Source organism: Streptomyces sp. NPDC058257, assembly GCF_042881845.1.
Classification (GTDB): Bacteria; Actinomycetota; Actinomycetes; order Streptomycetales; family Streptomycetaceae; genus Streptomyces.
The window spans coordinates 1-56812 of record NZ_JBHVXJ010000001.1 but is presented as its reverse complement, the minus strand read 5'-3'; the positions used below and the strand labels follow the sequence as shown (position 1 = coordinate 56812).

Below are 56812 nucleotides of genomic sequence, written 5' to 3'. Positions count from 1 at the left end.
CGGTGGCGCTCCGCGTGAAGCTCTCGTACTCCTCGATCAGATTCTTGTGGATGCCGAAGACGTCCATGGTCTCCGGCAGGCGGGGTGAACGGCACGGCACCGGGGCCGGCTTCACGGCGGCGGGCTGCGGCAGCCCGGCGCGGAGCCGGGCCACCGGGTCCATCGCCGTCCACTCCGGGGCGAGCAGGTCGACCGTCGCGTCGGGGGCGAGCGCGTGCGGGAGCAGGGCCTCGCGGACCAGGGTGGCGTTCTCCGGCCGGTTCTCCGGTTCCTTCTCCAGGAGCCGGGAGACCAGGCGCACCAGGGCCTGCGGCAGATCGGGCCGGACGATGGTCAGCCGCGGCGGCGGGTCGTACTGGTGCTGCACGGACAGCTCGTAGGCGGTCCGCGCGGAGAACGGGGGGCGGCCGATCAGCATCTCGTAGAGGACGCAGCCGAGCGCATACAGATCGGCCGCGGCGGAGACCGGCTCAGCGCGAAACTGCTCGGGCGCCATGTACCGGGCCGTGCCGACGCTCACTCCGGTGCTGGTCAGCCGTGTCTGGTCGGGGTCGTCGACGATCGAGCCCATGCCGAAGTCGAGGATCTTCACGGTGCCTTCGCGCAGCAGCATCGCGTTGGCCGGCTTCAGGTCGCGGTGGACGACGCCCGCCGTGTGCGCGGCGGCCAGACCGGCCGCGATCTGCGCGCCGATCGCCGCGACCCAGGAGACCGGGAGCTGCGGTTCGTCGTCCATCAGCAGACCCAGGGTATGGCCGTCGAGCAACTCCATCGCCAGATAGGGAAGGCCGCTGCCGTCCGGTCCGTTGTCGACGCCACCGGCGATCAGGTGAGTGAGGTTGGGGTGGCCCTGGGAGAGCATGCGCATGATCTTCACCTCGCGGTGGAAGCGCTGTGTCTCCTTGTTGCCCTCCGCCGTGTCGACCAGCAGGCCGGTGCGGTTGCGCAGCACCGTTTTCACCGCCACCTCATGGTGCGCCGAACCGGGTTTGGCCTGTTCGTCCACGGCCCGGTGCACCTCGCCCATGTTGCCTCGGCCGAGGTCTCCGGTGATCCGGAATCGTCCACCGACCTGCTCAAGGCTCACTGCTGCTCCCCGTCTCGCGTGCGTTGTGGTCGAAGGTGAGTATCCCGTAGGGAGTGTACACCAGGCCGATCCCAGTTCGTACGTGAAGTGCCGTTGACGATGTCAACGCAAGCCTCGTGCGTCGATGGCGGTACTGCAGAAGAGGGGGAGGTTGTGGCGCGTGGACCAATGCGAGGGCAGGGGTGGTCGCACGGTGCGCCGGGGGGTGTGGGTGCCGATTATCCGTCCGGCCAGGTCAGCGGCCTGATGTCCTGTCGAGTCTGTGCGCCGGAATGGCTCGGTTCGGAACCGGTCCGATCGCCGGGTCGTGGCCCGTGGGCGGCATGATTGTCCTGAGCTGCGACTGGCTTACCTTGCGATGACGAACGCCTTCGCCCTCATACGCCTGCTGTCGATGAGCGACCGCGACAAGGACGTGGAAATCCTGGCACTGCGGCACCAGCTCACTGTCCTGAACCGTCAGGTAAGCAAGCCGGTGTTCACTTTGGGCGACCGCACGCTGCTGACTGCGCTCCTGCACCATCTGCCGATGGCGAAGCTGCGTCAACTCCAGTTGTTGGTGCGCCCGTACACGGTTCTGCGCAGGCACCGTGGTCTGCTCAACTGTCGGCATGCCGTGACGTGTGTACCCAAGCGCCCTGGTCGGCTGCGGACCCTGCGCTCGATCCAGGTCCTGGTGTTGCGGTTGGCCCGGGTGAACAGCACGTGGGGCTACCGCAGAATTCACGGGGGACTCGCAGCCCTGGGCATCAGAACCGCCGCTTCCACGGTGTGGGAGATCTTGAGGGCGCACGGCATCGACCCCGCACCGCAGCGGGACCGCACCACCTGGGCCGGTTTCCTGCGTTCCCAGGCCGATGCCCTGCTGGCCTGCGACTTCCTGGAGTCCCGCACCCTGGCTGGCACACGGCTGTACGTCTTCGCCGTGATCGAGCACGCCAACCGGCGTATCCGGATCCTCGGCGCCACCACTGGGCCCACGGCTGACTGGACCACCCAGCTCGCCCGCAACCTCGTCATGGATCTACAGGACGCCGGCAGCAGAGCCACGTTCATGATCCGGGACCGGGACTCGAAGTTCACCGCCGCGTTCGACGCTGTCCTGGCCGACGCCGGGCTTCGGATCGTCCTCAGCGGCATCAAGACACCGCGGATGAACGCGATCATGGAGCGCTGGGTGGGTACCTGCAAGCGTGAAGTCCTGGGCCGGACCCTGATCTGGAACCAGGCCCACCTCCTGCACACACTCCGCGAGTTCGAGCATTTCTACAACGAGCACCGCCCCCACCGCACGCTCCGCAGCGCTGCCCCGCTGTGACTGCTGCCCGATCCAATCGTCGAACGAGCCCGATTGGATCACCTGGGCATCCGTCGGAAGGACCGGCTCGGGGGGAGCGCTCCACGAGTACCAACACGCTGTCTGACCAGGCCGGATGAGAAATCGGCACCCACAGAGCTGGTGCAACACCTCGGGGTGGCTGCGCGGCGCTGGTGGTGCTGTTGCCGACGATCGGGGGCACCATCGCTCTGTTGATCATGGCCGTCCTGTAACGCGCCGATGATCCGAGTCCTGATCGCCGACAACGAGGCGTTGATGCGCACCGGCGTCCGGCTGGTCCTGGAAGACTACGACGAAATCCGTGTTGTGGCCGAGGCGCAGGACACCTGTGAGGCCGTCGACGCCTGCCGGGGCCACACCGTCGACGTGGCCCTCCTCGACATCCGTATGCCCGGGGACGGCATCACCGCCGTCGCCGAGCTCGCCTGCCTGTCGCCCCGCACCCGCGCGGTGATGCTCGCGGCCTTCGGTGAGGAGTCGACCGTCACCAGTGCCTTGCGCGCCGGGGCCCACGGCTACCTCCTCAAGGACACCGGCCCGCACGCGTTCATCGACGCAGTACGCCGCGCCGCCGCCGGGGACCCCGTCCTCGCGTCGCAGGTCACCCGCCAACTCGTCGAGGGGCCCGCATGGGTTACGGCAGCGACGCGGCTGCGGGCCGGATCGCAGCCCTGACACCCGCCGAACGGGACATCCTGCGGCTGCTGGGCACCGGCCTCTCCATCGCCGAGATCGCCGCTCGACTGCAGCTGAGCTCCGGCACGGTCAAGGCCCACATCAGCAGCATCCTCACCCGTACCGACTGCACGAACCGGGTCCAGGCCGCGGTGCTCGCGCAGGACTGCGGTGGGGTGTGCAATGGACTCGCTCCGGAAGACCGGGTGTTTCTAGCCGCTCTGCTGGTGCCATTGCCCCGCAAGGTCCTGCGTCGTTGCGCTTACTGATCCGGCCTGACACTGTGCTGCGCTGGCGCCGCAACTTGAGAAGAACCAGCGCGGCAGTGGGCGCCCCGCGCGAAGCGGGACGCCCACCTCTCAGTGGCTCAGGCCCTCAGGCACGTGCGGGCTCCCCGACGAAATACAGGTAGCCGGCGGAGGCGATCGCGAACTCGGCCGCCGCGATGAGCTTGCGCACCGTGCTGTTCTTCTCCTGCTCCGGGAGGGCATTCAACTCTGCAATGAACCGCCTGAGTTGAAGCTCGTTGAACATGGTGTCGCCGTGGCGGTTCACAGCGCGCAGGATGCTGTCCTGCGGCGCCGACTCGCACAAGGCCAGGAATGTCTCCTTGTGGTCCTCGTAGGTCTTGGCCATGCGGCCGTGTACTTGGTCTTCCACGTAGATGACGAGGGGCATGCGGTACGTCTTCCTCCAGAGTGTCGTTCGGGGTCGGTCCGGTCAGTCCCCGGAGATGAACAAGTAGCCGCGTAGGGCTGCCGCCCGCCGCGCCATGTCGGCCACCTGTCGGGTCGTATCCGTCTTCCGCTCCTCAGGGAGCTGGTCCAGCTCCCGGGCGAGCTGCTCCAGTTGCCGTTCGTTGAACATGGTGTCGCCGACGGAGAAGACGCCGCGCATGACGCTCCCGTCCGCAGAGGCCTGGCACGCCGACAGGAAACTCTCGTTCAGATCGTCGCCGACGTGCTCCACTCGCTCGTGCGCCCCGTTCTCCAGGTAGATGCTGACTGCCACAGGCTTTCCCCTACTCGACGGGTTTCGTGATCGGATACATGCTGCGTACGCTGCCGTACTTGTCCTGTACGACCTTGAACCACGAGGTGGGCTGGCTGCCGGTCACCTGGGAGGTGACTCCGACCAGCGCGCCCGCATTGACGTTGCGTTCATAGAACCCCGCGCCGTTCGGACCAACGGCCTTGGACCGGTAGGACTTCTCGACCAGATCGTCGAGGTCGATGTCGGCGTCGAAGACGCCCTTCTTGGGCTCGATGTGCGCGCCTCCCTCGACATGCTTGCCCCGTACGTAGTCCTCCCCGACGCCGTCCAGCATGGGGGGTACCAGGCACTCGTCGGCCGCGCTCCGCAGCACGGCCGCGCCGCGGACACGACAGGCCTTCAGGGCCTCCTTCGCCCGCTTCCCGATGCCGGAGATCACGTCGGACGAGAGACCGGACGCCTTGACCGCCTTCCAGGCGCCGGACGTCTTGCTCCCCGCCCTGAGTGCCGTGTCGAGGGAGCGGATGGCCTGGACGGCGTCTTCGATCTTCTTGCCGGGGATGAAGTTGGCGGCTGCCCAACCGCATCCGCTGACACTGCCGTGGTAGCAGTCGACGAAGTCCTGGACGAGGATGTCCCAGGCGAGCCTGGCGATCACCTTGACGATGTCCTGGGCGATCTCCAGCTTGGTGAAGTAGCGGGTGACGTCCTTCTTCAGGCCCTTGAAGGTCTGCGAGGCGAGATACACCGTGTCGCGCTTCGGGCAGCTGGACTCGGTCGCGGCGACATCGGGATTGGCGCACAGGTAGAAATCGACGTCGGCGTCGAAGGTGAGGGTGAAGGTCACCGTGCAGCCGGAGAGGCCGATGTCGATGACACAGTCGTTCTTCGCCTTCGGGTCGCCGGTGAGCCTGATGCCGTCGACGACGTAGAAAGTGCCGCCGATTCCCGTGCCCGCTCCGACCGATACCTGCTTGTTGGCCTCCGCCCGCTCGGCCCGGTCCGCGGCGTCCTGCGCGTCGTCGGCGTACTTCTTCGCGTCCTTGGCGTACTGCTCGGCCTCGGTCGCGGCCTCGTCGGCACGGTCGGCCGCGGCGCGCGCGTCCTTGGCGTCCTGTTCGGCCGCGTCCGCCGCGTCCCGGGCCGCCTGCGCGTCGAGGGCGGCCTCGTCGGCGGAGTCGCGGGCGTCCTTGGCATACCCTTCGGCCCGGCCCGCCGCCTTGTCGGCCGCTTCGGCGTCCTCGGTGGCCTGCCTGCCGTACTCGATCGTTCGGGCCAGGGACTGCGCGGCCTTCGTGGCGGCCTTGGAGGCGTCGGCCGAGTAGCCGAGTGCTTCCTTGGCGTAGCCGCGCGCGGTGGCCGCGTATCCGGCGGCGTTGGCGGCGTGCTGGTAGGCCGCCTTCGTGTCGTCCTGTGCCTTGTCGGCGATGGCCTTGGCGGCCTGGGCTTCCTCATCGGCGTTCTTGGCGTGGGCGTCGGCGACGGCCTGTTGCTGCTCGGCGATCGTCTTCGAGCCCTGCCCCGTCAGTACCACCAAGGAAGCGGCGCTGTCGGTGTCGATGTAGGGCGAGCCGATTTGGATCGCGTCGTTGGCCGGTCGGGCCACCTGCAGGGCGGCGTTTCCGGCATCGATGGCGGCCCCGGCGGTGACGTGCGCGTACCCGGCGGCCTTCACCGATGCGGCGAGGGCCTTGGCGGTCTGCTTTTTCGCCTCGTCCGCGTGGGATTTGGCGGTCTTGGCGAGCTCTTCGGCCTTGTCGGCCTCCTTCACGGCCTGGTCGGCCTCGTAGGCGGCGTCCTTGGACGCCTGGATGGCATCGGCGGCGGAGCTGGTGGCTTTCCTGACGGCGGCGTCGGCCTTGAGCTTCGCTGCTTCCGCGTCGTTCGCGTGCGCGCGGGCCCGCTTGGCCGCGGCCTCGGAGCGGGTGGCCGCGGCGTCCGCGTCGGCCGCCGCACGGGTGGCGGCATCGGCCTCGGAGCGCGCGTTCTTCGCCGCGGTCTCCGCCTTGGTGGCGTGCTTGTCCGCCTTGTCGGCCGCCGCGCGGGCGTCGTCGGCCGCGTCTCCCGCGTCCAGGGACTCGGCGTGGGCCTGTTTGGCGTCCGCCTTGGCGCGGGCGCTGTCGGCCTTCTGCTCGGCGTCCCACGCGTCATCGCGCAGGTCGCGCGCCTTGTCGCTGGACTTCTTGGCGTCGTTCCTCTTCGACTCGGCGGTGCCCTCGGCGCTTTCGGCGTCTTCCTTGGCCTTCTTCGCGGTGGCCGCGTGGCCCTGCGCCTTGGTCTTGTGTTCCTTGGCTTCGGCCTGTTTGGCGGCGGCGGTTTCCTTCTCCGCCTTGGCCGTCTTCTCCTCGGCCTCGGCGGCGAGCCGCTTGGCGTGCGCGTCCGCCGCGGCGCTCTTAGCGTCTGCTTCGGCCTTCTCGGTCTCGGCGAGCTTGGCCTCGGCGGTCTCCTTGTCCTCCTTGGCGTTGTCCCGGTGGACCTTCGCCGCGTCCCGGGCGGCCTTGGCCTGCACCTCCGCGGTATGCGCGGCCTCCTTGCGGAACTCCGCCTTGGTCTGCGCCGTCTGGGCCACCGCGCGCTGGGCGATGGTCTGGCTGTCGCCGCCCGAGGCACGGGTGGCGGCCTCGGCGGTGTCGCCGGCCTTGACCATGGCCTCGAGCGCTGCGACCGCTCCGTGTGTGACCTGGGCCTTCTGCTGCCCGACCAGCAATCCACGGCCACGCGGAGCACCACTGCCGTCCGCGACCTGGTAGGCGGCCTGTTCGGCGGTGTCGGAACTGGTGGCTGCCTTCTTCGCCTTGGCGGCCTGCGCCTTGAGGACCTCGAGTTGCTGCTTGGCCTGGATACGCGCCTTCGCCACGCTCGCGGCGGCCTGGGTGAACTGCGCCTTCGGCGGCACGGTCCCGGTGTGGCCGGAGGGCTTGATGTCGAACTGCTGCGGTCCTGAGCCATTGCACGCGTACAGCTGCGAGTTGTAGCCGTTGTCGTACTTGTGCAGGTCCAGGCACTTACCCGTACCGACGTTCTTCAGCGCCGTGGTGGCGCTCAGGTTGTACTCCCACGTCTGCGCCGGACTGCTGTTGCACGTCCAGATCTGGATGCTCGTGCCGTTGGCCGGGTTGTTGTTCTCGACATCGAGGCACTTGCTGGAGTTGGCGTTCTGCAGGTGCAGCCCGGCATCGTCGCCGTAGACCAGCCACTTCTGCGCCGCACTGCCGTTGCAGGTGTAGATCTGCACCGGGGTGCCGTCGGTCTTCCCGGAACTCTGCACGTCAAGGCACTTGCCGCGCGCGGCGTGCACCTCGATGACCGCCGGCTTGTCTCCTATCGTCCCCGCGCCGCCCGGCGACCAGTAGTCCTGCCAGCGGGCCAGGCGATCAGCCGTCCACGAATAGCCGAGCAGCTTGCTGAGCGTCTTGGAACCGTCGGTCAGCGCGGTCGTGGCGTCCTTGTTCGCGTTCAGGATCTGGTTGCGCTGGACCGCCTGGGAGGAAATCTCCTGCTGCCACTCCTTCGCCGCCGTGTCCGAGACCTCGCCAAGGACCTGGTTCGGGTCGACCGCGTCGCGCCACGCGCACGCGGCGAACCGGGTCTTCATGTCCTCGACCGCGATGCGGAATTCCGCCGTGTCCGGCTGCGGCGCCAGCCGGGGAAAGCCCCCGGAGGCAAGGAAGAGGCGGGCGTTGTCCGCGCCCATCGGCTCCAGTGCCTCGTCGGTCAGGTGCTTGAACGCCGCCTGTTCGGCGAGGGCACGCGCACGCTCGTTGGGCGGCAGGCCGGGGTCGGGATCCTGCTGGTAGAGCGGGGTGCCGAGATCCTTGACCGCCTTGGCGGTCTTCTTGTCGGCCGAGGGGGTGCCGTCCTCGTAGAAGTCGGCGTCCTCCTTCCAGAACCGGTCACTGATCCATTTCGTCAGACCGGTCTGGGAGTCGAAGGACTCTCCGTCGTTCCCGGAGGTTCCCGGCGGCCAGTGGAAGCCGGTTTCGGTGAACCCCGCCGGTGTGGTGAGGCCGTCCAGGGGTGTTTTCCACGTCCCGCGGGCGGCGTCGAGGGTATCGCCCTCCTTGCCGTAGGCCTTCCGGTCCGATGTGTACGCCGTCGAGAGCGGAGTGTCCTTCCAGTGTTCCCGGTCGGCTATAGCGTGCAGCCGGTCCGGATCCTGGTTGAGGCCGTCCTGAGCGACGCCCGTCATGGAGGGGCCGCCGAGCCGCAGCACATCCGACATCAGACACTCGTCCTGCCGCAGTTGCTCGGCGGCGGTGCGCTGGGTCCAGTCGTACGCGCTGTCGTCGGCGGCAGCCGCACGTGCTCCGGCGAGCCGGTTCAGCAGATCCGGGTGGACGGCGAGCGTGAGCAGCACCGCCACCGTGGTGAGGAGCAGGACCGTCCGGGCGAGGAGCCCGGACTTGCCCGGTCTTAAGAGCAGGAAACCTGGTGATCTGGAACGCAAGACTGCGTCCCCCTGTCATGAGGAACGCGGCAGGGAGCCACCCGTGAGGTGATCCCGGCATCGGTGGCCGCCGGTTTCCTCCCGCAGCAGCCCTGGCCCCCGGCCGCTGAGCGAATTAGTGAAGGAATAGTGAAGGTCCGTCAGTACGGCGATCACCGTAGGGGTGAGCAATGAGGGGATCAAGGGGGTCGGTTCCCTGCGGCTCGAAAGCGCCTTATGGGGGTTGTGTGCTCAGAGGTGCGCAACTCGCCTGTGGCGAAAGAGAGTTACTTGTGTACTTCCTGTGTGGGCGCGGAGTGGCCTCTGATGCAGAACGACTGAAAGTCGAGATCGCATCCGGACGGGGGCAGTCCGTTGCGTTCGCCTAGATGGTTGAGCTGCTTTGCGGGTTGTCCAGAAAGGTAAAGAGTGTCCAGAATCGGTGGCGTTGAACACCGGCTCGACCCGAAGGGCGTGCCGCGAACGCCGATCTGGACACTCTCCTGATTGCACTGTGTGCCGAGCTGGACGACGGCATCGTCCCTTCGCGCAGGCCGCGTTCGGGGCTCGGTCATCCGATGGCGGTGACCGAAACGGAGCTGGTGTGCCTGGCGGTGGCCCAGGTGCCGCTGCGGTTCAAAGACGAGCGGCGCTCGCTGCGCGCGGTCCCGGCCCAGGTCGGGCATCCCTTCCCGCGGCTGCTGCCGCAAAGCGCGTACAAACCAGTGGCTGCGGGAGGAGGCGGGCGATCTGATGGAGGTGGCCCTGCGCTGGCTGGCGGCGTGGGCCCCCTCCAGCGCGGATGTCGTGCGAATCCGGGATGGCACTCCGGTGCGCTGCGCGGCCTCGCGGGAGACTGCGACAGGTTGATATGCCCGCTTCGTCAAGAAAACCACAGGTGATACTCGCTACCCGGATAGGTTCGAGTCCCAACCGCTCCACTCCATGAAGCCTCTGAGCTGCCACGCAGTTGGTAGGTAGGGGATTGGCCGGTAAAGGGTTCAGCGGCGCTGTACTTCCGCGTACGGCGTCGTACGGGCGCCAATGGGCCTTCAGAACTCCGAACCAGAAGAGCGCACTTGACTGGGGGTCAAGGGGTCGCAGGTTCAAATCCTGTCGTCCCGACGGAAACGTCGCAGGTAGGGGCCATCTTCGGATGGCCCCTACTTCGTGTTTGGGAGCAATTCTGGGAGCGGGGAGCCTGTGGGTGCCCGTAACTCGGCCGCCCTATGCGACCTGGTTGTATTCGTGGATCACGCCGCCGAGTAGATCTCGACGGATGAGCTTGCCGTCTGGGTCGACCGGGTTGGGGAGTGGTCGCAGGGGTGCTGCTTGGTGGAGGGCGCGGTGTGGGCGGTGGGTGTTGAAGTGCGTCTCGTATGCGGCCAGTACGGTGCGCAGGTGTCGTTCGTTGACGATCAGTGTGCGGTCGAGGAGTTCGCGGCGGCATCCGCCGATCCAGCGTTCGATGTACGCGTTGGCTCGCGGGGCCCGGACAGGAGCGAGTAGTACCTGGATGGCGTGGGATGCGAAGACGGCGTCGAAGGAGTCGGTGAACTTCGCATCTCGGTCCCGGATCAGGAATCTGAATCGGTCAGCGCGCTCGTCCATTGCCATGAGGAGGTCACGCGCCTGCTGGACTGCCCAGTTGCCGGTCGGGTGGGCGGTGACGCCCGTCAGGTGCACCCGACGGGTGGAGATCTCCATAACCACCATGCAGTACAGGCGCCGCAGTAACACAGTGTCGCCGTGGAAGAAGTCCATGGCGAGAATCCCGGAGGCCTGGCTGCGCAGGAACTGTGCCCAGGTCAGGCCCGAGCGTTGTGGGGCCGGATCGATCCCGGCCCTCTTCAGGATTGCCCATACTGTCGAAGCGCCGACTGGTCGGCCCAGGCCGGTCAGCTCGCCCGTGATTCTGCGGTATCCCCAGTGCGGGTTCTCCGTGGCCATCCTCAGCACCAGCTCCCGTACGGTGGGCGGGTTCGGTGGGCGGGGTCGGTGGTCGGCCGGGACGTCGGCGTTTGCAGGTCCAGCGGCGCCTGACCAGGTCGGCGTGCCAGCGCAGCAGCGTGCCCGGAGTGATGAACAGGTGCTCTCGCAAGTTCTTGGGCACCAGCCGGACCAGCGCCGCCATCACTGCCCGGTCTGCCCATGAGAGTTGTGGCCGGCCAACCTGACGGCGGAGCACGGTGAGCTGGTGCCGGAGTATGAGTATCTCTGTGTTTTTGGAAGTCTCTGATTGCGCAAGCAACGCAAGCCAGCCCAAGATCTTGAGGAAGGCCAGGTACAGCAGTCGCAAAGCCATGCCCCAGGATGTCGTCATGCTCGGCCTCGACCGCAAGACCCAGGGCAGCAGGGGTAGCCGAGTTTCGGGCACCCACAGGGTTCGCCCCGGGTGTCTCCGGCGGGCCGTTCCTCCGCAACTTCGACGGCAAGCGCGGAGATGTCATCGGCGTCATCGGCGGCTACAAGACCGGCGGCAAGTTCGACAACGTCTCTTACTCCTCACAGTTCGACGCCGACGTCGTACGCCTCTACAACCAGGCCGTGAACGACTACACGCCGGACAAGCCCTCCCAGATCCGGGGTATGGGCGACGCGGGACTCTGGCGCCACGCCACGGCCGCGGCCACCGGCCAGTTCCACACCTCCTCGCAGAAGACGCAGGACGGCGGCCTGGTCGTGAAATGGTCCGACGGGGAAATGACGCTCTACCCCGGCGACCAGTCGCAGGGTTTCTACACCGGCTGCGCCCAGGGCCAGCCATGTGAGACGCGCCTCGCCAAGCCGAACAAGATGTGGGCCGACTACGCCGAGGTGATCACAGCCGGCGACTACACCGGCTCCAACGCGTACGACCTGATGGTCAAGTGGATCGACGGCGAGGTCACGATCTACAAGGACATCGACGAGCACACTCAGCTGCCCACCTCCACCTCCGAACACCCGGCAAACGAGATCACTGTCGTCAAGGCCGGCTCGACGTGGAAGTACGCGAAGGGCATCGCGACAGGCAAGTACGGCGGCAACAAGTGGGCCGACGACCTGGTCGTCCGCTGGGTCGGCGGGGAAGTCACCAAACACACCAACGTCGACGGTGGCGGCTTCCACGCCGAGCGGCAGCTCCTGGCCCCCAACGCCCTGTGGAAACAGCATGCCTCGGTCATCGCTGGCGGAGACTTCGACGGGTCCACCAACTCCGACTTCGACCTCTTCGTGCGCTGGTCGGACGGTGAACTCACCATCTACGAAGACGTCGGCGCGCACGGCCTCGGCAAGGAGAACCAACTGAAGGGCCCGAACGGCACGTGGAAGCACGCCCGGGTGATCGCTCCGGGCGAGTTCGGCGGCAACCTCTGGGAGGACGACGTCTTCGTGCGCTGGTCCGACGGCGAGGTGTCCGTGTACGGCAACACCCAGGCTGACGCGCTGGGCCGCGAGTACCAGCTTGTTCCTCCTGGATAGCGTGATTTCATGCGCATACGTCACACCCTCCCTCTGTCCGCCGCGGTCCTGGCCGTTCTGATGTCCGGCTGCGCGGACGAGCAGGGAGGGAGCGGCTCCAAGGAGGGTGCCGCCGCCTCGACGCAGCCGTCGGTGTCTTCCGGAGGCGCTGGGAGGCCATGGGAGCCGGACGACGCGTTGCGGCGTGCCGAGCAGGCACTCAAGGCCGCCGCTGACGACGGTCGGGAAGCGGAACTCGTCGATTCCGGCACCGCCTACCTGGGGTCGGGCCTGAAGAAGTCCTTCCGCGCGAGCGACGACAAACCGTACCGATTCGAGATCACCTGTGACACGGACGGGGCGGAGGAGCTCGCTCTGACCTTGGCCCGAGGTTCGGACGAGCAGGCCTACGGGGTGGGATGCGGTGACCGCGAGGCGGACCACTTCAACCTCCCGGCGGGCAAGCCGTTCACGGCGCACGTCAAAGCCGAGCGGGCCGGAATGGGACTCATCGCATGGCGCCTGACCACGGTCGCCCCCGGCGATGTGAACGGATGCGACGACGATGTCGACGGGTGCGAGGACTGACCCCCTTTTCGCACCGTCTCCCGTGAGCGGGCCGGCCGCGGGGCCCACGGGCTCACGCGGTCGCCCCGCACACGAGAGACCATCACCATCGAGTTCGACCGATCGGAGGCGCACTGTCGACACGGCAGGCCCGCCTTCGGGAGCGCCGACCTCTGTGTCTGGTGCGGCGGTGCTTCAACAGGTCGCGGTGCCGGCGCAGGGGCGCGGAGTGAGCAGCGTCTTCCCCTGGGTGGCGGAATGCCTCTCCTGCCCAGATGTGTTGGCCGTTCTCCCTGTGGGGTTCCAAAACCGGTGCGTGGGGTTTGGCCTGGTCTTTTCCCGTCTGGTGCCGGCAGCGGGTCACGCTGCTGATTGGTATTCGTTGAGGAGTCCGCCGAGGATTTTGCGGCGGTGGACGTGGCGTGCGGGGAAGGGGAGGGCGTTCGGGTCGTCCGCTGGGGCACGCAGGTTGAGGGCCCGGTGGGCTCGACCAGTGTTGTAGTGCTCGGCGTAGCGGTCGAGGACGCGGCGAAGGTGTTGTTCGTTGTAGACGAGGATGCGGTCGGTGCACTCCGTGCGGACGGTGCGCACGAACCTTTCCGCATACGTGTTCATCCGCGGGGCCTGGGGCGCGGTCTTCACGATCTGGGTGTCGTTCGCGCTGAACGGCGTCGAAGGCGGCGGTGGACTTCGCATCACGATCACGGATGAGGTGTCTGAACCGGCCGGCGTCCTCGCCGAGGATCAGCAGGGGGTTCTTTGCCTGCTGGGTGACCCAGGCACCGGTGGGGTTCGCGGTGACGCCGAGTACATGCACGGTGCGGGTGTGGTCCTCCATGACGAAGAAGACATAGACACGTCGGAGGGTGACGGTGTCGACGTGGAAGAAGTCACAGGCCAGCAGCCCTTCGGCCTGGTTGTGCAGGAACTGGCGCCACGTCTGCTCATCGGCACGCCGGGGCGCGGGCGGGAGTCCGGCGGCACGCAGCGGCCGGTGGATCGTGGAGGCACCGACGCGATGACCGAGACGGTGTAGCTCGCCCTGCATTCTGGTGTAACCCCAGGAGGGACTGTCCCTGGCCAGGCGCAGGATCAGCGCCCGAGCAGGACCAGCCCGTCGAGCAGCCGGACGAGGATCAGGTAGACCAGCCGCAATGCCATGAAACGTGCTCTTGCCGGATGGCTCCGTCGGTCGGAAGGTGCAGGTCATCGGATGTTCCGAGTATGGGAACCCCACAGGATGGCCGCGGGAGAACTTGAGAGCCGGGCCGCGGCCCCGATCCGGCTACGGCTCCGCGACGTACCGTCCGCGGAACTGAGTCATCCCCCCCGATTCCCCCGCCCCGGCCCGCACCGCGCCCTCCCGCAGCTTGATCCACACGGCGAGGACCACGCACGCGGCCAGACAGCCCGCTGCGGTGATCAGCAGTGCCGTGTCGGCGGCCGCTTCCGAGCCCACGCCGCGGTCTTGGTCGGTGACGGCCCCGGCCAGTCCGATGCCGAGGCCGGCGGCCACGGTGATGACCGTCTTGGTGACTCCCGACGCCTCCCCGGCCCGCTCCGGCCGGATCACCGCCTGGGTGGCGATGAGCGTCAGTGAGTTGGCCACTCCGAGGACCGCGCCGCCCACGGTGGCGACGGCTACGTACAAGGTGAGGGAGGAGGTCCGGGCGAGGCACGCCAGGACCAGCGCTCCCCCGCACAGGCAGCCCGCCATCAGCCGTACCGCGGCCCGTGGCGGTACTCGCCCGGCGAGCGGCCCGGCGAGCGCCATGGCCAGCGCGGGGGCGAGGAACGCGGTGCCCGCGAGGACGACCGAGAGGTCCCACTGGCCCTGGAGCGTCAGCGGTACGACGAACAAGAACATCACGGTGGTGGTGTTGGCCGCGGCACCGGCCAGGGTGAGCGCCATGTACGGCCCGTTGCGGAACAGGCTGAGCTCCACCAGCGGATGAGCCGCGGACCGCTCGCGCCGTACGAACAGGATGAGCAGGGCTGCCGCGACGGCCACGCCCGCCGAAGCGGCGGGCCACGGCCAGTGCGGTCCGCGGTCGATGACGACGCAGAGCGCGGCAAGCGCGGCCGTGGCACCGGCCAGGCCACTCCAGTCGACGTTGCGGGGCGTACTGGTGTCGTAGCTCTCGGCGGTACGCGAGGCACAGACCGCGCCGAGTACGGCGAGCGGCACGTTGAGCCAGAACACGGCACGCCAGGACACCGACTCGGTCAGGGCACCGCCGATGAACGGGCCGCAAGCGGTGGCGATCCCGCCGATGCCGAGGGCCCAGCCGGTGGCACGGCCGCGTAGTCCGGCCGGGTAGACGTTGGTCAGCAGTGACAGCCCCACCGGCATGATCATCGCGGCCCCGGCGCCCTGGGCCACCCGGGCACCCACCAGGACGGGCAGGGTCGGGGCGAGCGCACAGACCAGCGAGGACGCGCCGAACACGGCTAGCCCCGCGACCAGGAGCCGCCGTCGGCCGAACAGGTCGCCGAGCCGTCCCGCCCCCAGCATCAGCGTGCCGGTGGACAGCAGGTACGCGCTGATCACCCACTGGAGGCCGGCTCCGCCCGCGTGCAGGTCGCGGCCGATCTGCGGCAGGGCGAGGTTCAGGCCGAACGAGTCGAGCTGGATGCAGAACACACCCACGGACATGGCGAGGAGTGCCCATCGCCGGGTGGCGAAGGGCGGCGCCGTCGCGCCGCCGACACCGTCCCTCAAAGTCGCGCCCTTGCTCATGATTGCCCACTTCTCCTCACGGTCGGCCCCTTCGGGGGCGGTCCTTGCTGCCGCCGCACGGCAGTGCGGCGGCACGAGACGCTGGTGGTGAGGGGGAGGTTGCAGCCGAAGAGCGCTCCTGGACACGGAGCGCCGCTGCGGGAGAGGAGGGGATGAAGAAGTGGGGGCCGGGATGGTAGGGCTGCCCACGGGAAGTCCCATGTGCCACGTCGGTGGGACCTGGATGACGCATACAGGTCCGTGCCTCGACGGGCGGTCGGCACGAGATCACCGTAACCGGCCCCCGGGCAGTTGCCAACCCGTCCCTGTGCGGACCCATCGGGCGAAATAAGTCGGTGGAAATACGGAATCCACTCTGAACTGCTCATATATAGCGGTCTATCAGGTGTGAGGAAAGGATTGAGCCATCACGGGCAACGCTGCGGGCTGTGCCTCTCCGGCCGATGGGGGCGCTCCCCGACCTCGACGGCACAGAGTCGCGCTCCGGACCTCCGTGCTGCGAAATCCCAGTTCAGCGGGGCACGTTGGCCATCCTGCGGATTGAGAGGTCTCGCGTCACGACCACGCCGACCGCACATGGCGCGACCGCACGGTCACCATCCGCAGTGCCCGGCCGGATAAGTGCCGCCTGCACCGACTGGGCGCCTGGTCAGCCGTCGTGAAAGGCCCGAGAAACGCCGTCGCTCGGCGGGGGTCTTGTACGTGCCGACAATTACGTCCATGCAGGTCAGGAAGCATGTTGGTACTCGTGGAGTACGCCGCCGAGGCGATCGTGTCGGCGAACGCGAAGATGCTCGATCTGTGGTGGGTTGAGCGGTTCCGGCACAACTCGGAGAGGGGCGGCGGCCTGAAGTGTGCGGTGGGTGCGGTGATGGTTGTAGTGCTGTTCGTACTCGCGGAGCGCTCGCCGCAGGTGGGATTCGTTCCAGAGCAGGGCGCGGTCGAGGAGTTCACGTCGCAGGCTGCGAACCCAGCGTTCCATGATTGAGTTCATGCGTGGCGTGCGGACGGCGGTGAGCACGGTACGGATCCCGGCCTGAGAGAGGATCTCGCCGATGGCGGCGGGGTATTTCGCGTCGCGGTCGCGGATCATGAACTTGATGGTGCTGAGTTTCCCGGCATCTTCGAGATCCATCACGAGGTTCTTGATTGCCTGGGCGACCCAGGCGTGGGTGGGGCGCGCGGTGGTGCCGAGCACACGGGCGCCTCGGTGGGCGTGGTGAATGGCAGTGAGGATGTACTGACGCTGCCCGGTGAGGGTGACGGTCTCGATGAAGTCCATGGCGAGGATCGCCTCGGCCTGGGAGCGCAGGAAAGTGGCCCAGGTGACGTTCGAGCGTTGGGTTGCAGGATCGATGCCTTCGGCCTTGAGGATTTCCCAGACGGTGGAGGGTGCCAGTTTGATGCCGAGGAGCGTGAGTTCGCCGTGGATACGCCGGTATCCCCAGGCGGGGTTTTCCGCGGCGAGGCGGAGTGTGAGGCGGCGGACGGAGGTGATTGTGCGAGGGCGACCGGGACGCGGGTTGCGGCTGAGACGGGTGTGCCGGTTATTCATGAAGTCGCGCTGCCATCGCAGGACAGTGTCTGGGGAGGCGATGAGCCGTAGCTGGCGCAGGGCAGTTCGTGGCAGCGGGGCGAGGAGAGCGGCCAGGAACGCGCGGTCGGCCTCCTGGAATCCGGGGCGTTGGTTGCCGAGTCGGCGTTGCAGGACGGCGAGTTGGTGACGCAGCGCGAGGATCTCGACGTCCTTGTCGTGGTCGCTCATCGGGATCAGCCGCAGGGCGGTGAAGGTGTGGGAGACGGCGATGCAGGCCAGGCGTACGAGCATGGGCATCGATCATTGCCGACCGCTGTCGTCGGCGCGATAGCGGTGCTGAACTGCACCGACGTAATATTCGGCACCCACAGGCCCGGTCGGGCGCGGGGTCGATGCCTTCGGAGGTGAGGATCTCCCAGATGGTGGAGGCCGCGACTTTGATGCCGAGGGTGGCGAGTTCGCCGTGCACCCTGCGGTAACCCCACGCCGGGTTCTCCCGCACCAGGCGCAGGACCAGTCTGCGGATCGAGTGCACCGTGGGCGGTCGGCCCGGCTTCTTCGGCCGACAGGTGCGGGCGTGGCGCCGTTTCATCAAGTCGCGATGCCGGCGCAGCACGGTGCCGGGCCGGATCAGTAGGCGCAGTCGGTGCAGGACCTTGCGGGGTAATGGAACCAGCAGAGCGGCAAGGAACGCCCGGTCTTGTGGAGCGAGCTTCATCCTGTCCGTGCCGAGTTGTCGCTTAAGAACGGTGAGCTTGTGGCGCAGGGTGAGGATCTCCGCGTCCTTGTCGCAGTCGCTCATCGGTAGCAATCGCAGCGCGGCGAACAGGTTGGTGACGGTCAGGTAGGCGAGGCGAAGCAACACGAAATCATCCTGCCGCACCGTCGCAGACGCTCCTGGTCTGCATGGATGACATTCTCGGCAGGCGCAGACTCCGAACTTGTTCTGAAACCATGAGTTAAGGCGCTGATGGAAGTTGCAGGCCGGTGCAGTCGCGCCGCTCGGCTGCCCGCTTGGCGAATGCGGCCAATGCGGCGCGCGCGAAGGATGGATTGTCGGACGTTGCGCTCTGCGGGGTGATCTGGAACAGGGCGCGGGGCCCGTCTCCCGGACAATCGGCGCTCGCCCAGAAGAACTCTTTGACTTCCGCACCGCCGCCGGCCGGCTTCGCGGTCAGTTCGGTGTGCAGGCTCTCACCGCGCTCGCGCAGGGCATATGGGCCGAACGACGCTTCCAGGCGATAGCCGTCATCAGTGTCCTCGCCGTCCAACGAGCACATCGCGTATGGAGCGAGCCGGTCTGCGGGGGTCTCCGTGATCGTGTCAATCCGCTTGTTGCGCGACCAGGGCAACCCGGCGCAGGTGCCGTTGGCTTGCTGGGGAGTTGTGGAGTCTGACGCCGGGTCGACGACCCTTGCCCGTGTGCCTGGCCTGTTCTTGCAGCCCCAGTGGTCCGCGGCGTTGGCGGCGGTCGCGGTGGTCAGCTCGGCCACCTTGCGGCTCACGCTCTTGTTGGGCTCCTCTGAGGTGAGCTGCGCGGTGACAGCGACTGTGTGGTCGCGGTTGGTGCACGGAAGAACGACGCTGGTGTTCACGCCGTCGGTGAAGCCTCGCCAGCCCCCGCCCATAAGTGTGGGAAGCGCGTCTGCGCGCAGCCGCGGGAGGTAGAACTTCAGGTCGATGGCTGAGGTGTCCGGGATGCGTGCGGTGGTGACGACGACGTCCAGGCTTTTGATCCAGCAGAACTCGTAACCCTGCGTAGGTGAGCCCTGTTCAAAGTCGTGGGGCAGTCCCGTGTCTGGGTCGGACGGGAGGCCCGTGAAGGCCACAGTTTCCTCGTACGGCAGTACACCGCCGCAGTACGACTCGAGCTTGTCTTCGTAACGCCAGCGCTTTCCGGTGTCGCTCAGGCGATACCAGCCGTAGCCCCCGAGCAGCGCCAACACCACTGCCAGCACGGCAACCCATGCCCAGCGACGTACTCCCAGCATCCTCCACCCCCGTGGTCGATCAGTCGCTGCACCCTACCTACTCCGCGTCTTGCACGCTCTGCGCCCCCGCTGGTCTCACCTGCTCAGCTGAGGCGTCTCTAGATCCGATGCGCCCTGAGATCGGATTCTCCCGGGGCCGGGCGTAGGACGAGCGTTGTGTCGCTAGTCGGGTGGGAGGTCGTCCGGTGCGTCGGCGTGATCCCACCAGGCGGCGATGAACATGCGGTGCCAAGCGAGCAGGGTTGCGGGGTCAATCGGGAAGACCTGCGGAGGCCTTACTCGTTTCGGGCCTTGGGAACTGGCTGTGGTCCTATGTTCCGAGCAAGCGCTTCTTCTGTTGGTCGAACTCGTCCTGTGTGAGGACTCCTTGCTCGACAAGCGCCTTGAGTTTGCCGAGTTCGTCGGCCACTGACTGCGGTTGTGGTTGAACCGTCCCGGGCGCCGGGACAGAGCCTTCCTCGTTGGCCAACTGCGTAGCGAGCATGTTGAACGCATTCACGTACTGATTGGCCGCTCGCAGGTTCGTGGAGTCCGGTGTCACGCTGTATAACAGGCGGTGCCGCAGCTTCTCCACGGGCAGGTGGTGGAGAAGGCCGGCGAGGATGGTGCGGTCGATTTCGGTGAATGTGGGCTTGCCGACCTGGCGTTGCAGGACCAGTAGCTGGTGCCGCAGCGTCAGTATCTCCACGTCCTTCACTCGGTCGCTCATCGGCAACAGGCGTAGCAGGGCGAGGGCGTTGGACATGGCGAGGTAAGACAGGCGCAGCAGCACGACAGGTCATGATGCCGTTACCGGGCAAGGTGAAGGGACAGCGGGGGAGCGACGGGCATGGCCGACATCAGTGATGAGGTCGTGACCTGGTCGGACGAATTATCGGCACCTGCAATGCCCCGTAGGAAACCCCTCGATCAGCGGCACCATCCGCGCCTCCTACCGGAACCGCCACAGTAGAGGGACACCTATCCCACCCACCCCCCCAATCAGCGTTCTCCCAGCTCAACGCTTCCCTGAGAAGCCGTTGTCTTTGCGGTCGTGATCGCCGAGTTTCCGCTGATCAGGAATGGTTTTGGTGTCGCCGAGGGAGGGTTCGGACGTTCAGTTCGTTCTCGGCGATAGGGAGGTGGCCGCTGGTGACGGCGCGGCAGATCCGCCCCGCTTGGCCGCACCACCGACCAGGCTCCTGGGCTGCATGGATGACATTTTCGACAGGCACACTACGCAGGAACTTGGCCCAGGAAGGACCCGAGCGTCGCGGTGCCGGGGCGACCCCGGCCCGCTTCAGAATCGCCCATACCGTCGAAGCGCCAACTGGGTGGCTCGGGCCGACGAGTTCACCGGCGATCCTGCGGTATCCCCAGTGCGGTATCCCCAGTGCGGGTTCTCCCTAGCCATTTGCAGCACCAGTTCTCGTACAGCGGGCCGGGTAAGCGGGCGGCCGGGACGACGTCGTTTGTAGGTCCAGCGGCGTTTGACCAGGTCGGAGTGCCGGCGCAGCAGTGTGCCCGGAGTGACGAACATGTGCCCTCGCAGGTTCTTGGGCAGCAGCCGGGCCAGTGCCGCGATCACTGCCCGGTCCGCCCATGAGGGTTGTGGCAGGGCGACTTGAAGCCGGAGGACGGCGAGTTGGTGTCGGAGTACGAGTATCTCCGCGTTCATGGAAGCTTCCGATCGTGCCAGCAGCGCAATCCATCCCAGGACTTTCAAGAAGGTCAGGTACAGCAGTCGCGGAGCCATGTCTCAGGATCGCGCCCTGCCTGGCCTTGACCGCAAGGCCAGGCAGGCAGGGGTAGCCAAGTTTTGGGCACTCACAGGTCAGGTAGACAAGACGCAGCAGCACGAGTACTCATCCCGCCGCACCCTCGAAGACGCTTCCGAGCTGTCTGGATGACATTTCCAGCAGGCGCGATGCCGTAGAAGGGAAGTGGCTCACCGCGAGGGGCGGTGCTCGTTGGGATGTACCGGCGGTTGAAACAGGTATGGGTCGATCTTCAGGGCGACAAGACCGCCCTCCAGACCGACACAGACGATGAGGTCGTGTGAGGCCACAGCCAGGGAAGTCGCCGGACGCTGTACGGGGATGACGGCCAGGCAGGTGTGGTCTTCGGGATCCCATACGCGGACTGTCCGGTCGCCGCCAGCACTGATCAGGAGGGTCCGCCCGGTTAGGGAGAGCGGTGCCAGGGCCCTGACCCAGCCGGTGTGGCCTTCGAAGACGTGGACCAGGGCGTCGTCCTCAGTTTCTGGATCCCACAGGCGGATCGTGCCGTCGGTTCCGCCGGTGGCGATTAGGTCAGTGGGGCCGCTCGGAACAGGGCAGACGGCTCGGACAGTACGCGTGTGGCCTTTGAGGCTACGTTGCAGCCGTCCGGAGTTAGGATCCCGGAGTTGGAGGATGGCGTCGTCTCCCACGCTGGCGAGCAGCGGGCCGTGCCAAGCCGTGAGGACGGTGCACAGGGCACGAACCGATCCAGTGTGCGCTGCGATGCGGCTGGTCACACGCCGGGCGATGGTGTCGTACCGCCAGATCTCGCCGTCCGCAGTGCCGATGGCGATGAGGGGTGACCCGGTCCCCCCAATGTCGCATGCGCTACTGAACGGCGTTTCGTGGGTAAGACCGGGAAAATCGTGTGTCGCCAAGTCGATGAATCGTAGTTCGCCCTTGCGCCACGTCCCGCCGACATGGACGAGTCTCTCGATGCCGCCCGCCGCCCGGTAGCGATGCACCGTGCCCGACATCCCGGACGCGTTGGACGGAATGCTTCTTACGGATGCGCCGGTGAGCGGATCCAATAGAGTGATGGCGCTGCCGTTGGTGACGGCGAAGAGCTCTCTATCCGGAACGTGGACAGCGCACACGGACATGGGAGCGGGGGATGGCGACTGCGCCCTGGCCTCTCGTGCTGTCGGCCCGGCGGGATTCCACAGCCGGATGGAGCCGTCCTCGCTGGCGGTGGCCAAGACGTCCTGGTCACCGACCCGGACAGTGCACATGGCTTCGATCCAGTCGCTGTGGCCGTTCAGCTCGCGTAGCGTTTCCCCCGACCTAGGGTCGATGACTCGCACGGCATTCTCGGTGCCTGCGACGGCTACGAGGGTCCGTCCGCCAACGTCGATCGTGCACATCGCGTGAATGTGGACTCCCCGTACTGGCCAGCCTGTTGCCGGCCCTTCCGGGGCAGAACCGAGAGTCCAAAGGATGCCGCTCTCGCCGCCGATGACCAGAAGGAGCCGCCCGTCCACGTCTACGGTGCAGACGCTGGACAGCGCGCCGTACGTGTGGCGGGAGACATGCGGTAGACCATCGGCAGCTGGGTCCCACAGGCGTGCCAGCCCGTCGTAGCCCACTCCGAACACCAGATCGTGATCGGCATCGCCTGGAACCGAGCACAGGGCGTTGGTCTTCCCGGCGCCGGACCAGCAACGGAGGTGGGTGCCGCTGGCTGGATCCCACACCCGCACCGTGCCGTCCGAGCCAGCGCTGACCAATACATCCCCGTCTCTTGTCCGCACTTGGCTCAGTGTCTGTATCCAACTGTTGTGTCCGGTGAGGCTGTGCAGGATCTCTCGGGTGGCTGGGTTCCACACCCGAATAATCCCGTCGCTGCCTGCGCTGGCGAGCAGATCGCGGCCGTCCGAACGGACGGTACACAGGGCCTGTACCCACCCGTCGTGGCCCCGCAGGATGTGGATGGCCTGTCCCGTCTCGGGGTTCCACAGTCGCACGGTGCCATCGGCTCCGCCGCTGGCAAGGAGCTCTTGGCCTTCGACCCGCACGGAACATACGGCGTTGACACTGCCTATGTGGCCGTCGAGGGTGACCTCGTCCTCGCTGGGCGGGCACACGGACCATGTGGCCCGGTACGGCGCAGAATGCCTGAGGGGCGAATAGGTGGGGTGGAGCCGTTCCACGGCCTCGGTGACGCTGAAGAGTGCCACTCTGCTGTCCGGGCTGGCGTCGATAGCTGAAGGCGTCTTGCGCAGGAGGCGGACCCGTGGGCGCGTGGCGGCTGAAGCGTACCGGTCGGCCAGGGGGGTCAGCCGGCCGAGGTCGGCGTATAGCAGATACAGCTTGTCCTCGAGGAGATCATCGAGGACGCCTCCGCGGGCTGCATGTACGGGGAGGGAACGCAGCAGGTACGGATCGGCGCCGTCCCATCCTATGGCCCGTCCAGCTGCTGTCATGGCCAGGGCCAGCGCCCGCTCGTCTGACGGTAGCTGCCCTTCCTCCGTCCGCGTCCGGATTAGTGCGTCGTTGAGAGCCTGGTGGAATAGCCGATATGCGCTGGTGTCCTCGTTCCGGCTGCTCTCGATGAGGAAATTGGCGGCGGACGACTGCGCGAACGCCCGCAGATCCTCCCCTGACACCGTGACACCACTGAGTGCCGCGACGGCGTCCCGCCACAGGCTCAGGCTGAAGCCGGGGGCCTCTGCGTAGGCAAGGGCGGTGAAAGCCGGACCCGCCTTCACCGAGCCTTGGGTCGGCAGCCGTTGGAGGTATTCGCGCAGCGCCGCGTCCACGGTGGGAGTGAAGGCGACATCCTGCGGGGGAATGGCCCGCTCGTCGTAGAGGCCGTGCGTGCGGGCCACCAGGCCAGCCACGAGGAAGTTGCGGTCGGCGAGGGCAGCGATGCGTCGGGCCACCGGCAGCGCGACGGCCTGGTCCGCGTAGGGGTTGTCGGGGCGTTCGTCGCCCAGTAGTTGCAAGGTGGCGAGGGCGTACGACTCAAGGTCGGCCTGGGAGAAGTAGTGTGGCGCGTCCAGGTCCAGCACGCGTGCTGCCGGCCCGAAAACCGTCAGTAGATCGCCGGAGTCGTCGACCCGGCGGCTGCCCAGCAGAATCCGCACGCCGACATCCCCGCAGGTCTCCATCAGCGGAAGCACGATCCTGGTGACGACGATGCGGGATTCCTCGGGTGTGGCGGCTTCGTCGAGGGCGTCGACGACGACCGTGAAGGAGTCGATGGCCCGTTCCGTCAGCGCGAGCCGCAGGGCAGCTGGAAGGTCCTCTGTGGTCCGGGGGAGGGTGGCTGAGGCGGCGCGAGCGATTTCGTTCGCTACGTCCAGGGCGGTCTTGCCCTTCGCATGGACCGCGCACGCCACTGAGCCGACCGGTGCCCGCACGGCGTCGTCGTCGGTGGGCAGACAGGCCGTGATTCCCGCGTCCGCAGTGGTGACGATCCGGCCCAGCACCGCAGACTTGCCGACACCCGGCGATCCGGTCACGACCAGTGCGCGGCGGTCCTGGCCGCCCTCCTCCAGCCAGGCCACGATTTCTGTGAGCGCCGTTCGGCGGCCGCGGAATCGGAAGCCGCGCTCGGATTCGACGCTTACGCCCCGAGCCCGCGGTCGCCAGTGCCGGTCGGCCTCCGGATCAGTGTCCAGGCTCCAGCCCCATGCGGCCAGCGCTTCCTCGCCGGCCGCCTCCACTGACCAAGTGGCGAGGGCGCGCAGCTTCTGTTCCGGCAGAGACCGGTCGATTTGCCACAGCGTCATAGCGCACGAGGCAGAGCCGCCCGCCGAGCTCATCATGCCCACCACGGCGCCGTAGGCCGGTGACCACAATGCGGCGCCGCCGTAACTGGGTTCTCCCGGTGCTCGGGCGTCGACGTCCAATTGCACGAGCCCGTAGCTGAGGTCTTCGCTTACCGAGCCCGACAGTGAGCTGCCCCGCCAGTCGCCGCCGGGGAAACCGAAGGACCACCAGGTGCTGCCCACCAGATCGCTCGGTGTCGGACAACGTAGCCGTGTCGCGAGCTCGGCGGGCACAGGGTCAATGAGCGTTAGTACGGCCACGTCGTTGATGACGACCTGAGCGGGTAGGGCAACGTTCCGGACTCGGATCCGCAGCGGTGCGAGGTCTCCGGCCTTGGGAAAGGCGACCCACAGCTCCTCTCCTCGTGCGTGTCGCGATTGGATGGCTCGGGCGCACGTCAGCACCCGCTCGGTGTCAATGACAAATCCAGCGCTTAGAGGCCTGGTGTCGTCGGGGGTCTCATGGATCGCGGCTACCCAAACGGACTCCTGCGGCCGCAACCGGGTGTGCGGCTCAGCTCTCATCCCAGGCCCCTAGTCCTGCGAGTGCCACCCAGCCGTATGCCGTGGTCCGTATCATCGCCCCGCCCCCTGAACTCGGCTTTTATGCTAGTGAACTCGCTCGCCTGACGCAGCGGGTCCGGCCGAACGTCCGGGCGTCATCCGCGAATTCGTGCGGTGTAGGCCAGGGACAGTGGGCTGGCATAACCGCTGTGATGGCGAAGGGCTCCGTCGACGCAGGCGAGTGCTGATGCTCATGAACCGGTAGATGGCGGGCCTGCAGCTTCTACCTGCGTGCGAGAACTGCCGTGGCGCTCTCCACGATCGAGACGTGACTGCCCGTTGCCGTGCCGGCAACCAAATCTGGGTCTGCACCGCCTCTCACCTACCCCTGGAGCCAACGCGGCCGCGAGCTGACGGCGCGAATCTGAGCCGCTGGTACACGACGGCGCGGAACGCGGCCAGGCGCGTCCGGCGCATTTTCGTGGCCCGTACACCTCGTCGGGGCGGGAAGGCCGCCCCGCCCACGTCCCCGATCAGCCGCACGGGTGCGCCGGGGCGGTAGAAGTTGAGACGCCGACGGGGGTGTTTCTGCTGGCGGCGGTCAGTCGGCGGTGTCCGGCCCGGCCGTGCTGCGCAGCGTGCTGATCATCGCTGTGACCTCGTGACCGCCCGGCGGGATGGTGCGCTGCGGCCCACCGTAGGTGAGCAGGGTTTCGAGAGGGCGGTCCTCCGTGAACCCTCGTAGATGCGTGGAAAAGCCGGCCCGGTGGCTCTCCGAGCTCCTTGGTTCCGCCTGCGCGCGTTCGAAGTAGTTTGTGAGGATGTGCCAGGTGTCCGGCTCGGCGACCAGTAGGTGGAAGAAGCCCCGGTGCCGGGTGCGGATGATGAGGAGTATCGCGAGCTGGAGATTGAAGGCGGGGGGCGATTCGCGGCCGTTCTGGGCGCGGGCGACGGCAAGCGCCATGCCCAGAACATTGAGGTAGCGCTTCAGCCGTCGGGGGTTGCTGCCCAGGGTGCTCTGGAGCAGTCCCCAGAAGTAGTCGAGGTCTGCGAACTCCGGAATGGCTGTTGCGTAGGCTCGCCGCAGCGTATCGAAGCCCACGTCGGGCAGGAAGAAAGGCAGTTGGACAACTTTGTCGAGGTAGGCCATGCCCGACACCACCTCGGACGGCGCGCCCTTGAGCGCCTCGCCGAACTTGTTCGTGGCCACTGCCGCCAACACGTCCAGATCCAGCGCGAGCACGAACACGCACTGGGTCTCCGCCAAGAACAGCTTCAGCGACTCCAGTACGGTCATGGCGGATTCTGGCGTGCACCGGTCGAGGTCGTCGACGAAGACGACGAGTCGGCCATCCTTGCCGACGAACTCCAGGACCGCTTCGGCGAAATCGGATTCGAAACGATTGATCTGCCGGTACTGTTCCGAATCCCGCACAGAGATGTCCTGGAGCATCTGGTCCACGGCTTCGCCTTTGATAACGCCACCAGTACCCAGCGTCGTCGCGATTCCCAGACCTGCCCGGAAGGACAGCCACGTCGCAGCTTTGGCCAGGCGGCGAGCCCTGTCCCCGAGATTCTCTTCGTTCTCCAACTCGGCGAGGATGGTGTGCAGCAGCGCGGCCCAGACCTCGACCTTGCGGTCGTACTTCCACGGGTTGAACCAGATGGTTCGTACACGATCATCCTCGAAGCGCCGCTCCCACAGCCGTAGGAAGCTCGATTTTCCGGACCCCCAGGAGCCGAACACCCCGACGGTGAGTGGAAGTGGCGTCGCCTGCGCGACGGCGTCGTGCAGGACGGTGACATAGGGCTCGAAGTGGAACGCGTCGTCCTCGGGACGGTTAATGGGGTTATCGGTCAGCGGGAGCAAAGGGGATTTCTCCTGTCGTTCGATTGCTGTTGATCGTCGTGTGGATCATTCGAAGTGGGAAGGGTCCTCCAGGCTGCGGCAGACCGCATCCAGTTGAGCTGACCGGGCGTGCGGGCCGGTCCGGCAGCACTGCCTCGCGAGTTCGGCCATCCGGCGGGCGGTGTCGAGGTCGCCGAGGGCTTGATAGTGGCGCATGGTGGCGACGAGTAGGTCGAGTACTTGGGGGCGCGTGCTGGTCAGGGGCTGAGCTAGGTCCAGGCCTGGACTATCTCAATCATGCGCCGTCGGCCGCACGGTGTCTGGCCGGACCAGTAACTGGAGCCGGCGCAGGACCTGACGGGGCAGGGGCACCAGTAGAGCGGCAAAGAATGCCCGGTCTTGTGGAGCAAGCTTCACTCGGTCCGCGCCGAGTTGTCGCTCAGGGACGGTGAGCTGGTGGCGCAGGGCGAGTATCTCCGTGACCTTGCCGCGGTCGCCCGTCGGCAGCAACCGCGGCGCGCCGAACAGGTTGGTGACGGTTAAGTAGACAAGACGCAGCAGCACAAGTGCACATCCTGCCGCACCATCGCAGACGCTCCTGAGCTGTATGGATGGCATTCTCGGCAGGCGCAGAGCCCCTCGATCCCGAACTGCGCGGGGAGATAGGCCACTTCCTCGCCGAGCAGCCCGAGATCGACCGCGTCGTGAGCCTGCTCACGACGCGGCTCGGTATGGACTCAATGCTCGTCGCCGCCCGCATCGACCTCGCGCCCGGCCGGGACAGCGAGGTCGTGGAACTCGTCATGGAGCGCATCAAGCCCGGAGCGGCCGAACTATGGCCGCAGGCCGACCTGTTCCTCGACGTCACCGAGGCGCCGCCCCGACCGGGTGCCGAGGTAGACCCGGACCTCACGGCCTCGTAGAAGACTTCGTCAGCCGCCACGGTGCAGCTCTCGCTCACTGACAGGGACGGTCGGGTACCACCGGAACAAGTTGCCGGGCCCGGCTGGGCCCCCTGGGGAGAGTGCGGGGAACTCTAGCTTGCCCGCTACTTCAGGTGATACTTGCAGCCTTTCGCGGACTCGCCCCCTGCATACTCGGCGACGGTTTCGCCGTCGACCTTGATGCTGCAGGGCGGGAAGTCGAATGATCCGCTAGGGGTCAGTACGGCTTGGGATGACACGGATATGGTGGTGCCCGACTTGAGGTAGGCGCCCTCGAGCGTCACGTCGCTGGTCTTCTTCCAGGGGAGAGAGACCTGCGCGGAATGATTGGTATCCGTGATGTACAGGATGTTGGGTTTACCCTTGCCCTCGACCGCGACGGTCACCTCGTAGGTTTTCGGCTTGCCCCACTTGGACGTCGGCTTCGCCGACTCCTTCGGTGAATTGGTGGAGTTGCCCGCGTCGGCCTTCGCGCCGTTCCCTCCGCTGCCACACCCCGTGAGCAGCAGCGCAACCACCATGGCCACAGCGACTCCAACGACCGTCTTGCGCACGTCTCTTCCTCTCCCGCCACAGCTTCCAGCGCGGGCAAAGCGCCACGGCCGGGATGCTGATCATATGGGGGTGCGCCGACAGCCCCGAGCTGTGGCGGGGGCCACCGGCGTGGTCAGGCGGGCGCGGCGCGGCGGGGCTGCCCGTTCCCGGGGAATGACCGTCAACGTCGCTGGCATTATCGCCTGTGATTACGCGGCTGCCGACGACCGATGGCGTCCCGTCGAGTGCTGTATTCAGTCGAGGCTGTGTGGGGGAGCGCGTGGCGTAGGTGTTGCTCGTTCCAGATGAGGGTGTGGTCCAGGAGTTCGTGGCGGCAGGTCTGGACCCAGCGTTCCATGATGGCGTTTATGCGCGGTATCTGGACGTCGGTGCGCACGACCCGTATGCCGGCATTGTGCAGAGTTTCGTCGACGAGGGCGGGGTATTTCGCGTCCGGTCTCGGATCAGGTACGCGTGGGTGGCCTGTGCGTCAGTGAGGTCCATGGCCAGGTTTCGGGCGGCTTGGGCCACCGAGGCCGCGGTTGGGTGGGCGGCGGCGAACCACGGATGCAGAAGCGCCGAGCTTTCAACCGTTGGGGAAGGGAACCTTCGTGAGCTCTTCGGAGATGAGCCAGACCCGCTGGGCTTCGTCTGCGCTACGCAGCCGGCTGTACAGCTTCTGCTCCCCGGGAGGGCCGCCCAGGTGCCCGGGCCCGCTGGGTCCATAGAAGCCGCCGGGCGTGGCGTCGGGGGAGAGGGCCGCGTAGAGGGCGGGGAGCTTCGCGGTCTGAACCGTCCCGACGAGGATGCCGCGGGCGGACATCGCCCGGATCAGGCGAACACTCAGGGTGTCCTTGTCGCGACTGACCTCGGGGCGGGCAGCGAGCAGGTTCGTCGGGGCGACGCCGGGATGGGAGAGGTTGCTCGTGATGCCCCAGCTATTGGCCTGGCTGCGCCGGTCGAGTTCGAGGCCGAAGAGCCCGAACGCGATCTTCGACTGGCTGTATGCCTTCCTGCCGTCGTAGGAGCGTTCCCAGTTCAGGTCGTCCCAGTTGATGGCGCCCTGATTCGCCGCGACGCTGACCTGTGAGGTGACGCGTGCCTGGCCTGCGCGCAGCAGCGGCAGCAGGTGGGCCACGAGGGCGAAGTGGCCCAGATGGTTGGTGCCGAACTGAAGCTCGAACCCGTCGGCGGTGGTCTGCCGGTCGGGCGGGGTCATGACGCCGGCGTTGTTGACGAGGAGGTGGATCGGACGTCCCTCCTCTTGCAGGGTCTCGCCGAGGGCCGCGACGGAGGCGAGTGAGGACAGGTCGAGCTCGCGCAGCGACACGTTCGCATGGGGGGCGGCCTGACGGATCGTGGAGATCGCGGCCTCGCCTTTGCGTGGGTTGCGAACGGGCAGGAGCACTTCGGCTCCGGCCGCGGCAAGCCTTGTGGCGATGCCGAGTCCGATGCCGTCGCTGGCTCCGGTGACGACGGCGCGCCTGCCGGACAGGTCGGGGACGGTGATGTCGATGGGTGTGCGTGGCATGTGGCCCACTCCTGGATGTTGTGTCGTTGCCTCCACCCTCGTGGAAGACGACGGCGCTGTTCAGGGCTGCTCGATCCACTGATCGAGAAGTCCAGGCTCCGGTCATGCGATTGCCCCGCCCACGGATACGACCCTGCCGATCCCGTCCGCCGAGCCCGTGACCACCGCGACCTTCCCGGTGAGAATCAGTCATGCCCCCGGTCCTTCCCCGGTCCTTCCCCGGTCCTTCCCCGGTCATTTCACGAGGGGGTACGGCTTTCAGCCTCGGATGGCGCTGTAGCGGGGGCAACTCGTGAAGGGGGGATCGACAATCCGTGGCTGCCGGGATGCGCGGGCGGTAGAAATGAGTATCGAAGCGGACATGCACGATGACGGAGGCGCACACGGTGATCGATCGGACCGGACTGGCGCAGTTCCTCCGGAACCGCCGGGAGTCGCTGCAACCCGAGGACGTCGGCCTCCCGCGTGGACGACGCCGCAGGACCAGCGGGCTGCGGCGGGAGGAAGTGGCCTCCCTGTGCCACATGTCGACCGACTACTACGCGCGGCTCGAACGGGAGCGCGGACCCCAGCCGTCCGAGCAGATGATCGTCTCCATCGCGCAGGGACTGCGCCTCTCCCTCGACGAGCGCGACCACCTGTTCCGGCTCGCCGGACACACCTCACCCCCGCGCGGCTTCGGAGGTGAGCACATCAGCCCCGGCCTGCTGCGCATCCTCGACCGCCTGCACGACACCCCCGCGGAGATCGTCACCGAGCTCGGCGAAACGCTTCGCCAGACCCCGCCCGACATTGCGCTCACCGGCGACCTGACCGCCTACAGCGGCCCGGCCCGCAGCATCGGCTACCGATGGTTCACCGACCCCGCCACACGAGAGCTCTACGCCCCCGAAGACCATGCGTTCCTCACCCGCATGTTCGCCTCGGGCCTGCGCGAGGTGGCCACACTGCGGGGCTCCGGTTCGCGCGCGGCCCACTACGCCGACCTGCTGCGCGCACAGAGCGAAGAGTTCCGTCAGGTGTGGGACCACCACGAGATCGGCATCCGCCCCCACGAGGTGAAGCACTTCATCCATCCCGAGGTTGGCGCCTTGGAGTTGACCTGTCAGACGCTGCTCGATCCGAACCAGTCGCAGCTGCTCCTCGTCTACACCGCCGTTCCCGGCAGCGAGAGCTACGAGAAGTTGCAGTTGCTGTCCGTCATAGGAGCACAGGCGCTGCGCTGAGGGGCTCCGTCTGTGCAGCGAGACGGTTTCATCTGCAGGCCCGAGGGCGATGTTCCTCCTCGGCATCGCTGCTCCTTGCAGTTGTCAGAATCGCGCTCGCGACAACCTCGAAGAGGCGATCGGAGCGTGGTGCGAGCGAGGTCGACCGCCGAGCCGAGCGAGCATGGCCACCAGCGCCCCTGCCCGGTCGGGGTCTCGGATCAGCTCGTCGATCGCAGCCTCGGCCAGGGCGTTGGCCAGGGCCCTGGCCAGGGCGTTGGCCAGAAGACAAATCGGCGCCATCGATATCGCTCCGCGTCGCTCCGCGCCGCGCTATGCCCGCGGCCCGGGCACGGCTCAGGAGCCTCGCATCGGCTACGCGCGGCATCGCCATCCGGCTGGGACAACGCGGCGCGAACGTCGTCGTCAACTACTCCCGCGACGCGTTGGGAGCAGCCGCGACCGTGGTCAGGCGCCGGCGCCGCCGTCGACCGGCAGGATCGCGCCGGTGACGTACGAGGCGCGGTCGCTCAGGAGCCAGGCCGCCGCCTCGGCGATCTGCTCGGGGTCGGCCATCTTGCCCAGCGGGATCGAAGCGGTCATCTGCTCGACGATGCCAGGGGTGGCCTTCTCCCAGGCGTCGATCATCTCGGTGGAGGTGCCGCCCGGCGTGATGGCGTTCACCCTGATCCCGGCCGGGGCCCAGTTGACCGCGGCCGTCTCGGTGAGGCTGTTCAGTGCGCGCTTCATCGCCCCGTAGGCAGGAAGCGCCGGATTGGCGCGCCGGCTGCCGATGCTGGAGGTGTTCACGATCGCCCCGCCGCCGCCCTGGCGCATGAGTGTGGCCTCGGCGTTCATCGCGGTCCAGTGGGCGCGGAAGTTCACCGCGAACTGCTCGTCGATGTCCTCCTCGCTGGTGGCATCGACCGGGCCGAACTGACGCTGGGGGACCGCCCCGTTGTTGAACGCACCATCCAGCCGGCCGTAAAGCTGCTCGACGCGGTCGACGGCGGCCAGGACACTCGCGCGGTCGGCCAGGTCCAGGGCAACGGCGTCGGCGATTCCTCCAGCGGCCCGTATCTCGGTGACGATTCGGTCGAGGGCGTCGGTGCTGCGGGCGGCCAGGACGACCTTCGCGCCCTCCCGCGCGAACAGGCGCGCCGCGGCGGCTCCGATACCGCGGCTGGCGCCGGTGACGAACACGACCTTGCCGTTCAGCAGGCCGATGGGCGTGGTGCAGATGTGGTTGCTCATGCTGCAAGTGTTCGCCGCTACCCACTGCCGTATACAGGCACAAGACGAACCAGGATCCCGCCCCAGCGAGGCGTGCAGACTCGGTGTATGGACAAGCACGAGCTGGGAACGTTCCTGCGCAACCGCCGCGAGCGCCTGAGGCCCCAAGACGTGGGCCTGACCTCGGGCCCGCGCCGCCGCACGCCGGGTCTGCGCCGCGAGGAGGTCGCCGTACTGGCCCATATCTCCACCGAGTACTACGTCCGCCTCGAACAGGGCCGGGCCGCCTCCCGGCCCTCCGGCGATATCCTGGCGGCCATTGCCGGCGCGCTCCTGCTCAATGACGCTGAGTGCGACCACCTGCACCTTCTGGCGGGCACCGCACCCAACCGCACCCGCCTGCACCGGCGCGACGTGCGCCCCAGCATCCTCGCCCTGCTGGAACGGCTGCCACGCACCGCAGGCTTCGTCATGTCCGTAACCTTCGAAGTCCTGGCCTGGAACGACCTGGCCGCCGCCCTCATAGAGGACTTCGGCGCAGTCGACCCCCGCGACCGCAATCTCGCCCGCAAGGTGTTCCTCCACCCCAGGCCCACCACCGCAGCGCTCTACGGAATCGCCGACCTCACCGAGTTCCGCCACCAGGCGATCATGAGCCTGCGCGCCGCCCTCGCCCGCTACCCCACCGACCCCGCCGTAACAGGACTCGTCGACGAACTGCGTTACGGGAGCCCCGACTTCGCCCACCTTTGGGACCGCCACGACGTGCAGGCCGCACCCACCCTCACCAAAACCTTCAACCACCCCGCCGTCGGACCGGTCACCGTCGACTGCGACTCCCTGGCCCTGACCGAACGCGACCAGCACCTTGTCCTTTACAGCGCCCCTCAGGGCTCCCCGGACGCGGACGCACTGGCTCTGCTCGACGTCCTGGGAACCTCAGCCACCCAGTACCACCCCTGACGCCCGCCACCCGGGCGCAGTAGTGCCCGACCGTGCGGTACTTCACCACTGTCCTTGAACGCTGGCCTCCGAACGGGGATGGGAGTCTCCGCTGGGGCTACTTGGCTTCATCAGGACCTGGGAAAGGGCGGTGCGCCTTGGAACTGTCGACGAGCTGTTTGCGGCCCAGTTCGTGGCGCACCATCGCCATCCGCGAGTTGAAGCGGCCAAGGAGCTTCACGGCGGACGCGATCTCCCAGGCGTCCTGCTCGGTGAGGATCAGTAACCGGAGTCGACGCAGGACCTTGCGGAGCAGGGGGATCAGCAGAGCGGCGAGGAACGCCCGGTCTTCGGGAGTGAACTTGATTCGGTCCGGGCCGAGTTGTCGCTCCATGACGGTGAGCTGGCGGTGTAGGGCGAGGATTTCCGTGTTCTTCTCGCGGTCGCTCATCGGTAGCAATCGCGGTGCGGCGAACAGGTTGGTGACGGTCAGGCAGGCGAGACGAAGCAACACGAGATTATTCCTGCCGCCCCGTCGATGACGCTCCTGATCTGCGTGGATGACATTTTCGGCAGGCGCACTGCTCGGACGTGACTATCGGCACGGGCAGGGCCCTGGCCGCTCACCTGTGACCTGGGCGTACAACGCCTGGGTGACCGGGAATGCCGCGAGCCGGTAGGGCGTGAATCCGACATCCCAACTGCGCCGCGTGCGCGGTCCGACAGCGTCACTAGCCCCGCAGGGATGGGGATCATCTCGTTCCCCGTACGCACGTCCACGAGCAGGGGAGCCTACCGGCAGGCTGTCCGGGTGCTGGCTGTTACTCCGCCGGTCAGGGCTCCTGGTGGAGTCGAGGGTCTGCGACGTCACCCTCTGGGGAGGTTTCGTGCGGCTGGGTGAACTCCTGGATGCCGAGCACCCGCAGAAGCTCCAGCCGTTCGCGGGTCTCGTTGTCGGCGGGGGTGAGCACCATCAGCCGCTGCCGGTGGTCGACGCCGACGAGCGTCTCGACATCCATGAGCAGGTGACCTACGCGTGGATGGATCAGGAGCTTGCGATCCGTTCGTTTGACCGCCACTTGGTGCTCGGCCCACATCCGGCGGAAGTCGCTGTTCGCCGCCCGCAGCCGCGTGACGAACCCGGCGACGGCGGGGTCGCCGGAGTGACGGCCGACGGCCGCGCGCAGGTCGGCCACGAGTTCGCGGGCGTGGCGCTCGTGCTCGCCGGGCGGGTGCGAAGCGCGGACAGCGGGATCGGTGAACCAGCGGTACACGAGATAGCGCCGGTCGCCGGTGAACGCGGTCTGGTCACCCATCAGCAACAGGGACGCCGGGTTCTGGGCGAGAACCTCCCCCAGGTCGGACAGGACCACCGCCGAAGTGCCGGTGAGCAGCTCCATCATGCGCACGAGGCCGGTGCGGGCCAGCTGAGCGGGACCGTCGGTACGAGGTGGCTGATGACCCGCAAGATAGAACAAGTGCTCGCGTTCGTCGTCGGACAGCCGCAACGCGCGGGCCAGCGCCCCGAGCAGCTGCGTCGAAGGCTGACTGCTGCGGCCCTGCTCCAGGCGTGCCACATAGTCCACCGATATCCCGGCGAACATCGCCACCTCTTCGCGGCGCAGGCCGTTGCTACGGCGCCGAGGTCCCTTGGGCAGGCCGACCTCGCCCGGGTGGATCGCCTCGCGGCGACGACGCAGGAAGTCCGCCAGTTGATCGCGCTCCATGAGCTCATCGTCGCACTGGGGCGACTCCCCAACCAGGGAGTGGCACTCCGATGACACATGCTCCTCTTCCGCCCGGCCCGGAACCGAAGCAGAGTCGGCGGCAGGCCGACGAGCGAACTCCGTCTGGCCCGACGAGAAGGAGAACACGATGCAGGCACGCACTCTGGGCACCACCGGCCCGACCGTTTCCGCGCTGGGTCTCGGCGCGATGGGTATGTCCGGCGCCTATGGCCCTGCCGACCGCGCCGAAAGCATCGCCACCGTGCGTGCCGCGCTGGAGGCCGGTCTCACCCTGATCGACACGGCTGACTTCTACGCCTCCGGTCACAACGAGCTGCTGGTGGCCGAGGCGCTGCGAGGCAGGGAGCGCGGCAGCTATCGGCTGAGCGTGAAGTTCGGCATGCTCACCACCCCCGGAGGCGCGTATACCGGTATCGACGGCCGTCCCGAGGGGATGAGGAACTTCCTTGCCCACTCCCTGACCCGCCTGGGCACCGACCATGTCGACGTGTACCGCCTGGCGCGGCTGGACCCGGCGGTGCCGATCGAGGAGACGGTGGGGGCGATCAAGGAGATGGTCGACGCCGGGCACGTGCGCCACATCGGGCTCTCGGAGGTCGACGCCGACACCGTGCGGCGCGCTCACGCCGTGCATCCGATCAGCGACCTGCAAGTCGAGTACTCGCTGCTGACGCGGACCGTGGAAGCCGATGTCCTGCCCACGCTGCGTGAACTCGGCATCGGCATGACCGCGCACGGCGTGCTCGGCCGGGGCCTGCTCTCCGGACGCTGGAGCGCCGGCACCTCCATCGGCCCCCGAGACTGGCGCGCCTTCGACCCGCGGTTCGCCGACGGGAACCTGGAGCACAACCTCACCCTTGTGGAGGCCCTGCGCCAGGTCGCCGAGGCGAAGGAGTGCTCCGTCGCCCAGCTCGCCATCGCCTGGGTGGCTGCCCAGGGCGACGACATCGTGCCGTTGGTGGGCGCCCGTACCCGCGACCGGCTGGCCGAGGCGCTGCCCGCGAGCGAGATCCGGCTCACCCAGGACGACCTCGCCCGGATCGAGAAGGCGGTCCCGGACCGCGCCGCGCGCGGCAGTCTCGACGCGTCCGCCGCCCTGTCCGAGCTCCTGGGCTGAGGAGAAAGTACACATGTTCCCTGAAGAGATCCGCGCCGGCTCACTCGCGGCCACCGACACCTACTTCGAAGCGTTCGAGGCCGGCGACATGGCAGGAATGGCAGCCGTCCTCGCCGCCGATGTCGTGCACGTCCTGGCGATGTCCTTCGACGGCGGCGTCGAGCCCGCCGTCGTCCTCACCGGCAAGGACGAGGTACTGGGGTTCTTCGCCGGCCTTCTGCGGCAGGTCAGCCGCCGTGTCCTAGCCGACCGGCGCGTCACCGCCGGTGCGGACGGCGACGTGGTGTTCGTCGAGGCCGTCGGTGACGCCGTGCTCGCCGGCTCGGGCACCTCCTACAAGAACGTGTACGTGTTCAAGTTCGAGTGTGCCGACGGCCAGGTGCGGCGCCTCACCGAGTACTCCAACCCGGTCGCGGCCCACAAGACGCTGAACATCCCGCTGGGATGACTCGCCGGTGCTCCCGCACCGGACGCATGCACACCGACACACCGATACACCGATACACCGGCACATTGCCTTTGACGACAAGGAGAGTCCTTCATGCGTGTCTTCCTCACCGGTGGGAGTGGCTTTCTCGGTCAGCACCTGATCAGCCGGCTGCGTGCCGAGGGCCACAGCGTCGTCGCCCTGGCCCGCTCCACCGCGAGTATGCGCAAGGTGACCGAGGCCGGGGCGCAGCCGGTCCGCGGCGACCTCGCCGAGCTGGCCGGCCAGGGTGGCCCGGCGGTTCCCCCGGCTTGGCTCGATCACCTGCGCGACGTCGACGCGGTCGTGCACGCCGCGGCCCGCATGGAGTTCTGGGGCGACGATGCCGGCTTCCGTGCCGACAACCACGAGCCGACCGTCGCCCTGCACGCGGCCGCGGCCGCGGCGGGAGTCTCCCGATTCGTGCTCATCAGCGCCGCCGGCGTGTCGATCGGCACCCAACGCGCCGCCGTGGTCGACGAGAACACCGACGACGGCACCTCCGCCCTTGCCTACGGCCGGGTCAAACTGGCCACCGAGAACGCCTTGCGCGATGCCGCGTCGCCTGCCACGACCCTGGTGATCCTGCGACCGCCGTTCATCTGGGGCGCTGGCATGACCACCATGGCCGACGCGGTCGAGTCCGCTCGCAAGGGGGGTTGGATGTGGATCGACCAGGGCCGCCACACCATGGACTTCGTGCATGTCGGCAACCTCGCCGACGCCGCCGTCCTTGCCCTCACCCGCGGCCGCCACGGCACGCCCTACTACGTCACCGACGGCGCCCCCATGGCGATCCGTGACTTCTTCACCGCCCTCATGGCCACCCAGGGTGCCGACGTCGCCAACAGCCGCAGCGTCCCGCTGGCGATCGCCGCGCCGATGGCAGCCCTCGTGGACGGCGGCGCCCGCCTGCTCCGCCGACGTACCGCGCCCCCGCTCACCAACTGGCTGATCGCCAACATGGGCCGCGACCGCGCCTACGACATCAGCGCAGCCCGAGCCGACCTCGGCTACCGACCGCGTGTCGGCCTCGATGCGGGCCTCCTGGAGATGATGCCCTGATGGAGATGACGCCCTGAGCGGCCGGCACCGCCGGCGGAACACGGACCTCGGTCAGCCGGCCGCGCGGCCCGAATATGAGAGCCGCAGCGAGAACAGGTAGCACTTGGTCGACACCCGGCCAGGTTGATCCACACGTCGCCGAGGTCCGCCTCCGCCTCATCGCCCGGCCGGTGGTGCGTCTGCGGGATGAACGAGGCTGGCGGACCGCGGCCTTCTTCGACGCGGATCTCGCGGCACCGGTAGTAGACGTAGTCGCGCACCATCGCGCAGCGCAGGTCAGCTCTTCGGCGCCGTACTCGTCCAGCAGACGGTGGAAGACCCGAGTGACGGTGTGCTTCTGCTTGCGCGGCGCGCCCAAAACCACCCCGGCAGGACACCAACCACATCTGGGTTCAGCTTCTCGTGGGCCCTTCCGACCACACGACCGGACAACTGCCCGTGTCTCTCACTGGGTTGGTCTGCGTATGCCCTTCCCGTGATGCGCCCGCGGGACGAAACGGCGCGGCTGCACGCACGTGACGTCACCCGGACGCTGCCGACCCCTTGTCTGGGTGGACTCCGTGTCTTGGTGCACACGGCATCCAGAGGTTGAACGCGGTGGCGGGATGCTGTGCAGGTCGCAGGGGTAGCGGCTACGGATGACTGCTCCTGTGAGTCCCCTTGCCGGGGTGCGCGGGGCACACGGTGCTGGCGGGGGCCCTACAGCAGGGCGCCGCCGGACACTTCGAGTCGTTGGGCGGTGACCCATCGCAGGTCCTCGGAGGCGAGCGCGGCGATGGCGTCGCCGATCTCCTGCGGTTCGCCGACGCGGCCGAGCGCGGTCTGCGCGCTCAAGCCCTCGCGCATCTGGGCGTCGTCGCGCATGGCGCCGCCGTTGAAGTCGGTGGCGGTCGGCCCAGGCGCGATGGCGTTGACGCGGATCTTGCGCGCCCCCAGCTCCACGGCCAATGTCCGGCTGAGGACCTCGACCGCCGCCTTGGAAGCCGAGTAGACCGAGGTGCCGGCACTGGTGTGGCGGCTGAGGGAGGAGGAGACGTTGATGATCCGCCCGCCGTCGGCCAGCACGGGCGCAAGCGCCTGGATGAGGAAGAACGTGCCGCGCACGTTGGTGTCCATCATCGCGTCGTAGTCGTCGACCGTGACCGCTTCCAGCGGTCCGAACAGCCCGATCCCGGCATTGTTGACCAGGACGTCCAGCCGGGTCGCCTCCCAACGCTCCAGTTGCGCGGCGAGGTGGGAGACGAAGGCGGGAAAGGAGGCCACGTCGCTGATGTCCAGCCGCAGTGCGGCAGCCGTGGCGCCGGTTTCCTGAACGTTCTTGACCGTCTCCTCGGCCTCCTGCGCGTCGCCGCGGTAGGTGACGACGACGCGCAGCCCGTGCCGGGCCAGCGCCTGGGCCGTGGCCCGGCCCAGCCCGCGATTGCCGCCAGTCACCAATGCGATCTTGCCTGACTCCATGCGTGCTTCTCCTTCGGGAGCGGAACGACGCCAGCCGGGAGTGCTCCGCCGACAGGGATGCGAGTCGGTCGACTCGCATCCCTGTCCACGTAAACATCCGCACAGTGGCGAGTCAAGTGACTCGCCTCGTGATGGGTCATACTGGGCCCATGACCGCAGGACTCTCCGCGCACCATCAACGACTCGCTCAGCGCAAGCGCGAGGCGATCACCGCAGCGGCCACGAAGCTGTTCCTGGAGCGGGGCTATGACGGGACCTCGCTGGCGAAGATCGCGCAGGAAGCGGTCGTCTCGAAGTCCACGCTGTTCAAGCAGTTCCCCACCAAGGCGGCGCTCTTCGAGGCCATCGTCACCGAGTACTGGAAGGGCGGGCCGGACCCGGCGGCGCCCGCGACGCAGCCCGATGACCTGCGCGCCGGCCTGAGCGCGATCGGCCGCCAGTACGCCGACCTGATCGGCCGGCCCGCGATGGCGGCCCTCTTCCGCATCGTCATCGCCGAACTGCCGCGCTTCCCGGAACTGGGACGGGCTCAGTTCGAGTTGGGCAAGCTGCCCTACTTCATCTCCGTCCAGCACTACCTGGAGGCCCAGCACGCCGCGGGCACTGCGGTGGTACCTGACGCGGAGAGCGCCACCAACCAGTTTCTCGGCATGATCGCCAACTACGTCCTGTGGCCGCGGATGCTGCTCGCCGACTGGAGCCCCGTACCTGCCGACGTTGGCCACGCCGTCGACGAGGCGGTCACGACGATGCTCGCCCGCTACGGCCGCAGCGCCAACAAGCCGCAGCACTCATGAGGGCTCCGGTGCCGCTGCGGGTGCGGACGGCGCCCGCCCCCGGAGCCCCGAAACGCTGCGGGAGGCTGCCGGCCGTCGCCGCGGTGGTGCGTTGGCGCGGCACGGGCGGGGGTCAGGCGCCGTCAGCGGTTGCGGGCCCTGTCGGCATACCCTCAGCTCTTGAGTATTCCGCAAGTCTCCATAGCCGCACTTGCCAGTACTTAGGTGCACGATGCGCGCCCTTCGGAGGTGAGGATCTCCCAGGCGGTGGACGTGGTGACTTTGATGCCGAGGGTGGCGAGTTCACCGTGCACCCTGCGATAGCCCCACGAGGGATTCTCACGGACCAGACGCAGGACCAGTCTGCGGATCGAATGGACCGTGGGCGGTCGGCCCGGCTTCTTGGGTCGGCAGGGGCAGGAGTGGCGCCGCTTCATCACTGCATAGATGACGTTTTCGGCAGGCGCAGTGTCGATAGCGGATAAATCTGGGCGTTAGCCGGGTGCGGAGTAGACCAGCGCGGCAGTGGGCGCGGCGCGAAGCGGGACGCCCAACTCTCGGGCCCTCAGGCGCGTGCGGGCTCCCCGACGAAATGCAGGTAGCCGAAGGAGGCGATCGCGAACTCGGCCGCCGCGATGAGCTTCCGCATCGTGCTGTTCTTCTCTCGCTCCGGAAGTGCGTTCAACTCTGCTACAAACCGCTTGAGTTGAAGCTCGTTGAACATGGTGTCGCCGTGGCGGTTCACGGCGTGCAGAATACTTCCCTCCGGGGCCGCCTCGCACAGGGCCAGAAACGTCTCCTTGCGGTCTTCGTAGGTCTTGGCCATGCGCCCGTGTGTCTGGTCTTCCACATAAATAACGAGGGGCATTTGGTACATCATCCTCCAGAGTGCATTTCGGGGAATGCAGGGGAGGGGAGGGAGCCGCCTTCGGCTCCCTCCCCGAGTGGGGATCAACTAATCCCCGGAGATGAACAAGTAGCCGCGCAGGAGCACCGCCTTCTGCGCCATGTCAGCCACCTGCCGGATCACGGCTGACTTCTGCTCTTCGGGAATCTGGATCAACTCGCCTACGAACTGCTCCAGTTGCGGCACGTTGAACATTGTGTCACCCCAAGGATTGACCGTGGCCAGCCAGCTCCCTTCCGATGCCTCCCTGCAGACGGCGATGAAGCTCTCGTCGGGATCGTCACCGACGTACGCAATTCGCTCATGCGCTTCGTTCTCCAGATAGATGCTGACTGCCACTGGCTTTCCCCTACTCGACAGGCTTCGAGATCGGATACATGGTGCGTACGCTGCCGTACGTGCCCTGCACGAGCTTGAACCACGATGTGGGCTGGCTGCCGGTCACCTCGGACGTGACCCCGACCAGTGTGCCCGCATTGACATTGCGTTCATAAAACCCCTTGTCGTTCGGGCCGACGGGCTTGGACCCGTAGGATTTCTCGACCAGTTCGTCAAGGTCGGCTTCGGCGTCGAACACGCCCTTGTCGCGCTCAACCTTCGCGCCTCCCTTGACGTGTTTGCCGCGGTCGAGTGAGACGTGCGTCATGAGAGTACGTGTCCGTGGTGCGCCCAAGGGCCCCTGCGAGACACGCGCCCCCGGGCTGACGGGCTAGCGCCGGGGACACTGAATCTGGTGGTGGGAAAGCCCACCGTCCGAATGAAGCACCCGCCGAGAACCGTGCCAGAGCTACGGCGTCGAGAGCGCGGGCGAGCTGTTCTTCCAGGCCGCCTCGAACTGCTGCAGGGCGATGGAGTACAGGAGTCCGGACGCCCGGGCGTAGAGACACGGGGAGTTCCTGCCGTGAGCGGAGCTGTTGTAGAAGGTGAGGTAGGCGGCCCGGTCCGTTGCGATCACGCGGCAACTGTTAGGCAGGTTGAAGCTGCGAAGCTCGAAGTTGCGTTGTGCGCGGGTTGCATGGGCGAGGTAGTCCATGTTCGTCCGGACCTGGCTCCTGAGCAGGTCCGGAGTGAAGCCGGGATCGAACAGGCGTATGTCGTGCGAGCGCCGCTCGAGCCAGGAGTCGCCTCGGGTACGAGGGTCGGGCAGCAGAACCTGGACGGACTCCAGGGACAGCTCGCCCGACCACAGAGGAGAGAAGACCTCACGGGTGAGCACATTGCCACGCCCTGCCATGACCTTGATCCAGCGAGCCCGGCCAAGGTCGCGTGCGATGTCCCGCTCGGCGGACGATTGATGGCGGTACACACGGCCGAGTCCAGTGCCGGTGCACCAGGAGCAGGCGGCGACCAGCCACCACAGCGGGCGTGCACCGCGTAGGAGGCCGAGGAGGAGCAAGATTGCACTGGCTGCCAGCGAGCTGAGTATCCCGAACAGAAAAGCAGTCATGTGAGCCTCTCCCTGTGTTTGCGTGATCACGACTATTTGATTTCGTGGTCAGCAGAGATAAGGCAGGAGCTGCCGCAGGATGTGTGCGGCGTTCCGAGCCGCGAGTTCGTGATATCCGTGGCCCTTTTCGTCGTCGGCGTTGTCGGATACGCCCCGGATGACGATCCAGCCGGGGTTGATTCCGTCGTGGAGGGAGTTCTCCTGCCAGTGCTGGCTCAGTCCGCCGGCCTCCATGTCCACCGCCAGGACTTTCTCGTGGTAGTCCGTGAGGTAGCTGCGGATTTCGTTTTCGCGGTCGGCGATGACGGCTTCCCCGGACCCGATCACCCCCGGGTAGACCTCGAACTCCTCCGAGGCGTGTGTGGAGAGCTGACCGAGGATGCGTGCTGGGGTTCCGTGATCCGCAAAGAAGGCGTTCACCGCATGAACGACCGGTGCCGGTGACTGCCGGTGCTCCCCGCGGCGGCGGACGTCCCCACGCGGATTGATCTTGCGATTCTCGTAGTAGACGATGTCGGTGGAGACGATGACGTTGCCGATGCGGGCGTGCTTGTCATGGATACCGCCGGCTACTCCTACCAGGGCCCACAGCCGAGGCGCGTGGTGGCGGCGTAGATTTTCCAGGGCAGCCATCGCCGATCGTTGTCCCTGGCTCTGGCTTTGGGTAGCCACGATGCCAATGGTGCCCTCTGGGGTGGTGTGTTCACCTCGGTAGAAGTACAACCCGCCAGGTTCCTTGTGGCGCACCAGCTTTAACTCATCAACCACGGAGCGCAGTTCCTCGCTGAGGATCGTTACCACTCCGACGTCCCACACAGTGGTCCGTTCGTCGGCCGTTCCGGCGCCGGTGGGGCGGTCGGCGTGGGGGGAGCGGCCAGTCACGGAGACATGAGCGTGTTCCCCGACGGCGTTGTTGCCGAAGTTGTTGTTGTCGCCGTTGCTGACGATGCCTCGATTGGTGATCACTGACTTCCTCCACCGGTGAGGTTGTTGGGACCTGCGGACTGGTTTGCGGAGACGCCGACCTGAGCTGAGCTGCCCACGGCGTTGTTGTTGAAGTTGTTGTTGTCGCCGAAGTTGAAGATGCCGCTGTTGATGATTTTGAGTGCGCGGTCATTGAATTCGGATATGTCAACATCGTTGGCGTGTAGGAAGTCGCCGGCGGCGTGAAGTAACCGTTGTTCGATTGTCTTCATCCGGCCCAGGATGTCGCTCTTTTCCAGCTGAATCTTGGACCATTCCTGGGCCGACCTCTCCCGTATGCTTACCCGGCTGCCGATCAGGACGTTGCGGATTGGTGTGGAAGTGAGGTCACGGGGGAACACGGCTGCCTTGACCAAGACGTAGAGGTAGAGGACGAGCCGCCATGAGCGCTGGATCTCTGAAGGCAATGTGGTCAGTTCGCGGAATGCCCCCCAGGCGACGGCGGTGAATCCGTGATGGCCGAACTCAGCCGTACGCTGAAACGATCTCGGCGTATGGGCGAGGACGCACGCTGCCGTGGAGATACTCAAGGTGCGTCCCTGCAGGCTGACGTGCAACAGGACGGTCGCGACGAATTCCGATCCCTCCGCAGGCGTCGTCACCTCAAGGAAGTGGTGCTGCTTGGATCCGGGAGTGTTGATGATGACGCGCAGGTCGGCCTCATTAAACTCTTGCGGAAGAAGTGAACGGTCCACCGCCACATCCGTTTCGGCTACGTAGATGCGGTCGCGGACCTGTGCGGGAAGCCGCACGTCCGCGCTGTCGGTATCCAGCAACTGAACCGCTTCGCGCAGGTACTCGACCAGTTCGTGTGCTTGGAAGGGTGGTACGGGGTGCTCGCGTTCATGGAGCGGTGCATCGTCGTCGCCGCCGGGGCGCAGCAGTTGGATGCTCATCGGCGGGTTCCACTGGTAGACGAGTTCGCCGGCCCCGACGAACGGTGACTCGTCTCCGAAGAGCGTGAACACAGTGATGTCGTCTTCGTCTTCGTCCTCATCCTCACTGTGACGGGGGCGGCGGTATACGGCGCAAAGGTGTTGCTGCTGGACGTCAGCAGCTCGTTGGCGCCCGGACAAGCGTGAGGGCCGAAGAGTCGGCGCGCGCAGAATGTGGTTGAGCATCAGCTGACGTGTGGCTCCGATACCGAGGCACACCAGCGTGATTCCTGTGGCAACGTGGAGGGCCGTGGTGGCGTGGTCCGGATGGGTAAGTGCGATGGCCAGGCCCGCCAGTATCAGGGACAAAGCGGTCGATCCGATACGTCTGAGTGCACGCGCCCTCTCCGAGTACCTTCGGGGGAATAGCAGCCTGAAGAGGCGCCGACGGCCGCCTCGTACCGGCCCCAGGCCTCGGCGTTTGGACTTGCGCCGAGGCCTCGGCTCCCGGTCAACGTCCCGGAGCAGCGCGGCGAGACGGAGCAGCCACAGGAGAGCGAGGCCGCAGGCGACGAGGACCGCGGTAGGCAGGGCGCCCGCGACAGCAGGGGCGATCACTGCCCCGGCCACAGTCACGCGTAGGAGTGCGCTCAGCGCGGCGGCCCGCCACGCGTGGTGCATGACGGGAACGATGTCGAACCCGTAGGACGGGGCGACCCTTCGGTGCGGCGCTGTGCACACCTCGTTGATCACGAGGTCTCGAAATCGTTCGTCTACGTACACGCCAGTGCATAAGTGGCGGGTGGCGGCAGTGGGTTCATCGGTCGCTGCCTTGGCCGGTGGCGCATGGGAACTGAACATGCTCTGCCCCTGCCTCGTAGGCTTAAGGTCTATGGGACCATAAGCGCCGAAGGTGTTTAAGTCAATGCGACCTTTAGGGGATCTGGTGGATGACTGGCTGAAGGACTCCACTGAGGTGGAGGCGTCCTGGGTGACCGTGGACCTGGCGATCTTCACCGTCCGGGGCGATCAGCTGATGGTGCTCCTGATCGAGCGTGGTCTGGAGCCCTTCCTGGGCTGGGCCGCGCTGCCCGGCGGCTATGTACAGAAGGACGAAACCCTGCGCGAGGGGGCCCTGCGGGAACTCCGGGAGGAGGCCGGGATCGACGGAAATCGGCTACACCTGGAGCAGCTCGGCGCCTACGGAGATCCTCGACGCGACCCAAGGGGGAGGGTGGTCACTATCGCCTATCTCGCGTTGGGGCCAGATCTTCCCGCTCCCGTGGGCGGTACCGATGCCAGGCGAGCCTACTGGGCTCCCGTGTCACAATTAGCTGAAGGGAAGCAGGAGTTGGCGTTCGACCATTCGGCCATCCTCGCGGAGGCACTGGAGGAGGTCCGCGGGAAGTTCGAGTACACCGCTGTCGCGACCGCCTTCTGCGGGGAGTCGTTCGCTCTGAGTGAGCTGCGCCAGGTCTACGAAGTGATCTGGGGGCAGTACTTGGACCCGAGTAACTTCCGCCGCAAAGTACTCAACACCGCAGGGTTTGTGCAGCCCACGGGGGAACAGCGGCTGCCCTCCACCGGTCGCCCGGCCGCCCTCTACCGTCGGGGGAATGCATGGCTGCTCAATCCGCCGCTGATGCGCGGCCCCGGGGGTACTACGTAGCCCGCCTCGGGTGTCAACCGACACGCGAGACGTGTCCCGGCCGTGATCGATTCGGTGAACGTCCGAGCGTTTCTAGCAGTATCGTGTAGGACAGTGTTCGGTAGTGGCCCCGGCTTCGTGGCCCCGGCTTCGTGGCCCCGGCTTCGTGACCCCGAGCTGGGTTACCGGCAAAGGCGATCAGGGCCGCGCCCTGGGTGTTCCGCTTGCTCGACCGGGTACACCAGTTGGCAGGACACCAACCACATTTGGGTTCAGCTTCTCGTGGGCCCTTCCGACCACACGACCGGACAACTGCCCGCCCATTTCCCTGGGTTGGTCTGTGCATACCCTTCCCGCGACCCGCCCGCGGGACGAAGCGGCGCGGCTGCACGCACGTGACGTTACCCGGACGCACAGGGTTTCCGTGTTTCCGCTCAGGCCTTGCACGTCACCGGGACGACATCCGGCACCGCGGGATTCAGCGCGCCGTCGTGGGGCCCGTGGTGAACTCCCTAGTCGCGCGGTGGGGTTAGGAGTGTGAGAGAGCCGGTCGACGGGGGCGGATCTGGGGGTGGGCGCCAGCGGCGCCGTGCCTCCGCGTGTGGCGTCGTACGGGCGCCAATGGGGCTTCAGAGCTCTGGACCTGAATCGTGCGCTTGGCTGAGGGGCAAGGGGGCGCAGGTTCAAATCCTGTCGTCCCGACGGGAGCGTCGCAGGTAGGGGCCATCTTCGGGCGGCCCCTACTTCGTGTTGGAGTGAATGTGGGAGCGGGGAGCCGCTCCGTCCACAAGCAAGGATGGGCCACCACTGGGGGAGGCGTGAGGGTTGCTCATGAGGATGGGCAGTAGGCCGTGGGGCAGAAGGAGTTCACGGCGTTACGCAGTATCTCGGACTGCGTGGTCCGTGCTCCGGCGGGCGCTGAGACGAGTACGGCGTACATGGCGTCGTCGTCCGCTGTGGCGCGGTGGTCCATGATGCGCCGATGGCCCGCCGTGTTGCTGGTGTAGGTGTATTCGAGGTAGGCGTCGGAGTCGGTGTCCGGTCCCTGGAGCTCAAGGCTGACAAGGTCGAAGGCCGACTGTTGCGAGGCGAGCCGTTTGGCCTCGGCGGCAGAGTCGTACGGGGTTGGTTCTGGGCCGTTGAGCTGGAAGACCTGGAGGAAGTACGTCCCGTCGGGTGAGGAGTATGTGACGCTGGCGTCGCCGGTGGTGCGCTGCCAGCCGTTGCGTACGTCGACGGTGAATCCGGCCTCGTCGTCGAACCGGGTGTAGCCGGGGGTGGGCGGGTCGCCATCGGAGACGGATGGGCTGTCGGTGGCGGTGGGTTCGGCGGTGGGTTCGATGGTGGGTTCGTCGGTCGGCTCGTTTGTTGTCTTGTCGGTCGGGCTGTTGGCTGCCGTCGGACTGGCTGGGCCTGACAGTGCGCCGGGGCCGTTGTCGCTCGAGCGGTCCACTAGGAACCAGGTGCCGCCGCCCAGGACCGCGCACACGAGGACGGCGATCAGGCTGAGGACCAGGCGGCGTTGGGGGTTGGTGACCACTGCATCGGGCCCGGCCGGGCGCGGAGAGTCGGGGCCCGGTGCGGTCGCGTCCCACGGCGGTGTGGGCTGCGGCCCGTACGGCGACGGCCCTTGTGGTGGCGGCTCGTACTCCGGCTGCCCGTGCTGTCGTCCTTCCGGAACCCAGCGCTGATTGTCAGCGTCCCAGTGGCTCATGGCGCACCCCGATGTGCTCGTTCTGCGTGTTGTTCAGCCGCTCAGCAGCTGGGCTATCGCCTGGACCACAGCCACCGCCGAGGCCAGGCCACCGGCCGCGCTCGTGCCTGCCTCCAGATGGGCGCGCAGCCGCTCAAGGCGGCCTTGGTCCGGCCGTCCGGTGGTGGCTATCTCCTCCTCGACCTGGGCGAGTTGGCCGTCCAGGCCGAGGGCCGGGTCCACGCTGTCCGGGCCCGGAGCGCCGGGGGCGAGCAGCGGCAGCTGATCGCGCAGGGTGCGGACGGCCGTCAGCAGGGCCGCGGTGTCCCGGCCCAGCGGCGCACCATCGTGTGTGGTGTGCACCGCCTGGGCGCCTGGACCGGAGGCGACTGCGCCGCCGTGCATCGTGGTGATGGTGATGTTGCCCGAGGCGGGGCCCGCGACGCGGCGTGGTGGTTCATCGGTGCCGCCCGGGTCAGGGCCGTGGGGTGGTGCGGTGCCGGTCATGCGGAACCTCCTGGTGTCCCCTGGGGTGTGTTGCCGTGAGCTGGGCCCGGCCGCGAGGAGTGATGGGCGCTGGCACGGTCGCCGGTGGCCACGGCCCCGCCGCTCATGGCTCCGACGAAGACGCCGCCACTGCTGACGTTGACGATCTGCTGCTCGAACTCGCCCGTCTCGTAGCCCTGGGTGCGCAACGCTTCCCGTACGCCACTGATGATCCGGTCCTGGACGGTCTTCACGTAGCGGCTGATGTCCATCTCCTGCATCAGAGAGACCTGCTCGGCGCTGCCCTGTTCGCGGACCGACGTCTCCGGGCCGTCAGGAATCGCGCGCCGGGGGTCGGCCAGCCAGACGCGGAAGAGCGCGATGAGCGTGCGGATGGCGGAGGCCCCCGCCGCCACGGACGCGGCGGGCGCGGCGAGCAGGGCGCGGACCGCTTCGCGTCCTACGTCCGGGCGATCGCGGGCGGCGACGACGTCCACGATCCTGAACGTGTCACTCAGCGGCATCAGGATGTGCGGGATGACCTCGAGGACCAGCATCTCGCCCTGGGTATGCACCCGGACCAGAATGGAGACGACCACCTGCTCGTCCCAGGCGCCGATCCGGATCCGCAGGAAGTGCCGCCGGGCCTCGCCGCCTTCGTCGACGGCCTCGGCCAGATGCCGCTGGACGGAGAGGGCGTCATAGGAGACCCGTCCGCGGGCCGGACCGACCGGCAGATAGACGAACTCGTCGATCTCCAGATCGCGCAGACGGTCGCGGCCGGTGGCAGCGGCGGAGGCGCACAGCCGCTCAAGGCGGGGCACGATCAGATCGACGACGGTTCGGGCCAGCAGGCGGTCGGCCGCGGGTCGGCTGCCGTCCGGAGCGACGCGGCGGCGCAGTTCGAGGGCGAAGGACCAGGGCTCGTAGGGGCGTCCAGCGCCGACGAACGGGCGGTAGGGGTCGTAGAAGGTGAGCGGGGCGTACTGCTCACGGTCGATGGCGGCGGTGATCCGCCGTAGCCGCAGCGTGCTTTGCGGCAGCGCGCGGGGCACCCTCGAAAAGGCGTCGGACGACAACTCGTGCCGCATGATGTCCTCGACCCGCGAGCGGTGCAGCCACACCGGCAGGACCAGCAGCAGCGGGAAGAGCAGGGCGAGCAGCACCGCGGGGTCGGAGAGTGCGAGGAAGAGCGCCGCAACCCAGTAGGCGAGGAGGAACAGGCGGGGGCCGATCGGTGCCAGCACGGTGAGCCGGCCGCTGCTGGCGCGGCGCAGGGTCGCTCGATCCAATGTGTAGACGGACAGGCTGCGCGCGCCGAGGGTCAACCGGGCGCTCCACGCCAGCAGAACGATCACCGCGTACACCACGAACCACGGCACCAGCAGCGACGGGACATCGGCGTTCAGCTCGACCACGATGAACAGCACCCATATCAACAGGACCTGCACCGAGGCCTGTGCCTCCAGACGGCGGGCGCGCAGAGCGTGAGCCAGCACAGGAGTGACATCGATCCCGAGAGAGGGCGCGACGGATCGCTCCTCGTGCTCGATGAGTTCCTCGATGACCTTGCGGCGGAACATGCCGTGGACATAGGCCCCGGCACAGAGCAGACGCGTCGCCTCGCTGCGTGAGTAGTCGTGGGAATGTCCCTGCCCCGGCATGCCCATGCACCCCCGATGGTCAAACTCCCCGACAAATCCGGGGAGTTGGTGGGTATGCGGTTACTGGACAGAATACGGTGACATAGGAGAAGGAGCGCCCCCGCGGCAAATACCAATGGCTAACCCGGCGCTTGTTCGGGGGACGGCGTCCACCCTCCATGCCAACGACCCGCGACCACGGTCAGCGATCCGCCGGACAGGCCCTGGCGCTGGATCATGGCAGCGACCCACCCACCCGCCCGACGCTGCGACGGTGGTCTGCGCCGACGAGCTGGGGCCGGTGAATCCGCGGACCTTCCCGCCCGCACCGGGCTGGTCACCCGACGGGCGCCGGATCAAAGCGGAACTCGTGTGCCGGTCGAAAACTCATCGCTGCTGGTCAAGCGGGAATCCCCGCGCAGCGTATGAGGCTTAGGCGACTTGCTGATATTCGTTGATGAGGCCACCGAGCACTCGTCGTCGTCGGTTGTGCTGGGGATCAAGGTTGGTTGCCGAAGCCAGTTGCAGCGGGTGGGCCGGGGGCAGTTGCATCGGGTGGGCCGGGGGCAGTTGCCGCCGAGACTGGTGCGGTCGATGTTCGGTGTAGTGCTCCGCGTACTCGCGCAACAGGGCCAGGGGGTTGGCGCAGCGCCAGTATCTCGATCTCCTGCCGGTCTCGATCATCGGAAGCAGCCGCATGCGGGCGAACACGCTCGACATGGCGGGGCAGGTCAGTCTCGAACGCGCTCGTGAGCCGCATGGACGACGTTTTCGGCAGGCGCGGTGTCGAATCGGGCGGGCAGGGTCAGCAGGGCGCTGAGGTCCGCGCCAGGGGCGTATTCCTGCGGGCCCTCGTCCCGCCGGAACAGGCGGGCGCCGGCGGCGGTGCCGCCGAGGTCGAGGCTGTCTCCCCGGCGCCGCAGCCAGGTGCCCTCGCGCAGCCCCAGTACCGGCACGTCGTTCTCCTCAAGGAACTGCCCAAGACGCTCTGCGCGCGTCTCGCCCATGTGGCTGCTCGCAGGGTCGGGGTCGAGGTAGTGCGGGTTGATCTGGAAGGGGATCAGCCCGAAGGAGGTGAAGTCCGGCGGCTGCACGATGGGCATGTCGTTGGTGGTGCGCAGCGTCGGGCAGGCCATGTTCGTGCCGGCCGAGGAGCCCATGTACGGCATCCCCTCGGCGGTGCGCGCACGCACCGCCGCGATCAGGCCGAGCGCGTGCAGCGCCGCGAGCAGCCGGAAGCTGTTGCCGCCGCCGACGAAGACGGCCTGCGCGTCGGTCACGGTCCCGACCGGGTCGCCGTCCCTGTGCGCTCCACGCACGGAGATGCCCAGCGGCTTCAGGGCTTGAGCCACCTTGTCGGTGTAGGAGTCGTGATCGGCGAGCGCGTACGGCACGAAGACGAGTTCGCGCACCCCCGTCAGATGGTCTGCGATCACCTCTGTCGCGTGTTCGAGGTAACCGTGGCCGGGGGCTGCGGAGTTGGACAGCAGGAGCAGCTTCATGTGGAGGTGCCTTTCGGGAAGGGACACGACGGGAAGGGACACGACGGGAAGGGACGCGACGGGAAGGGACGCGACGGGAAGGGACGCGACGGGAAGGGACGCGACGGGGCCTGGGGGTCAGGGGGCCCGGTGGGCCGCCTGCGGGCGGGATCGACGCGGGGAGAGCAGCTCGCCCAACTGGTCCGCGGCAGCCTGCAGCGGGCCGATGAGGTGTTCGTCCGGCCCGGTGATCAGGTCGTGCGGTCCGACCAGCGAGAGCGTGCCGACGGGTTGCGACCGGACGAGCAGCGGCACCGCGAGACCCGAGGTGGCCGGATCGTACTCCCCCTTCGAATGGGAGTGTCCGTCCTGGCCCGCGCGGACCATCAGCTCCTCCAGCGCCTCAGGGTCCGTCACGGTCAACGGGGAGAAGCGCGGCATCGGCCTGCCGTACAGCAGCCGGGCCCGGGTGCCGGGGGTGAGCATGCCGAAGTACGCCCGGGAGGTGGCGCCGGCATGCGCCGGGTACAGCTCGCCGGTCAGCCGGTACGCGCGCAGCGGCCCGCTGCCGCCGTCGGCCGACTCCACGCAGCGCAGGTGCACCCCGTCCGGGACGGCGAAGAGCGCCGTCGCGCCCGTCCTCATCGCCAGCGCGCGCACAGCGGGCCGTACCAGGGCGGACATGCCGCCGTGCCGTTCCCAGGCGGTCGACATGTGCCACACCGCGGGCCCAAGACGGTAGCGGCGGGTGACCGGGTCGGAGACCAGGAAACCGCGATGCGCCAGCGCGGCGAGCAGCCGCTGTGCGACCGACTTGTCCCAGCCGAACTCGGCCGCCAGATCCGTCACCCCCCACTCCTCGCGCTCCTGCGAGAAGGCCAGAAGCACGCTGAGGACACGGTCGGCGGTCTGCAAAGGGGGTGCGGTCATGGCGGCAGCGTACCGGATGGCGGACATGGTTCTCTGAAATAGAGAAAAGGTTGTCTCATTCGGGATTGACGTCGCAGTCTGCTAAAAGCCAGGTCACAGTGGCCCTGGCGGCAAGATCACGTCACGCACCAAGGGAGCCGCTGTGCTCAAGCACGTACTCGACGTCCTCGACCTCCTTGACCGCCCGCAGGCGAGCGGTGAGCTGCTCGCCGGCCATCTGCGGTCCGTCCTGGACGCGGCCGGGTCACCGGCCGAAGGCCCCGAGCCGGAGATCGCCGTCACCCGGATCGAGGGCGAGCGGGGCGGCACCGACTTCGTGAAGGTCACCGTCCCCGGCACCCGCGGCAAGGCCGCCGGTGGAGAGGCGCCCACGCTCGGCATCCTCGGCCGACTGGGCGGCGTAGGCGCCCGGCCGGAGCGCATCGGCCTGGTGTCCGACGCGGACGGCGCGGTCGCCGCGCTGGCCGCCGCGGCGAAGCTGCTCGACATGTACGGGCGGGGCGACCGCCTGGAGGGCGACGTCATCCTCTCCACGCACATCTGCCCCGACGCGCCGACCCGGCCGCACGACCCGGTGCCGTTCATGGACTCGCCGATCTCGGTCCTCGACTGCAACCGCGCGGAGATCTCCCCGACGATGGACGCGGTGGTCTCCATCGACACCACCAAGGGCAACCGGCTCCTCAACCACCGAGGCGTCGCGCTCTCCCCGACCGTCAAGCAGGGCTGGATCCTGCGCCCGAGCGACGACCTGCTTGGCCTGCTCGAGACCGTTACCGGCGAGCTCGCGCACGTCCTGCCGATCACCACGCAGGACATCACCCCGTACGGCAACGGCGTGCACCACCTCAACTCGATCATGCAGCCGTGCGTGGCGACGGACGCGCCGGTGGTCGGCCTCGCGCTGGTCACCGAGACCGCGGTGGCGGGCTGCGCGACGGGCGCCAGCCACGAGACGGACATCGCCCTGGCTGCCCGGTTCTCGCTGGAGGCGGCGAAGGACTTCGGACGCGGCGTCGCACGCTTCCACGACCAGGAGGAGTTCGAGCGGCTGGTCGAGCTCTACGGGCCGATGAGCCGCCTGCAGGCGTCCGCCGCCTGACCACGGCCCACCCCTCCCCTTCGCCCCGCTGGAGTCCCCGTGACCACTTCGCAGAGCGCGCCCCCCACGGGTGCGCCGCCCACGCACCCGCGCGCCTTCGAACCGGTGACCCTGGTCGTCAGCGCCGTCCTCGCCGTCCTCGGTTCCGTCATCGGCCTGGTGCTGATCACGACCCTGGGCATCGCCCCCAACACCTCCGTGATCGGCGCGCTGCTCGCGATGCTGATCGGCCGGATCTCCATCGCCGGCCTGCGCAAGATGCGTGACCAGCACCGGCAGAACCTCGTACAGTCGGCCGTGTCCGGCTCGACGTTCGCCGCCGCCAACTCGCTGATCACCCCCATCGCGGTGCCGTTCCTCATCGGCCGCCCCGATCTGGTGTGGACGATGCTGCTCGGTGCGGTGATCGGTCTGGCCGTGGACAGCTGGGTGCTCTTCCGGGTCTACGACTCGCGGCTCTTCCCGGCCACGTCCGCCTGGCCTGCCGGTATCGCCGCCGCGGAGACGATCAAGGCGGGTGACGAGGGCGGGAAGAAAGCCGCGGTGCTCGGCGTCGGCGCGGTCGTCGGCTTCGTAGGGGCGATGTTCAAGCTGCCCACGTCGGCCGCAGGAGTGGCCTTCCTCGGCAACATCTGGGCGCTGCTGATGTTCGGCGTCGGCCTGCTCGCCGCCCAGTACGTGCCGACCGCCTTCCACTACGACCTCGGCGCCAACTACGTCCCGCACGGCGTGATGATCGGCGCGGGTCTGGTGGCACTGGTGCAGGCCGCGCTGATGATGCGGGACCGCACGGCGAAGAAGCAGGCCGCGACCGAGCGGCAGGACGGGCGGTTCGACGCGGACTTCCGCACCGTCGACGCCCGCCGGCTGCGCCGCGGGCTGATCGAGGGCATGGCGCTGTTCGTCGTCGGCGCGATCGTCGTCGCCGTCGGCGGCGGGGTCGCGGCGGACATGGGCGGGTTCGGCCTCGTCGGCTGGGTACTGCTGGCCGGGGTGGCCGCGCTGGTGCACCAGCTGATCGTGGGGCTCGCGGCGATGCACTCCGGGTGGTTCCCCGCCTTCGCCGTGACGCTGATCTTCCTGATACTCGGCCTGGTACTGAGCATCCCGATGATCCCGCTCGCCCTGCTTGTCGGGTACTGCGCGTGCACCGGACCGGCCTTCGCCGACGTCGGCTTCGACTTCAAGGCGGGCTGGCTGCTGCGCAAGGACGCCGTGCCGTGGAAGCCGTACGAGATGGCGGGCCGCCGCCAGCAGTACCTCTCGCAGCTGGTGGGCTTCGCCGTGGCGATCGTCGTCGTCGCCATCGCGTGGAAGCCGTTCTTCTCCGACGGCCGGGTCCCGCCGGTCGCTCAGGTGTACGTCGACACCATCAAGGCCGGCCTCACCGACACACACGCCATCACGATGATGCTGCTGTGGGCGGTCCCCGGTGTGCTGATCCAACTCCTAGGCGGCTCCAAGCGGCAGATGGGTGTGCTGCTCGCCACCGGTCTGCTGGTGGCCACCCCGCAAGCGGGCTGGCTGGTCCTTGCCGCGCTCGCCGTCCGCTTCGGCTACACGCGCTGGATCCGCTCCCGGGCCGCTACGAAAAAGGACGCGGATGCCGCGGCCGAGACCGCCGACAACGACCTCGCCCTGGTCGGCGCCGGACTGATCGCGGGCAGTTCCGTCCACGATGTCGGCCAGATCTACAAGGCGGTGTGACCGTGTCCACCGCATCGGACGCCCGGGGTGTGCTGGGCCTGGTCACCATCGGCCAGGCCCCGCGCACCGACCTGACCCCCGACATCCTCCCGCTCACGGCCGGGCTCCGGCTGGCCGAGCACGGCGCCCTCGACCACGACCGGTTCGACGGCCCCGACGCCGACGCGGTACGCGCCGCTGTGGGCCCCGTCCCCGGCGAGGCGCCGCTGATCTCCCGGCTGCGCGACGGCGGCTGCGCCGTCCTTGGCCACGACGCGCTCGCCCCCCGGATGGCCGACGCCGTCGCCCGCTGCGAGGCCGATGGCGCCGACGCCACGCTGCTGCTGTGCACCGGCCACTTCCCGCCGGTTCCGGCCGGGGGACCGCTGCTGTACGCCGAGCCGCTCGTCCAGCACGGTGTACGTGCCCTGGTCGGTGCGGACCCGGTCGGCGTCGTCTGCCCGCTGCCCGCCCAGCGCGAGGACGTCGCGGCGCGCTGGGCCCGGCTCCTGCCCGGCCAGGTCACCGCGGCCCCGGCAGACCCGTACGTCGCGGGCGCGCCGGAGCACTGCGCCGCGGCGGCACGGGAGCTGGCCGCGGGCGGGGCGCGGTGGGTGGTCCTTGACTGCATCGGCTACACCGAGGAGATGCGCCGCGCGGCCGCGGACGCCGCGCGCTTGCCGGTACTGCTGGCCCGCTCCCTGGCCGTGCGGCTGGCGGCGGAGGCCGCGCAGTCGGCGGCGCAGGCGCGCGGTTGACGTCAGCGGGGCAGGCGGATCATCCCGCCTGCCCCGACGGTGAGCACCTGCCCAACACCCAGCGGGACCTCTCGCTGGACAGATGGAGGGCCGCGTACACGATGTCCCAGGGCGTGCCCTCCGTGCCCAGGACGTTCGCCTGGCTGGAGTGGCCGCGGCACTACGACCGTGTCGAGACCGCAGTCCACTTCGGTGCTCTGGTGACCCGGCACGAGCGTGACTTCACAGCTCGCTGCATGGCCGAGCGGGACACCCAGAACTCCAGCGAGTACGGACGCGTCGTCGTACCCGGGGACGTAACCGTATGCGGCACCCGGATCCTCGTCTGCGTGAGCAAGTTCGGCTCGTCGGCTCTGGTCTGCGCCGACACCCCGGACACCTTCTTCGGAACGGAGGAAGCCCGCCGAGGGCGAGCTGGACGGCGCGGACCTTGCCAAGGTCAACCCGGTGCTGGTCGAGCTTGGCCATGTCGTGGTTGCCGGGGGACTGCTGGAGAGCGACTACGACGGGCGAGCCGACTGCCCTCGCACCTTCAGTGGTCCAGCTGGTGGCATCGCTTCTTCGGCATCTTCTGATGTTCACGCCGACAGGGATCACTCTGCACGAGGGCTGGGGCTAGAAATTGAAGAAGTCCAGGATCTGCGACAGGAATCCACCCTCGCCGGGCGGCTCGGGCACGTCGGAGGAGCCCGAGGGGTCCAGGCCTGCCGACTCTGACGTGTCATCAGAACTCTGGCCCTGGTTGTCCGTCGATACGGATTGTGCGGCAGCCGCCTGTCGGCCTGCCTCCTGCGCTTCCCACCGCTTCTTCTGCTTCGCCAGCATGCGCAGGGGAGTGCTGACCTCTTCTCCGAAGAGCCTCCGTGTGGCTTCAGCCGTTAACCCGTTCACCAAGCTCGTGAAATGCATTGTTCCCCCTCGGATGTCGAGGAACAGCCTGTGCTGCCGGGTTCGGGTCGTCGAGAGTGCTTCGTTGCTGGCGGGTGCTCGTCGCATAGGAGCCTCGATCGGGTGATCGTGACTAGCGCCGAACCTGGAATCAGGGCTTCACGGGCGTCCCGCTGAACCCCCTAACACCCTTGCCCAGTAGGTGAGTTGAAGCATTCAGATGCCGTCGAATCTCCTCATAGGAGGGATTTGCCCATCACGACCGCTCTGCCTACTGTCGTTGCGAAGCCAAAGACCGCTGGTTGTCGTCGTGTGCTCGTCACAGAGCCCGATGGCCGAAGGATCCGCTAGCTGCGGGCATCCTGCGCAGGTCAGAGTGGAGCTACGGCACGACGGCAGAACATGCCGTTCGACCGAGCTGCGCCCCGTGTACCTGTGCTGGGGCGTTTCGTTTCGCTCAGCCCCTTCCGTGAGCGGTCTTCATTACCCGGAAGGAGGCTGACGCTCTATGCCGACGCCCGACAAGGCTGCCGCGGTAGCCGAGCTCACGGACAAGTTCCGCAGCTCGAACGCCGCCGTG

Annotated in this window: 50 protein-coding genes, 1 tRNA gene and 4 pseudogenes (1 of these 55 cut by a window edge); 19 read left to right on the top strand and 36 right to left on the bottom strand. The window is 67.6% G+C overall.

From position 1 onward, the window contains the following. On the bottom strand, positions 1-1027 hold the 5' portion of the coding sequence (locus ACFVXC_RS00275; protein ID WP_389901504.1) for a protein kinase. The gene continues 5291 nt to the left of window position 1, outside the view; 1027 of the gene's 6318 nt are visible here — the first part of the coding sequence; the start codon lies at positions 1025-1027; its stop codon lies beyond the left edge, outside the window. Between the two features lie 454 nt (positions 1028-1481). Here ACFVXC_RS00275 and ACFVXC_RS00270 point away from each other — a divergent pair. The 3 genes and pseudogenes from ACFVXC_RS00270 (at position 1482) to ACFVXC_RS00260 (ending at position 3370) form a co-directional block, all read left to right on the top strand. Further along, a pseudogene (locus tag ACFVXC_RS00270) lies at positions 1482-2511 on the top strand (integrase core domain-containing protein). 134 nt (positions 2512-2645) lie between these two features. Beyond that, on the top strand, positions 2646-3101 hold the full coding sequence (locus ACFVXC_RS00265; RefSeq protein WP_389900165.1) for a response regulator transcription factor: 456 nt from the start codon (positions 2646-2648) through the stop codon (positions 3099-3101). After that, a complete protein-coding gene (locus ACFVXC_RS00260) occupies positions 3056-3370 on the top strand; it encodes a response regulator transcription factor (RefSeq protein WP_389900163.1) in 315 nt (104 codons plus the stop codon). The genes ACFVXC_RS00265 and ACFVXC_RS00260 overlap by 46 nt, the downstream gene beginning before the upstream one ends. Before the next feature lie 106 nt (positions 3371-3476). Here ACFVXC_RS00260 and ACFVXC_RS00255 read toward each other — a convergent pair whose 3' ends face one another. Genes ACFVXC_RS00255 through ACFVXC_RS00245 form a run of 3 tightly spaced genes read right to left on the bottom strand, consistent with a single transcriptional unit; the run spans position 3477 to position 8316 of the window. Next, a complete protein-coding gene (locus tag ACFVXC_RS00255; RefSeq protein ID WP_389900161.1) occupies positions 3477-3779 on the bottom strand; it encodes a hypothetical protein in 303 nt (100 codons plus the stop codon). 42 nt (positions 3780-3821) lie between these two features. Continuing rightward, positions 3822-4112, bottom strand: a complete 291-nt coding sequence (locus ACFVXC_RS00250; protein WP_389900159.1) for a hypothetical protein — start codon at positions 4110-4112, stop codon at positions 3822-3824. A 10-nt stretch (positions 4113-4122) separates the two neighbouring features. Further along, positions 4123-8316, bottom strand: coding sequence for a ricin-type beta-trefoil lectin domain protein (locus ACFVXC_RS00245; RefSeq protein WP_389901503.1), 4194 nt, complete (start codon positions 8314-8316; stop codon positions 4123-4125). Between the two features lie 1239 nt (positions 8317-9555). Between ACFVXC_RS00245 and ACFVXC_RS00240 the strand changes: the two genes are divergently transcribed. After that, positions 9556-9645 (top strand) — tRNA-Pro (locus ACFVXC_RS00240). Positions 9646-9747: 102 nt separating this feature from the next. Here ACFVXC_RS00240 and ACFVXC_RS00235 read toward each other — a convergent pair. Further along, a complete protein-coding gene (locus tag ACFVXC_RS00235; RefSeq protein WP_389900157.1) occupies positions 9748-10470 on the bottom strand; it encodes an integrase core domain-containing protein in 723 nt (240 codons plus the stop codon). Between the two features lie 363 nt (positions 10471-10833). Here ACFVXC_RS00235 and ACFVXC_RS00230 point away from each other — a divergent pair, with 363 nt between their 5' ends. Both ACFVXC_RS00230 and ACFVXC_RS00225 read left to right on the top strand, forming a co-directional pair. Next, on the top strand, positions 10834-11985 hold the full coding sequence (locus tag ACFVXC_RS00230; RefSeq protein WP_389900155.1) for a hypothetical protein: 1152 nt from the start codon (positions 10834-10836) through the stop codon (positions 11983-11985). Positions 11986-11994: 9 nt separating this feature from the next. Then, entirely contained in the window at positions 11995-12552 is a 558-nt protein-coding gene (locus ACFVXC_RS00225) for a hypothetical protein (RefSeq protein ID WP_389900153.1), read from the top strand. Positions 12553-12891: 339 nt separating this feature from the next. Here ACFVXC_RS00225 and ACFVXC_RS00220 read toward each other — a convergent pair whose 3' ends face one another. After that, positions 12892-13122 (bottom strand): integrase core domain-containing protein, encoded by a 231-nt coding sequence (locus tag ACFVXC_RS00220; RefSeq protein ID WP_389900151.1) that lies wholly within the window; start codon positions 13120-13122, stop codon positions 12892-12894. Between ACFVXC_RS00220 and ACFVXC_RS00215 the strand changes: the two genes are divergently transcribed. Beyond that, positions 13115-13567: a hypothetical protein gene (locus ACFVXC_RS00215; protein WP_389900150.1), complete on the top strand. Its 453-nt coding sequence runs from the start codon at positions 13115-13117 to the stop codon at positions 13565-13567. The genes ACFVXC_RS00220 and ACFVXC_RS00215 overlap by 8 nt on opposite strands. 249 nt (positions 13568-13816) lie before the next feature. Here the strand turns inward: ACFVXC_RS00215 and ACFVXC_RS00210 are convergent, their stop codons facing one another. From ACFVXC_RS00210 to ACFVXC_RS00165, 10 genes and pseudogenes are all read right to left on the bottom strand, one after another. Next, positions 13817-15271 (bottom strand): MFS transporter, encoded by a 1455-nt coding sequence (locus tag ACFVXC_RS00210; RefSeq protein WP_389900148.1) that lies wholly within the window; start codon positions 15269-15271, stop codon positions 13817-13819. Positions 15272-15998: 727 nt separating this feature from the next. Continuing rightward, the gene (locus tag ACFVXC_RS00205) at positions 15999-17099 is read right to left on the bottom strand and encodes an integrase core domain-containing protein (RefSeq protein ID WP_389900146.1); all 1101 of its coding nucleotides are present in this window, start codon (positions 17097-17099) and stop codon (positions 15999-16001) included. A gap of 82 nt (positions 17100-17181) precedes the next feature. Next, positions 17182-17673 (bottom strand): annotated as a pseudogene (locus ACFVXC_RS00200) (integrase); the annotation flags it as partial. Positions 17674-17767: 94 nt separating this feature from the next. Further along, positions 17768-18766, bottom strand: coding sequence for a hypothetical protein (locus tag ACFVXC_RS00195; RefSeq protein ID WP_389900144.1), 999 nt, complete (start codon positions 18764-18766; stop codon positions 17768-17770). Between the two features lie 343 nt (positions 18767-19109). Continuing rightward, positions 19110-19283, bottom strand: coding sequence for an SHOCT domain-containing protein (locus tag ACFVXC_RS00190; protein ID WP_389901502.1), 174 nt, complete (start codon positions 19281-19283; stop codon positions 19110-19112). 63 nt (positions 19284-19346) lie between these two features. Next, positions 19347-19571 (bottom strand): annotated as a pseudogene (locus tag ACFVXC_RS00185) (integrase); the annotation flags it as partial. Positions 19572-20726: 1155 nt separating this feature from the next. Next, positions 20727-24566 (bottom strand): WD40 repeat domain-containing protein, encoded by a 3840-nt coding sequence (locus tag ACFVXC_RS00180; protein WP_389900143.1) that lies wholly within the window; start codon positions 24564-24566, stop codon positions 20727-20729. A gap of 871 nt (positions 24567-25437) precedes the next feature. After that, a complete protein-coding gene (locus ACFVXC_RS00175; protein ID WP_389900142.1) occupies positions 25438-26706 on the bottom strand; it encodes a P-loop NTPase fold protein in 1269 nt (422 codons plus the stop codon). Positions 26707-26751: 45 nt separating this feature from the next. Next, entirely contained in the window at positions 26752-26901 is a 150-nt protein-coding gene (locus tag ACFVXC_RS00170) for a hypothetical protein (RefSeq protein WP_389900141.1), read from the bottom strand. A gap of 75 nt (positions 26902-26976) precedes the next feature. After that, positions 26977-27249 carry a hypothetical protein gene (locus ACFVXC_RS00165; protein WP_389900140.1) on the bottom strand — a complete coding sequence of 91 codons (273 nt, stop codon included), beginning with the start codon at positions 27247-27249 and terminating at the stop codon, positions 26977-26979. 47 nt (positions 27250-27296) lie between these two features. Between ACFVXC_RS00165 and ACFVXC_RS00160 the strand changes: the two genes are divergently transcribed. Next, entirely contained in the window at positions 27297-27608 is a 312-nt protein-coding gene (locus ACFVXC_RS00160) for a hypothetical protein (RefSeq protein WP_389900139.1), read from the top strand. A gap of 125 nt (positions 27609-27733) precedes the next feature. Here ACFVXC_RS00160 and ACFVXC_RS00155 read toward each other — a convergent pair whose 3' ends face one another. Beyond that, positions 27734-28183, bottom strand: a complete 450-nt coding sequence (locus ACFVXC_RS00155) for a hypothetical protein (protein ID WP_389900137.1) — start codon at positions 28181-28183, stop codon at positions 27734-27736. 566 nt (positions 28184-28749) lie between these two features. Further along, a complete protein-coding gene (locus tag ACFVXC_RS00150) occupies positions 28750-29694 on the bottom strand; it encodes an SDR family oxidoreductase (protein ID WP_389900136.1) in 945 nt (314 codons plus the stop codon). A gap of 368 nt (positions 29695-30062) precedes the next feature. On the opposite strand from ACFVXC_RS00150, the gene ACFVXC_RS00145 reads away from it, so the two are divergent. Further along, on the top strand, positions 30063-30920 hold the full coding sequence (locus ACFVXC_RS00145; protein ID WP_389900134.1) for a helix-turn-helix transcriptional regulator: 858 nt from the start codon (positions 30063-30065) through the stop codon (positions 30918-30920). Positions 30921-31367: 447 nt separating this feature from the next. Here ACFVXC_RS00145 and ACFVXC_RS00140 read toward each other — a convergent pair whose 3' ends face one another. Next, positions 31368-32153 carry an SDR family NAD(P)-dependent oxidoreductase gene (locus ACFVXC_RS00140; RefSeq protein ID WP_389900133.1) on the bottom strand — a complete coding sequence of 262 codons (786 nt, stop codon included), beginning with the start codon at positions 32151-32153 and terminating at the stop codon, positions 31368-31370. An 87-nt stretch (positions 32154-32240) separates the two neighbouring features. Here ACFVXC_RS00140 and ACFVXC_RS00135 point away from each other — a divergent pair, with 87 nt between their 5' ends. After that, the gene (locus ACFVXC_RS00135) at positions 32241-33095 is read left to right on the top strand and encodes a helix-turn-helix domain-containing protein (protein ID WP_389900131.1); all 855 of its coding nucleotides are present in this window, start codon (positions 32241-32243) and stop codon (positions 33093-33095) included. A 97-nt stretch (positions 33096-33192) separates the two neighbouring features. Here ACFVXC_RS00135 and ACFVXC_RS00130 read toward each other — a convergent pair whose 3' ends face one another. Both ACFVXC_RS00130 and ACFVXC_RS00125 read right to left on the bottom strand, forming a co-directional pair. Next, a complete protein-coding gene (locus tag ACFVXC_RS00130; protein WP_389900129.1) occupies positions 33193-33588 on the bottom strand; it encodes a hypothetical protein in 396 nt (131 codons plus the stop codon). Between the two features lie 319 nt (positions 33589-33907). Then, positions 33908-34801: a helix-turn-helix transcriptional regulator gene (locus tag ACFVXC_RS00125; RefSeq protein WP_389900128.1), complete on the bottom strand. Its 894-nt coding sequence runs from the start codon at positions 34799-34801 to the stop codon at positions 33908-33910. Positions 34802-34949: 148 nt separating this feature from the next. Here ACFVXC_RS00125 and ACFVXC_RS00120 point away from each other — a divergent pair, with 148 nt between their 5' ends. The 3 genes from ACFVXC_RS00120 (at position 34950) to ACFVXC_RS00110 (ending at position 37470) form a co-directional block, all read left to right on the top strand. After that, the gene (locus ACFVXC_RS00120; protein WP_389900127.1) at positions 34950-35939 is read left to right on the top strand and encodes an aldo/keto reductase; all 990 of its coding nucleotides are present in this window, start codon (positions 34950-34952) and stop codon (positions 35937-35939) included. Positions 35940-35952: 13 nt separating this feature from the next. Further along, a complete protein-coding gene (locus ACFVXC_RS00115) occupies positions 35953-36387 on the top strand; it encodes a nuclear transport factor 2 family protein (protein WP_389900125.1) in 435 nt (144 codons plus the stop codon). Positions 36388-36480: 93 nt separating this feature from the next. Next, positions 36481-37470 (top strand): NAD-dependent epimerase/dehydratase family protein, encoded by a 990-nt coding sequence (locus ACFVXC_RS00110; protein WP_389900123.1) that lies wholly within the window; start codon positions 36481-36483, stop codon positions 37468-37470. Positions 37471-38169: 699 nt separating this feature from the next. Here ACFVXC_RS00110 and ACFVXC_RS00105 read toward each other — a convergent pair. Beyond that, positions 38170-38928 (bottom strand): SDR family NAD(P)-dependent oxidoreductase, encoded by a 759-nt coding sequence (locus ACFVXC_RS00105; RefSeq protein ID WP_389900121.1) that lies wholly within the window; start codon positions 38926-38928, stop codon positions 38170-38172. Positions 38929-39077: 149 nt separating this feature from the next. On the opposite strand from ACFVXC_RS00105, the gene ACFVXC_RS00100 reads away from it, so the two are divergent. After that, on the top strand, positions 39078-39725 hold the full coding sequence (locus tag ACFVXC_RS00100) for a TetR/AcrR family transcriptional regulator (protein WP_389900120.1): 648 nt from the start codon (positions 39078-39080) through the stop codon (positions 39723-39725). A gap of 200 nt (positions 39726-39925) precedes the next feature. Here ACFVXC_RS00100 and ACFVXC_RS00095 read toward each other — a convergent pair whose 3' ends face one another. From ACFVXC_RS00095 to ACFVXC_RS00065, 7 genes are all read right to left on the bottom strand, one after another. Continuing rightward, on the bottom strand, positions 39926-40141 hold the full coding sequence (locus tag ACFVXC_RS00095) for a hypothetical protein (protein ID WP_389900118.1): 216 nt from the start codon (positions 40139-40141) through the stop codon (positions 39926-39928). A 128-nt stretch (positions 40142-40269) separates the two neighbouring features. Then, positions 40270-40530, bottom strand: coding sequence for a hypothetical protein (locus tag ACFVXC_RS00090; protein WP_389900116.1), 261 nt, complete (start codon positions 40528-40530; stop codon positions 40270-40272). Between the two features lie 129 nt (positions 40531-40659). Then, positions 40660-40950: a hypothetical protein gene (locus ACFVXC_RS00085; RefSeq protein ID WP_389900114.1), complete on the bottom strand. Its 291-nt coding sequence runs from the start codon at positions 40948-40950 to the stop codon at positions 40660-40662. A gap of 10 nt (positions 40951-40960) precedes the next feature. After that, the gene (locus ACFVXC_RS00080) at positions 40961-41257 is read right to left on the bottom strand and encodes a hypothetical protein (RefSeq protein ID WP_389900112.1); all 297 of its coding nucleotides are present in this window, start codon (positions 41255-41257) and stop codon (positions 40961-40963) included. A gap of 141 nt (positions 41258-41398) precedes the next feature. Continuing rightward, positions 41399-42058: a hypothetical protein gene (locus tag ACFVXC_RS00075; protein ID WP_389900110.1), complete on the bottom strand. Its 660-nt coding sequence runs from the start codon at positions 42056-42058 to the stop codon at positions 41399-41401. 48 nt (positions 42059-42106) lie between these two features. Continuing rightward, on the bottom strand, positions 42107-43024 hold the full coding sequence (locus tag ACFVXC_RS00070) for a hypothetical protein (protein WP_389900108.1): 918 nt from the start codon (positions 43022-43024) through the stop codon (positions 42107-42109). Next, the gene (locus ACFVXC_RS00065; protein WP_389900106.1) at positions 43021-44286 is read right to left on the bottom strand and encodes a hypothetical protein; all 1266 of its coding nucleotides are present in this window, start codon (positions 44284-44286) and stop codon (positions 43021-43023) included. The genes ACFVXC_RS00070 and ACFVXC_RS00065 overlap by 4 nt, the downstream gene beginning before the upstream one ends. Positions 44287-44863: 577 nt before the next feature. Between ACFVXC_RS00065 and ACFVXC_RS00060 the strand changes: the two genes are divergently transcribed. Continuing rightward, entirely contained in the window at positions 44864-45586 is a 723-nt protein-coding gene (locus ACFVXC_RS00060) for an NUDIX domain-containing protein (RefSeq protein WP_389900104.1), read from the top strand. Between the two features lie 808 nt (positions 45587-46394). Here ACFVXC_RS00060 and ACFVXC_RS00055 read toward each other — a convergent pair. The 6 genes from ACFVXC_RS00055 to ACFVXC_RS00030 form a co-directional block, all read right to left on the bottom strand. After that, a complete protein-coding gene (locus tag ACFVXC_RS00055) occupies positions 46395-47279 on the bottom strand; it encodes a hypothetical protein (protein ID WP_389900102.1) in 885 nt (294 codons plus the stop codon). A gap of 33 nt (positions 47280-47312) precedes the next feature. Further along, positions 47313-47765: a hypothetical protein gene (locus tag ACFVXC_RS00050; protein ID WP_389900100.1), complete on the bottom strand. Its 453-nt coding sequence runs from the start codon at positions 47763-47765 to the stop codon at positions 47313-47315. Next, positions 47762-49408, bottom strand: coding sequence for a hypothetical protein (locus ACFVXC_RS00045; protein WP_389900098.1), 1647 nt, complete (start codon positions 49406-49408; stop codon positions 47762-47764). The genes ACFVXC_RS00050 and ACFVXC_RS00045 overlap by 4 nt, the downstream gene beginning before the upstream one ends. 411 nt (positions 49409-49819) lie before the next feature. Then, positions 49820-50107: a hypothetical protein gene (locus ACFVXC_RS00040; RefSeq protein WP_389900097.1), complete on the bottom strand. Its 288-nt coding sequence runs from the start codon at positions 50105-50107 to the stop codon at positions 49820-49822. Positions 50108-50118: 11 nt separating this feature from the next. Further along, the gene (pepE, locus tag ACFVXC_RS00035; protein WP_389900095.1) at positions 50119-50889 is read right to left on the bottom strand and encodes a dipeptidase PepE; all 771 of its coding nucleotides are present in this window, start codon (positions 50887-50889) and stop codon (positions 50119-50121) included. A 117-nt stretch (positions 50890-51006) separates the two neighbouring features. Continuing rightward, positions 51007-51798, bottom strand: coding sequence for an IclR family transcriptional regulator (locus tag ACFVXC_RS00030; RefSeq protein WP_389900093.1), 792 nt, complete (start codon positions 51796-51798; stop codon positions 51007-51009). A 142-nt stretch (positions 51799-51940) separates the two neighbouring features. Here ACFVXC_RS00030 and ACFVXC_RS00025 point away from each other — a divergent pair, with 142 nt between their 5' ends. The 3 genes from ACFVXC_RS00025 to ACFVXC_RS00015 are packed head-to-tail and all read left to right on the top strand — an operon-like array spanning position 51941 to position 55344. Beyond that, on the top strand, positions 51941-52900 hold the full coding sequence (locus ACFVXC_RS00025) for a DUF1177 domain-containing protein (RefSeq protein WP_389900091.1): 960 nt from the start codon (positions 51941-51943) through the stop codon (positions 52898-52900). Positions 52901-52939: 39 nt separating this feature from the next. Continuing rightward, complete coding sequence (locus ACFVXC_RS00020) at positions 52940-54607, top strand: OPT/YSL family transporter (RefSeq protein ID WP_389900089.1); 1668 nt, start codon at positions 52940-52942, stop codon at positions 54605-54607. 2 nt (positions 54608-54609) lie between these two features. After that, positions 54610-55344, top strand: a complete 735-nt coding sequence (locus ACFVXC_RS00015; RefSeq protein WP_389900087.1) for an AroM family protein — start codon at positions 54610-54612, stop codon at positions 55342-55344. A 615-nt stretch (positions 55345-55959) separates the two neighbouring features. Here the strand turns inward: ACFVXC_RS00015 and ACFVXC_RS00010 are convergent. After that, positions 55960-56169 (bottom strand): hypothetical protein, encoded by a 210-nt coding sequence (locus ACFVXC_RS00010; RefSeq protein ID WP_389900086.1) that lies wholly within the window; start codon positions 56167-56169, stop codon positions 55960-55962. A gap of 571 nt (positions 56170-56740) precedes the next feature. On the opposite strand from ACFVXC_RS00010, the pseudogene ACFVXC_RS00005 reads away from it, so the two are divergent. Then, positions 56741-56812 (top strand): annotated as a pseudogene (locus ACFVXC_RS00005) (50S ribosomal protein L10); the annotation flags it as partial.

Bases quoted from the DNA above. Each gene is read 5' to 3' on its own strand.
- ACFVXC_RS00265 (WP_389900165.1), top strand. From the start codon at position 2,646: ATGATCCGAGTCCTGATCGCCGACAACGAGGCGTTGATGCGCACCGGC.
- ACFVXC_RS00260 (WP_389900163.1), top strand. From the start codon at position 3,056: ATGGGTTACGGCAGCGACGCGGCTGCGGGCCGGATCGCAGCCCTGACA.
- ACFVXC_RS00255 (WP_389900161.1), bottom strand. From the start codon at position 3,779: ATGCCCCTCGTCATCTACGTGGAAGACCAAGTACACGGCCGCATGGCC.
- ACFVXC_RS00245 (WP_389901503.1), bottom strand. From the start codon at position 8,316: ATGTCGGATGTGCTGCGGCTCGGCGGCCCCTCCATGACGGGCGTCGCT.
- ACFVXC_RS00235 (WP_389900157.1), bottom strand. From the start codon at position 10,470: ATGGCCACGGAGAACCCGCACTGGGGATACCGCAGAATCACGGGCGAG.
- ACFVXC_RS00230 (WP_389900155.1), top strand. From the start codon at position 10,834: ATGTCGTCATGCTCGGCCTCGACCGCAAGACCCAGGGCAGCAGGGGTA.
- ACFVXC_RS00225 (WP_389900153.1), top strand. From the start codon at position 11,995: ATGCGCATACGTCACACCCTCCCTCTGTCCGCCGCGGTCCTGGCCGTT.
- ACFVXC_RS00210 (WP_389900148.1), bottom strand. From the start codon at position 15,271: ATGAGCAAGGGCGCGACTTTGAGGGACGGTGTCGGCGGCGCGACGGCG.
- ACFVXC_RS00205 (WP_389900146.1), bottom strand. From the start codon at position 17,099: ATGCTCGTACGCCTGGCCTGCATCGCCGTCTCCCACACCTTCACCGCC.
- ACFVXC_RS00190 (WP_389901502.1), bottom strand. From the start codon at position 19,283: ATGCTCGCTACGCAGTTGGCCAACGAGGAAGGCTCTGTCCCGGCGCCC.
- ACFVXC_RS00170 (WP_389900141.1), bottom strand. From the start codon at position 26,901: ATGCGCCACTATCAAGCCCTCGGCGACCTCGACACCGCCCGCCGGATG.
- ACFVXC_RS00160 (WP_389900139.1), top strand. From the start codon at position 27,297: ATGGCATTCTCGGCAGGCGCAGAGCCCCTCGATCCCGAACTGCGCGGG.
- ACFVXC_RS00150 (WP_389900136.1), bottom strand. From the start codon at position 29,694: ATGCCACGCACACCCATCGACATCACCGTCCCCGACCTGTCCGGCAGG.
- ACFVXC_RS00145 (WP_389900134.1), top strand. From the start codon at position 30,063: ATGACGGAGGCGCACACGGTGATCGATCGGACCGGACTGGCGCAGTTC.
- ACFVXC_RS00140 (WP_389900133.1), bottom strand. From the start codon at position 32,153: ATGAGCAACCACATCTGCACCACGCCCATCGGCCTGCTGAACGGCAAG.
- ACFVXC_RS00135 (WP_389900131.1), top strand. From the start codon at position 32,241: ATGGACAAGCACGAGCTGGGAACGTTCCTGCGCAACCGCCGCGAGCGC.
- ACFVXC_RS00125 (WP_389900128.1), bottom strand. From the start codon at position 34,801: ATGGAGCGCGATCAACTGGCGGACTTCCTGCGTCGTCGCCGCGAGGCG.
- ACFVXC_RS00120 (WP_389900127.1), top strand. From the start codon at position 34,950: ATGCAGGCACGCACTCTGGGCACCACCGGCCCGACCGTTTCCGCGCTG.
- ACFVXC_RS00115 (WP_389900125.1), top strand. From the start codon at position 35,953: ATGTTCCCTGAAGAGATCCGCGCCGGCTCACTCGCGGCCACCGACACC.
- ACFVXC_RS00110 (WP_389900123.1), top strand. From the start codon at position 36,481: ATGCGTGTCTTCCTCACCGGTGGGAGTGGCTTTCTCGGTCAGCACCTG.
- ACFVXC_RS00105 (WP_389900121.1), bottom strand. From the start codon at position 38,928: ATGGAGTCAGGCAAGATCGCATTGGTGACTGGCGGCAATCGCGGGCTG.
- ACFVXC_RS00100 (WP_389900120.1), top strand. From the start codon at position 39,078: ATGACCGCAGGACTCTCCGCGCACCATCAACGACTCGCTCAGCGCAAG.
- ACFVXC_RS00095 (WP_389900118.1), bottom strand. From the start codon at position 40,141: ATGAAGCGGCGCCACTCCTGCCCCTGCCGACCCAAGAAGCCGGGCCGA.
- ACFVXC_RS00090 (WP_389900116.1), bottom strand. From the start codon at position 40,530: ATGGCCAAGACCTACGAAGACCGCAAGGAGACGTTTCTGGCCCTGTGC.
- ACFVXC_RS00080 (WP_389900112.1), bottom strand. From the start codon at position 41,257: ATGACGCACGTCTCACTCGACCGCGGCAAACACGTCAAGGGAGGCGCG.
- ACFVXC_RS00075 (WP_389900110.1), bottom strand. From the start codon at position 42,058: ATGACTGCTTTTCTGTTCGGGATACTCAGCTCGCTGGCAGCCAGTGCA.
- ACFVXC_RS00055 (WP_389900102.1), bottom strand. From the start codon at position 47,279: ATGAGCCACTGGGACGCTGACAATCAGCGCTGGGTTCCGGAAGGACGA.
- ACFVXC_RS00050 (WP_389900100.1), bottom strand. From the start codon at position 47,765: ATGACCGGCACCGCACCACCCCACGGCCCTGACCCGGGCGGCACCGAT.
- ACFVXC_RS00045 (WP_389900098.1), bottom strand. From the start codon at position 49,408: ATGCCGGGGCAGGGACATTCCCACGACTACTCACGCAGCGAGGCGACG.
- ACFVXC_RS00040 (WP_389900097.1), bottom strand. From the start codon at position 50,107: ATGTCGAGCGTGTTCGCCCGCATGCGGCTGCTTCCGATGATCGAGACC.
- pepE (WP_389900095.1), bottom strand. From the start codon at position 50,889: ATGAAGCTGCTCCTGCTGTCCAACTCCGCAGCCCCCGGCCACGGTTAC.
- ACFVXC_RS00030 (WP_389900093.1), bottom strand. From the start codon at position 51,798: ATGACCGCACCCCCTTTGCAGACCGCCGACCGTGTCCTCAGCGTGCTT.
- ACFVXC_RS00010 (WP_389900086.1), bottom strand. From the start codon at position 56,169: ATGCTGGCGAAGCAGAAGAAGCGGTGGGAAGCGCAGGAGGCAGGCCGA.